The sequence below is a fragment of the Allosphingosinicella sp. genome (assembly GCF_036387615.1).
Taxonomy (GTDB): Bacteria; Pseudomonadota; Alphaproteobacteria; order Sphingomonadales; family Sphingomonadaceae; genus Allosphingosinicella.
In genome coordinates this window covers 109,916-155,355 of the sequence record NZ_DASVTH010000060.1, presented here as the reverse complement: position 1 = coordinate 155,355, position 45,440 = coordinate 109,916, and the positions used below count along the sequence as shown (strand labels likewise).

Genomic DNA, 45,440 nt, shown 5'->3' with positions numbered 1-45,440 from the left:
CGACATCCCACTTGCTGATCGCGACGATCAGCGCCCGGCCTTCCTGCAGCACATTGTCGGCGATGCGCAGGTCCTGGGCCTCCAGCCCGCGTGTCGCATCGAGCAGCAGCACGACCACCTCTGCGAAATCGACCGCGCGCCGCGCGTCGGCGACCGACAGCTTCTCCAGCTTGTCGTCCACCTTGGCCTTCTTGCGCATGCCCGCGGTGTCGATCAGTCGCACCGGGCGGGTCTCGCCATCGGGCGAGCGCCATTCCCAGTCGATCGCGATCGAATCGCGGGTGATCCCCGCCTCCGGCCCGGTGATCAGCCGCTCCTGCTGCAGGATGCGGTTGATCAGGGTCGACTTGCCGGCGTTCGGGCGGCCAACGATGGCGAGCTTGAGCGGGCCCTGCGCGTCCTCCGCTTCCTCGCCTCCGTCCTCGCGCTCGACGAACGGGCGGATATGTTCGAACAGGTCGACCACGCCCTCGCCATGCTCGGCGCTCATCGCGATCGGCTCGCCCAGCCCGAGTGAATAGGCTTCCATGATCCCCCCTTCGCCGGCTCTTCCTTCGGCCTTGTTGGCGGCGAGCACGATCGGGGTTGTTTCACTTCGCAGCCAGCGCGCAATCTCCTCGTCGAGCGGGGTCACGCCGGCACGGGCATCGATCAGGAACAGCGCGGCGTCGGCCTCACGCACGGCCGCGACGGTCTGCGCGCGCATCCTGCCGGGGAGCGTCTCGGGATCCTCATCCTCATAGCCGGCGGTGTCGATCACCCGGAAGTCGAGCCCGAGCAGGGTGGCGTCTCCCTCCCGCCGATCGCGCGTCACTCCGGGGCGGTCGTCGACCAGCGCCAGCCGCCTGCCGACCAGGCGGTTGAACAAGGTCGACTTGCCGACATTGGGGCGGCCGACGATTGCGAGGGTGGGCAGCTTGGCCATGGGTCCTGCCCTGCCGTGCGCGGGTGGAGGGGTCAACCTTGCTGACCGGCCCTGGCTGGTTGACGGCGCGCCTGCGTTCAGCTCAGGTTGTGCATATCCAGAATATCGGCTGATTCTGCGCCCATGCTCTGCTAGGCAGCTGAAAAGATTGGAGAAGACGGATGAAGGCTGGTCGCTTTGGAGCGGCGCTGAGCGCGCTTGCCCTGCTCAGCGCGTGCGGCGGGGGTGGAGGCGGCGGTTCGCCGTCCCCTAGCCCGGGGCCAATCAGCGGGCCTGCGCCCTCGCCATCCCCGTCGCCAAGCCCGACTCCCACCGCGGGATGCTCCCTTCGCGAGCGGCAGAACTGGGCCGCGGCGCAGCTGCGCGAGTGGTATCTATTCCCGGAGACGCTGCCGGCCAGCTTCGATCCGACGCCGTTCAACACGGTTCAGGATTATGTCGACTCGCTGACGGCCACCGCGCGCTCGCAGCGCCGCGACCGCTTCTTCACCTTCGTCACCTCGATCCAGGAGGAGAACGCCTTCTTCTCCTCGGGCCAGACGGCGGGCTTCGGCATCCGCCTGTCAACGGACGCGGCAGCAGGACGCGTGTTCGTGGTCGAGGCCTTTGAAGGTGCTCCCGGGCTGGCAGCCGGCATCGACCGAGGCACCGAGATTCTCGCGGTCGGCACCAGCGAGGCCAATCTGCGGCCAGTGACCGAGATCGTCGCCGCGGAAGGCAGCATCAGTCCTGCACTCGGGCCGAGCACCGCCGGAACGACCCGGGTATTGCGCATTGCTGATGCGAGCGGCACCCGCACAGTCACCGTAACCAAGACGGACTTTTCGATCCCGCCGGTCTCTCCGCGCTATGGCGCCCGGATCATCGACGATGCCGGTCGGCGCATCGGCTATCTCAACCTGCGCACCTTCATCTCGACCGCCGATCCGCAGCTTCGCCAGGCGTTCGAAGGCTTCCGAACCCAGGGCATCACCCAGGTGATCATCGACTTCCGCTACAATGGCGGCGGCCTTGTATCGACCGCCGAGCTGATGGGCGATCTGCTCGGCGCCAACCGCTCGCGCCAGGAGGTGTTCAGCTTCACGACTTTCCGTCCGGAGAAGTCGCAGAACAACGACACCCGCTTCTTCGATCCCAAGCCGCAGTCCATCGGGGCCACCAAGATCGCTTTCATCGGCACGCGCGGAACCGCCTCAGCGAGCGAGCTCGTGATCAACTCGTTCATTCCGTACCTCGGCACCAATGCCGGCCTGATCGGAACCAACACGTTCGGAAAGCCGGTTGGTCAGATCGCGCTCGATCGGCCCGCCTGCGACGATCGCCTGCGCGTGGTTGCCTTCAAGACGGAAAATGCCGCCAGGCAGGGCGATTATTATGACGGCCTGGCGACGGTCATGCAGGCCACCTGTCAGGCGCCCGACGACCCCAGCCGCCAGCTCGGCGATCCATCCGAGGGTTCGATCCGCACGGCGCTCGACTATCTGGCGGGACGTCCGTGCACGCGCATCGCATCCGGCGGCATCACCGGGCAAAGCGTGCGTGAAGGTCAACGCGAACTGATCGCGCCGGATCGCCCGAACGCGGCCCAGCGCGAGGTGCCCGGCTTCTTCTAACTGAGCCGGGCCGCATAGACGAACGCATCCTCGCCCGACGCGAGCCGGACGAGGATGCGGGTGTAAGCGGAAACCTCGTACGCATCGGTGTCGGCAAGCTCACCTAGCGTGAGGGTGAAGACGGTGCCAGTGACGCGGTCGCTCGGGCGGCCGGTGCGGCGCGCGATCTGGTGAACCCGCTCGCCGCTGATCCGAACAACCTCCGGGTCGGCGATCTCAAGCGGCTCCAAGACGAAGCCCGGCAGCGCGTCCGGCGCTCCCTCCAGCAAGCGGCCGTAGGTGGTGCGCTGGACCTGCGGAAGCTGCAACGTGCCGTAGGAGAAGAGGCGCACGTTTTTCGTCACCTCCGCACGATAGCGAAGTTCCTCGTGCACCGTCAGCCCGCATGCCCGCTGGCCGGCATGAGGCGCCCGCACCTGCAGCAACCGAGCTTGTCCCAACTGCCAAAGCCCGGCAGGATGAGGAGGTGATTTGCACGAGTTCAGTCTTTCGGCCGCTGACCGCATGCCCGCGACTTTTGCCGCTGTGTCTCGCTTCGATATTGGCATGTATCGGCAGCGTCGCCGCAGCGGAATTGCTCCCGCGGCCCGAAGCGATTGTGCTTCCGGAGGAGAAGCCCGCACTTGACGAAATGAACGCTGCCCTGCTCGAGCGCAAGCCGCCCAGCCTAGAGGCGGCGCTGCGCCAGTTTGACAGCCTGCTCGTCAGAACAGCGCGCCCGACCAAGCTGCGCGGCCTCGTGCAATATTTTCGCGCCGGGCTGCTTGAGGAAATGAAGCGGAATTCCGCTGCGCGAGAGGCGATCGACGAAAGTATTCGCCTCCTGCCCGACTATAGCGGGCCGCTGCTGCTCGGGTCGGCGATATACGCCTATGACGATCTCCCTGGCGAGGCTGCCGACCTGTTGATCCGCGCAAGCCGACTCGATCCGGCGATCGTCGCAAAGATCCAGGAATACGAGATCAATAATATCCTCAGCCGGTTGGACGGTCAGCGGGACCGGCGCAGAGCTGGGCTGCTCAGCGCGCGTTCGCTTGAAATCGGCTGGCTCGGCGGCAGCCTCGACGCCCGTTCGCGCCTGGCCTTTCGCGCAATCGACGCGCGCATGGAGGCTGGCGATCTGTCTGGCGCCAAGAGCCTGGTTCCCAAGCTGCTCAGCCCGGGGCACAGCCGCTCCCTCCTCGTTGATCGCAAATATGAGCCGCTTTGGGCCGACATCGAACGTTGGGCCGGTCCGCAGTTGCAGGAGCAGTGGCTGGTCTATCTGCGGGAGAGCCGGGCCAAATGGCAGGCCAGCAAGGACCATGAGTCCGCTCTAGCCTATGCACGGGCGCTACGGAGCGCCGGCCATCACCGGACCCTCATTCGAGAAATGTCGCCCCTGTTCGATCGTCAGATCGATCGCGCCCGCGACTACGATCTGGTGTTCATGGCGGCGTTGCTGGCCGATGCGCTTGCCCGCGAGGGTCGCTGGGCCGATATCACCTCCCTCTTCAACAAGGCCGCTGCAGTCTGGCCACTCGGCTCGGACGCCAATGCTCTCAACATTGCGGCAAACCGCGCGCGCTTTTTGCTCTACGAGGGCAAAGCCGCCGAAGGCCTCGCAGCGATGGACGCCGCCCTCGCCGACGCGCGAGATCGCGGAGGAGAGGTCAATTCAGATGCATTGGCGGCTATGCAGCAGGTGCGTGCCTGTCTGCTTCACGAACTCGGCAGAGCTGAGGGGGCTGTCATTTCCCAGGCGTTTGCGAGCGCCGCGCGCCCGGTGGAACTGGCGGCATTGCTGCTTTGTCTGAATAAGCCGGAAGCGGCGCGAGATGTTCTCCTTGCGGCCGCCGCCGACGAAAACGCCCGAGAAGAGGTGATCCAATATATGCAGGACAGCGACGCGGTCCCGATGCAAAGTGATTATGGCCGCCGAATACACGAGCGCCATGCCGCGCTTCGCGCCGACCCCCAGCTGCGTGCCGCAGTGGGCCGGCACGGCCGCTTCCTGCCCTTCTCAATTCGTGCAGGCGCTCCGCCTGAGAGCGACTGACAAGTTGAGCCGTCGCTCATTCGGTTTCGCCGCAACGCCGGGCCGGCTGGCCTGCTTCGCCGCCTTGATCCTTACCGGTTGCGCAGAGTCCTCGCCTTCCGACGCGCCGGCCCCTTCGAACAACTTTGCGCCGGCGCCGAGTGTAGCGCGGGACAAGTTGCCGAAAGCCGAGCCGTTGCCCGACACCGTCCGGGTGCGGCTGGAAACCGGGGCGGGGCCGATCCTTCTCGAGCTGGATGCCAAACGCGCGCCAATCACGACCGCCAATTTCGTCCGCTACGTCGACGAGAGGAGGCTGGACGGCACCAGCTTTTATCGCGCCGCTCCCACAAAGGGAGCGCCCGGGCGCGGCTTCATCCAGGGCGGCATCCGCCGCAACTATCGGCTGATGCTGCCGCCGATCACTCACGAGCCGACCAGCAAGACCGGCCTCAGGCACGAGGCCGGCACGATCTCGATGGCGCGCAGCGAAGAAGGCGCCGGAGCCATGGGCGAATTCTTCATACTGACATCGGCCATGCCTTCGATGGACGCCAAAGGAGGCAAGCCTGGCTACGCCGCGTTCGGGCGGGTCGTGGAAGGCATGGATACGGTGCGGGCCATCCTGTCCAGCCCGGCCACCGCCAACGCCGGGCGGGGAGCAATGCGGGGGCAAATGCTGACCGATCCGGTGCGCATCGTCAGCGCAAGGCGGCTAAGCTGAGGCGGCCGCTGGGGCGCTGATGGCACATCCCCTCGACTCGTTCGTTCTGCTGGCAAGCGGACGGGGCGTTGTGGAGTATTTGTTATGAAGAAGCTTATCTTTTCCCTGGCGGCGGCCACCGCCATCGGGGCAGCGGCTCCGGCGGCCGCTCAATATGGCTATCAGCAGAATAATTATCCGGCGCAGCAGAATGGCTATGGCTACCAAGGCAACGTCAATGCCGGCGGCGCCGTCGGCGTCCAGAACCGGATCGCGCAGCTCGACAGCCGCTTTGAGGCCGGCATCCAGTCGGGCCTGATCTCGCGCACCGAAGCGCAGAACATCCGCCCGCAATTGCGCCAGCTTCGCCAACTCGAGCGGCAGTACAGCATGAATGGCCTGACGCAGCAGGAGCGGCAGGACCTTCAGCAACGCATCCGCTACGTTCGCCAGCAGCTTCGCGCGGCCGATGGCGGTGCCGGCGGGCAATATGCCGCCTGGGAGAATGACAATTACTACGGTCAGAACCAGGGTTACAATCAGGGCGGCTATTCTGATCAGAACCAGGGCTACGGTCAGGGCGGCTATTACGGCCAGAACCAGGGCTATGGCGGTCAGAATCAAGGCTATTACGGTCAGGGCGGCCCTTATGAGGAGGTCAACGAGGTCTGCCGGACCCGCAGCAGCGGCCTTGGCGGGATCCTCGGCACCATCCTGGGCGCCGGCGACAATTGCCTGAGCGTCGGCGAGCGGGTCCGCGGCAGTCTTCCGGCCGTGCCCTACCAATATCAGGGCCAGTTCCGCGACGGCGGCGGCTATTATCACCGCTATGTCGACGGGCGCGTCGTGCAGATCGACGCACGCACCCAGACGGTCGTCCGCATCTACGACATGCAGAACTAACGCCTCAGCAGTGGCAGGAGAGCGCTCGGGCCTGACCCGGGCGCTCTTCTGTTTTCTAGGCGCTCACGCGACGGCGGCTTCGCCGCCCATCAGGTGTGGGAAGAAGCTTTCGTGAGCACGGCGCAGATCGGCGAGGGCAAGCGGGCGGTCCAATCCGAGTATCTGATCCCCGCCGGTATGGCCAAGCAAAGCAAAGCAGACACCCGCCTCCTGCGCTGCGTCGATCAGCGTGGTGTTATCGGATTTCGTGGTGAGAATGTACCGGCCTTGATCCTCGCCGAACCAGCCGTTGACGCCGCTCATTTCGATTACCGGAGCGAGTTCCAGGCCGATGTTTCCGGCCAGCGCCATCTCGGCCAATGCAACCAGGATTCCTCCGTCCGCAACGTCATGAGCAGAAGTGATAACGCCTGCCGCGATCAGTTCGCGGACGAGTGCCGCTGATCTGCGCTCCTCAAGCAAATCCACGCTGGGCGGCGCTCCGTCCTCCAGACCGGCAATCTCACGCAGCCAAAGCGATTGGCCGAGATGGCCGTTGCTTGCGCCGATGAGCCACACCTCCTCGCCCTCCGCCTTGAAGGCGACGGTCGCCGACTTCCTCCAGTCCTTGAGTAGCCCCACGCCCCCGATCGCCGGCGTCGGCAGGATCGCGCTGCCGCCGCCGGTCGCCTTGCTTTCGTTGTAGAGGCTGACATTGCCGCTCACGATCGGAAAGTCGAGCGTGCGGCAGGCCTCGCTCATGCCCTCCAGGCAGCCGACCAGCTGCGCCATGATCTCCGGCCGCTGCGGGTTGGCGAAGTTGAGGCAGTTGGTGACGGCAAGCGGCGTCGCGCCGACCGCCGACAGGTTGCGGTAGCATTCGGCGATCGCTTGCTTGCCGCCCTCATAGGGGTCAGCGTAGCAGTAGCGCGGCGTGACGTCGGTCGAGATGGCGAGCGCCTTCTCCTTGCCGTGAACGCGGACAACCGCGGCGTCGCCGCCGGGACGCTGGATCGTGTTCGCGCCGACCATGTGGTCGTACTGCTCCCAAATCCAGCGGCGCGAGGCGAGATCGGGCGATGCCATGAGCTTCAGCAGGTCGGCCGCGATGTCGGTGGATTCCAGCACCTCGCCGAGCGGCTTCACTTGCGCCCACACTTTGTATTCGTCCGGTGAGAGCGCCGGGCGGTCGTAGAGCGGCGCCTCGTCGGCCAGCGGCGCGAGCGGGATATCGGCGGCGACCTGGCCGTTGAAGGTCAGCACCATGCGGCCGGTTTCGGTCACGCGGCCGATCACCGCAAAGTCGAGCTCCCACTTGCGAAAGATGGCTTCCGCCTCGGCTTCGCGGCCGGGCTTCAGCACCATCAGCATGCGCTCCTGCGATTCCGACAGCATCATCTCGTAGGGCGTCATGCTCTCCTCGCGGCAGGGCACCGCGTTCATGTCGAGCTCGATGCCGACGCCGCCCTTCGATGCCATTTCCACGGAGGAGGAAGTGAGGCCGGCCGCGCCCATGTCCTGGATCGCGACGATGGCGTCGGAGGCCATCAGCTCCAAACACGCCTCGATCAGCAGCTTCTCGGTGAAGGGGTCGCCGACCTGCACGGTGGGGCGTTTCTCCTCGCTGTCTTCGGAAAAGTCGGCGCTGGCCATGGTTGCGCCGTGGATGCCGTCGCGGCCGGTCTTGGAGCCGACATAGACGATGGGATTGCCCACGCCGGACGCCGCCGAGAGGAAGATCTTGTCCTGATCGGCGATGCCCACCGTCATCGCGTTGACCAGGATGTTGCCGTCATAGGCCGGGTGGAAATTGACCTCGCCACCGACGGTGGGGACACCGACGCAATTGCCGTAGCCGCCGATCCCCGCGACCACGCCGGCGATCAGGTGCTTCATCCTCGGGTGATCCGGCCGGCCGAAGCGGAGCGCGTTCATGTTGGCGATCGGCCGAGCGCCCATCGTGAAGACGTCACGCAGGATACCGCCGACGCCGGTCGCCGCACCCTGGTAAGGCTCGATGTAGGACGGGTGGTTGTGGCTCTCAATCTTGAAGATCGCCGCCTGCCCGTCGCCGATGTCGATCACGCCCGCATTCTCGCCGGGACCGTGAATCACCCAGGGCGCGCTGGTCGGCAGCTTCTTTAGGTGGATGCGTGAGGATTTGTACGAGCAATGCTCCGACCACATGACCGAGAAGATGCCGAGTTCGGTCAGGTTCGGCTTGCGGCCTATGGCGTGCAGCACGTGCTGATATTCTTCCGGGCTGAGGCCATGCTCGGCGACGATCTGCGGCGTGATGGTCATGGCGCGGCGATTAGGCGATGGTTTGCACTTTGTCGAAGGGCAGGGCTGGTGTAAGTTAATTCACGATTTGTTCTACATCGCAAGGAGCCAGACATGAGCGTGCAGGCCAAACCCGATGGGTATCATAGCGTTACACCTTATCTGATCGTCGACGGCGCCGAGGAGGCGATTCGCTGGTACGGCGAGGCGCTCGGCGCGACCGAGGTGATGCGACTGCCCATGGGCGACAAGATTGGACATGCCGAGATCAAGATAGGCGACAGCCATGTCATGCTTGCCGACGAGTGGCCGGATTACGGCAAGCTCGGGCCGAAATCACGGGGCGGTGCGACTTGCGGGCTGATGATCTATCTCGAAGATGTCGACGCGGCTTTCGCCAAGGCGGTCGCGGCGGGGGCGACGGTGGAACAGCCGATCCAGGATCAATTCTACGGCGATCGCTCCGGATCGATCACCGATCCGTTCGGCCACAGCTGGACGCTGGCCACCCATGTCGAGGATGTTCCGGAAGAAGAAATGCAGCGGCGGATGGCTGAGTTTTCGAAGCAGGGGGAGATGGCCTGAGCAGACTAGCCGTACCCGTCCGTCCGGACTTGATCCGGGCCGGGCTATTTCCCGTTGGACGACGAAGAAGCCCAGCCACGGATCAAGTCCGGGGCGACGGGTTTACACTCGCCGACCTGTTGGACCGCTCACACTTTGTCGGCGTAGAGGAGCCGGCCCGAGCCTAGCCGCGTCATCGCTTCGGCGTGGCTGATGCCGGGGAGGGCGAAGCAGCCCTCGCTGCGGCCAAGCTTGCCGAACGTCTCTACCATGCTCGGCTCCGCATAGGGGGCGCTGTGGACGACGATGGCACGGGCATCGGCATTGTTGTTGCTGTAGTCGAGCCCGGTCAGGCGCATCGAGTGGCCATATTTTCCAAAATAGGCGTCGCCGGTCAGGTAAGCGCCGGATGAGGTCGCTTCGGAGCCGAACTCGTTCGAGAAGTGAGCCAGCCAGCCGCTGTGCGCCGGATCGGAGCCGCGGCCGTGCGCGCACAGGTGAGCGGTGACCATGCCGCTGCGCAGGTCCATGATGAAAAAGCGCGGCTCGCGCGAGGCGCGGTTGAAGTCGGCAATGCCGATCACGTCGTGAAGCGGAATGCGGTTGCGATTGGCGGCGAGCGCGAGCAGCGCCTTGGCCCTGAGCCTTGGGTCGATCTGCGGGACCAGCGGCGCCACCGCCTGCGCCAGAAGCGGGCGCGAACTGATGGCCGCAACACCGGCAACAGCGCCGGCACGCAAAAAATGCCTACGAGATACGGTCATTGATCCTCCCGACTGCCACATCTTCATACCCGATCCGTTCTGACCTCTCAATGAACTGGGCACCCGGTTCCGCAGTCTCGCCGCAGGGTTGACGCATTTTGGCGCATGTAGGAGCGCAAACGTTAACGTCTGCTTGGCGTCCTGCTGTCGGCAGCGCGGGTGCAGGAACCGCGCTGGCCAAAAATCGTCTCACATCCGGAAGGAGCGCTGATGCCGTTCGACGGGCTGGAGGTGAAGCCGGGGCTGCCGCCGATGGAGGCCAAACTGGTCGACGCTCTTCCCGAGGGGGCGGAGTGGCGCTTCGAGCCCAAGTGGGACGGCTTCCGCTGCATCGTCTTTCGCGACGGCGACCAAATTGAACTTCAGTCCAAGGCCGGCAAGCCGCTCGGCCGTTACTTCCCGGAAGTGGTGGATATGGTTGCCCGGCTCGGCGCGGACCGCTTCGTGCTGGATGGCGAACTGGTGATCCCGAACGGCGACCGGCTCGACTTCGAAGCGCTGCAGATGCGGTTGCACCCGGCCGAGAGCCGGATCCGCAAGCTTGCCGGGCAAACGCCGGCTCAGTTGATGCTGTTCGATTGCCTTGCCGGGCTTGACGGCAAGAGCCTGCTCGATCGGCCGCTCGCGAACCGTCGCGAGACGCTGGAGCAATTCCATGCCGCGCAGGACGACCCAGCGTTGCTCCTATCGCCATTCACGAAGGAGCGGACCGCCGCGCAAGGCTGGCTCGACCGGGTCGGCAGCGATCTCGACGGCGTGATCGCCAAGCGCGCGGATGGCCGCTACGAGACAGGCGAGCGCGCGATGCTCAAGATCAAGTGCATGCGCACGGCGGACTGCGTGGTGGGCGGCTTTCGGTACGCGGCCAAAGGCGGGCAGGTCGGCTCTCTGCTGCTCGGGCTCTACAACGATGCGGGCAAGCTCGATCATGTCGGCTTCACATCGGCCATTCCAGCGGGCGAGAAGGAGCGGCTCACGCGCCAACTCGAAGGCTTGATCGAGGCGCCCGGCTTCACCGGCGACGCGCCGGGCGGGCCGAGCCGCTGGGCGACCGAGCGATCGACCGAATGGCAGCCGCTTCGCCCTGAGCTGATCGCGGAAGTGCGGTACGACCATGTCACCGGCCGCCGTTTCCGCCACGGCACAAAGTTCCTGCGCTGGAGGCCGGACAAGGCGCCGGAGCAATGCCGGATGGACCAGCTTCACGGCGAAGCACGTGCCGACGCGCTCGTGGCGGCGTTGGAGACAGGCAAGTGAGCGAGATCGAAGTGGAAGGCGTCCGACTCACCAGCCCGGACAAGATACTGTATCCCGAGCAGGGCATCACCAAGGGCGAGCTCGCCGACTACTACCAGGCGATCGCGCTCTGGATGCTGCCGCACGTTGCGCGGCGGCCGGTGACGATGGTTCGCTGTCCGGTCGGGCACGAGAAGAAGTGCTTCTACCAGCGTCACGCGGGCTCGGGCGTGTTGCCGCAGCTGAAGCCGGTGACCGTGCCTGGGTTCGACGATCCGTACCTTTACATTGAGGACGCGGCCGGCCTGGTCGCCATGGTGCAGATGGGTACGCTCGAGATCCATCCATGGGGCGTGACCCTGGATGTGCTCGACAAGCCGGACCGGGTGATCTTCGATCTCGATCCGGACGAGAGCCTGACCTTCACCGACGTGATCGCAGCCGCGCTGGAGGTGCGGGAGCGGCTTGGGGATCTCGGCCTGACCAGCTTCGTCAAGACGACCGGCGGCAAGGGCCTGCATGTCGTCCTGCCGATCGAGCCGGTGACGCCCTGGCCGGAGGTGAAAGCCTGGGCCAAGAAGGTGTCGGGCGAGATGGCGGCGGATGCACCCGAGCGTTATCTGCTGAAGATATCCAAGGCCGAGCGCGCCGGCCGCATTTTCATAGACTATCTCCGCAACGACCCGACCTCGACCGCCGTCGCGCCTTACTCCACCCGCTCCCGCCCCGGCGCGCCGGTCGCGATGCCGGTCGAGTGGGCCGAGGTGAAAGACGGCCTCGACCCGAAGGCCTTCACGATCTGCACCGCGCCGGAGCGTGCGCGGAAGGTGGACGATCCCTGGGCGGAGATCGGCAAGGTCAAGCAGCGGATGCCGGTCTAGATCCGGCGAACCGCCACTGCGAGGTCGGTCCGGAGCTCCACGTCGATGTGCAGGTCATCGCCGTTGCTCGTAAGGCGGCGCTGCCCGACGACCCTGCCGCGACGCGTGTCGAACAAGGTGACCTGATGCTCGCCCGACCGAGCGGGGCAGCGAAGCTCCACCTGCCTTGGCGTCGCCTCCGGATCGAGCGTGCCGTCCTTGCGGACGTCCTTGCGCATCGCCCACAAGAGGGCCTGGCGGTCGTCGCCGCAGCCGAATGCGTCCACCTTGGCGGCCGACACGCTGATCCGATCGTTCCAGCAGCGCCGGTCGAAGCGGTTCCAGTCGATCAGCGGCAGGAACTCGGACAGGCCGCGTTGCGCCTCGCGCATGCCGGGCGTCAGCGTGTGCGGCTTGCGGTTGGGCCAGCGCATGCCGCCGCCCGCACCGCCGCTCGCCAGATGGGCCCACTGCATGTGGCGGAAATATTCGTCGTCGAACGGGGCCGGCAGCGTCTTGTGCTTGTCCTTGAAGCTATGGATCGGGCCGTGCTCAGTGTCGAGGAACGGGCGCTGGTCGCGGATCTCGCCTAGGGACATGGCGACGATGTCTGCCATGGCCCGCGCCGCATCCACCGTGTTCCTCGGCTTGTCGATCGCGCCCTGCTGATAGATGTGGATGGAAGCGAAATCGAGGTCGGGGTGACGGTAAATCGGTTCGCGCAGCTCCAGGTGCGGCTTCAACCATAGCTCCGGCCCGAATAGCGACACCGTTTGCGGATGGGCGCGGCCGTAAAGCTGCATTTCCAACTTGCGAACGTGGCTCGACAGATCGCGGATGAATTCGCCGAAGCAATCGGCGGTGTCGCGCGCCTGCGCTGGGTGAATCTCGTTCCACAAATCCCAGGCGAACAACGCACCCGAGCCACCCCAGCGCCGCACGGCGAAGTCCAGCCGACCCTTGATGACGTCGCGGGTCTCGGCGCAGAGCAGGGTGTCGGAGGGGTGGGCAAGCGGCCCACCATTAGCCTTGTTCCACGGGTGCCAGCGCCAGTGGATCCACGTCCAGAAGGTGTCCACGGGCGTGAGCAGGATGCGCATGCCGACCCGCTCGCAAAGCGCGAACAGATCGTCCCACAGCTGCACCATCGCCGGCACGAACCGCCCGGTCGGCTTTTCGATGTAGCGGTGCCGGACCTGCGCATATTCGAGCATCAGGCGCAGGCAATTGACGCCATGCGCCTTCAGCCAACGCAGGTGCCGCTCGACGGCGACTAGGTCGCGGCGGCGGAACAGGCTCTCGAACTCGACCCAGCTGATTGCATCGTTCTGCCCGATCGGGGTCCAGGGGCGGCCATCCTCGGTGAAGAAATAGGGGTGGCCGGGACGGGTCTGTACCCATGGCAAGGCGGTGCCGGCGGGCGCCTCCGGAGCGGCAGACTTTTCTGAACTGCACGCAGCTTCCAACTCTCGAAACACGTCGACGGAACTCCTTGGCGGCCGCCTTTAGCGGCTCGGCAATGGAAGGAAAGCCGCTGCCGGGATTGATTTGCATCCGCGCTTGATTATGCGCGATCGAAACTCGATCTCAGCTGCGCCTCGCGACGAGGCGGTGAAGGATTTCCCTTGAATAACAAATGTGTGCACGTGGTCGACGATGATCGCGACGTGCGCTGCTCGATCAGCTTCACGCTCGGGGCGGCAGGCATCCAATCGCGTCCCTTCGGCAGCGGGGCGGATTTCCTCGAAAGCCTTGGAGAGCTTCAGGACGGCTGCATCCTGCTCGACCTGCGCATGCCGGAAACGGATGGTTTTCAGGTCATGACCGCGCTTGCTGAGCGTGAGGTGCCTTGGCCGGTGATCGCCATGACCGGCCATGGGGAAATCCCCGTCGCCGTCCGCGCCATGAAGCTCGGCGCGGTGGATTTCCTAGAAAAGCCGTTCGAAGAGGAGGTCCTCCTGGGTAGCCTCGATCGGGCGTTCGGACTGTTAAAGGATCGTGGCGAGCAGGCCGCGAGCAAGCGCGAGGCCAAGGCTCGCATCGGCGCGCTTTCCGCTCGTGAGCTCGAGGTGTTGAGGGGGTTGATGGCCGGCTTGTCGAACAAGCTGCTCGCGCGTCGGCTCGACATCAGTCTGCGCACGGTCGAGATGCACCGGGCCAATATGATGGACCGCCTTGCTGTGGGAAGCCTCGCCGAGGCGCTCACGCTCGGCGTTCAGGCTGCACTTGAGCCGCTCAGCCCACCTTGATCGCGTCCGCCGGGCCGGGCGGGTCGCCGCAGCTGTTTCGGGATGCCCTTTCAGTTCCTATCTTTGGATGACAGAAGATTGGAGAAACAAATGGCTGAACAAACCGCAACTCTGGCCGGTGGCTGCTTCTGGTGCACCGAAGCGGTGTTCAACGATGTGGTCGGCGTCTCGCGTGTCGAGAGCGGGTATATCGGCGGGCACGTCTCAAACCCTACATATCGGCAGGTCTGCGACGGGAACACCGGCCACGCGGAGGCGGTGCGGATTACGTTCGATCCGGATATGATCCGCTTGGACGACGTCCTGGACATCTACTTCGCAACGCACGATCCGACGCAACTCAACCGCCAGGGCAACGATGTCGGCACGCAATATCGCTCGGCGATCTTCCCGCATTCGCCCGAGCAGGAGCAGGCGGCGCGCGCCGCGATCGTCCGTGCGCAAGCGGATTGGGACAAGTCGATCGTGACCACGATCGAGCCTTTATCCGAATGGCACCCGGCCGAAGACTATCACCAGGAATATTTCGCGCGGGAAGGCGAGCGCAACTCGTATTGCATGGCGGTGATCGCCCCGAAGCTGCGCAAGTTCCGCAAGAGCTTCCAGCATCGCCTCAAGCAGCAGGAAGGCGCACTCTAGGCGCCTGAACTGGTCTGAATCAGAAGGGGCGGCTGTCGCCAGCCGCCCCTTCCTCCATTCAGTCGGAGATCAGAAGCCCCGGCTGCGATCCTGAAGGTCGGTCCGTTCCAGATCGGTGTCGGTCCGGCCTGTGGAGCCGGTTCCGGTGCCGCCGGTGGTCCCGGCGGTTCCGCCGCCGAAGCTGCCGAACGCCGAACGATCTTCTGAGCCGCTCAGGCCTTCGTCGATATCGACTTCGGTGCGACGAACCGTATCCTCAACATTCTCGACATGCTCCTCGGCGGTCTTGCGAACGACGAGCTCTTCCTTGACGACCGCTTGCTTGGCGACGACCGCCTCTTCGGCGGTTTCCGTCATCTCGATGTTGCGCTCCTGGAACGCATCGCCAGCATTGAGGTCGCCGGCGCGCAGCGTCTCGTTGACGGGCCGCCGCTCGACACTGACATGCTCTTCGCGCAACGTGACCTGCTCGTGGACCGGGACCTCGCGGACGTAGGAGCGGACCCGCGCGCCGCCGCGATTGACCTCGCGCTTGCCGATGCGAAGTTCTTCCTCGACGATGGGGATATGCTCCTCGGCGACGGTAGTGGAGCGATCAGTGGTGCCGAAAGATTGCCCGGTGCTGGACTGGCTGGTCGTGCCGAAGGACTGGCTGGTGCCGCCGGTGGTCTGGCCCCCGAAAGACTGTCTGTCCGGATTGCTTCCGGTCATGCTGTCCGTCATCGCCGCTGAAGTTCCGGCGAAGCCGCTCGTGCTCGCGCCGCTATACTGGCCGTTCCACCCCTCGCTGCGCCAGCTCTGCTCACGCTGGTCGAAGTCGACGCTGTTGCTCTCCTCAAGAAGCCGGCAAGCCTCGTCGACCTCATTCTCATCGACCTGGGCGCAGAGCAGGAAGCCGCCGCGGCTGATGCCTTCGCCGTAGGCGTGGCGATCGTCGTCGGGCACGAACATGTCCTTCAGCGAGGCCCAGAAGCCTTGGCCTTCGCCGCCCAAATCGCCGGTCGAGCCGGAGGACGAGGAATAGGAGCCGGACGTCGGGCTGGTGCTTTTGTCGATGATGCGGACGCGGTCGGCGTCGATGTTGGAGGAGGTCAGGCGCGAACGGGCGGCCTCGGCCTCCGATCGGCTGTCGAACATGGCAGTGACGGTACGCGACATTTGTTTAGTCTCCTTGGGTCAAGGTTGCATTTTCCCCGCTCGTTTCGTCCCGCTCGACCACGGCCCGCTGCACGCGCAGGGTCACGGGTTGAGCACTTTCCTCGAAGGCGGTGACGCGCTTCAGGCGCACCTCCTCCGTCAGGATCAATTTCTTGGTGACCACCAGCACCTCGCGCACGACTGGAACGATCGTGACGCCGTTTTCCTCCCGGACCGGTGGGACTTCGTCGACCTCGAGGTCGAGAGCGACGCGTTCGACCTGCACATGGTCGCGCGCCAGCCGTTCGCGAACGGTCTGCTGTTCCTCCTCGATCAACGTGCGCACGCGCACGCGCCCGGTCTCGATCCGCCGCTTTCCGGTGATCAACTGCTCTTCGACGAGCGGTATGCGAACGTTACTCTGTTCGTCGGACACCGGTGCTTCCAGATACTGGGGAATGCGCTTTCAAACACCGGCGGGACGGCTGCGTTCCCGCAATTCGGCGCGTTGTTCGCACGTACCGAGTCCAGCCCGGACCTAAACTGCGTTAAACTGCGGAAATTCGGTCTATGGACCTTTTCTCATCCTTAATATCCCGCTGGGGCAGACTGTTGCTTCCGGGAACCGCTTGATGGAAATCGCATCGGGTGTGACCCGGTCAGCCCTGCTTAGGCTGGCTGGGTGCACCGATTTGGTTTACAGGGAGTGTATGCCAATGTCGCGTCTCGCCGCAGCTTTGCTGCTCACCGCCGCCGCCGCCTCCGGGCCGGCTTTCGCTCAGCTTGAGAAGGGCGAGAAGCCCACGGCCGAGCAGGTCGCGTCTGGCGAGGTGCCAGCCGCGCCGATATCCGAGGCGGAGCGCGCGCTGCGCGCGCTGCCGGCAGGAATGGCGGCGCCGAACTGGACGTCGGAAGCAGCGCGGGACCTGTTGGCTTACGTGCAGCAGGTGGGGGACGAAGGTCTCGATGCTGCCGATTACGACCCGGAGCGTCTGCGCGATGCGATCGAAACAGGGGACCCGACCGCGCTCAGCGCCGCCGCGACCGACACCTTTCTTCGAGTTTCCTCAGATCTGGCGCTGGGGCATGTCCGTGGCAGTGCCCGCATGGACTGGCACGTCGGGGATCAGAAGGATTTGAACAGCGCCGACCAGCTCGCGCTGATGAAACGCGCGATCGACAACGGCTCGGTCCATGACAGCCTCAATTCACTGCTCCCGACCCATCCGCAATATGCCGAGCTGAAGGCGCTGCTCGGCACCGCCAAGGACAAGCAGCTGCTCGACAAGGTGCGCACCAACCTCGACCGCTGGCGCTGGCTGCCTCGCGACCTTGGCCACCGCTACGTGATCGTCAACGTGCCCGCCTACACCGTCGCTCTGGTGGAGGATGGCCAGGTGATCGCCCGTCATCGTGCCGTCGTCGGCGCGCCAAAAACGGCCACACCGCAGCTGGTGGCAACTGCGACCGGCGTCATCCTCAATCCCTGGTGGGAGGTTCCCAAGAGCATCACGCCTGAAGTTCGCGGCAAGAAGGGCTATGTGTCCGTCAAGACGCCTGACGGCGGCGTGCGCTACCGCCAGCCGCCCGGGCCGGGCAACGCGCTCGGCCGGATGAAAGTGGTGATGCCGAACAATTACGCCATCTACCTGCACGACACCCCGTCCAAGTCCTATTTCAAGAAGCCTGCCAGGGCCTACAGCCACGGCTGTATCCGGACGGAAGATCCGCTGGCTTTCGCGGCCGCCTTGCTCGGCACCCCCGAATGGGACCGGGCTGCGATCGACCAGGCGGTGGCGAGTGGGAAGACGGTGCAGGCGAAGGCCGCGGTCGCCACGCCTGTCTACATCACTTATTTTACCACCGCCGCCCTTGCGGCAGGGGAAGGCATCATCAGCTATCCCGACGTGTACGGCCGTGACTCCAAGGTCGTCACCGCGCTGAACGCCAAGAGCGGCGCCACGGAAATGGCGTCAGTCCGGTAAGGCCCAAGAAAAAGCCGGCCAGACGTTGGTCTGGCCGGCTCCTTGAACAATATCCCAGGCTTGAGTTGATTTCAGGCTTTGCAGGTCTGGGTGCCGCTATCCGGCGACGTATAGGTTACAGTGTCGCCGCTGCCGCTCAGTGCAAAGCCCTTGCCGGTTTCGCCCTGGCCGACGAAGGCTTGGCCCGCGGCGGGCGCCTTCAACGTCGCGACGGGCGGTTCTTCCTGCTTGTCGCGGGCCAACGCGGTCACATCGTCCGTTAGGAAGCTGACATAGACCAGGCTGTTGTCCTTGCAGCGATAGGTCTTGGCGGCCTTGATCGCTGGGGGCAACTCGACCGGCGGAGCGGTCTTGAGCGCTTCGGCCTGCGGATCGACATTGGTTTGAACGACCTCGGGCTGCTTCTGCTGGCACCCAAGGAGAGCGAAAGTGGCCGCGGCGGAGGCGGCCAAGATGAAGGGGGTCTTCTGCATAGGGCCGCTCAATTCGCGGGCGCAGCAAAGACCGTCAAGCGATTTATTTTTCCGCTGTCAGGCGTTGGTGCGATGGGTTCGACAAGCGCTTAAACCTCCGTTAACCTTCCTGGCGAACAGGCGGCGGGGTGAGGGTGATCGAAGGCATGCAGCGTGTCCGCATCGGCTTGACAGGCCTGGCCTTTGTTTTCGTGCTGGTCCTGCTCGCCGCAATCTTCACGTCGCCAAGCGAGGAAGAACCGATCACCGCGAACAGCCTGGAGCGACAGCTTGGAAACGCGAGTGCCGCGAACGTGGCCGCGGGAGACGAGCCCAAGGAACCGTTGGCGGAACTTGGCGTAGCGCCCGGCAATGCCGACTCCAACAGCCAGGCAAACCGGACGGCCAAGGCGGCAACGCGTTAGCGCGCCTGGGCTGGCCAGCCCTTTCAGCGTCGGCTTTCACGCAGACCTGGAGTTCGGGCCCCGCTGGCCGCTCGCCTACGACCCTCTCCGGCGCTGGCGAGCGCGCACTCTTAAGGACTGACGCTGGCACCACGTCGCCGGCGCGAGTGAAAGCTTCAGTCTGCGCTCGGTCGGCTTTCCTGCAATCGCCGGCATTGCCCCGAGTCTCGCGCGGGTAAGCCGCCGCCGCCCACGCACACACTTATCCACAGGCCGATCCCGCAGGAACAGGTGTGCAACTTTAGCTAGAACAGACCATGAATTACCAGAGACAGCCCTGATTGTGGCATGCAATCCCCAATTAAGGCATGAAAACCCTTTGCTGCCCCGCCGCTTGATGTTATCCACTGGTCTCAAGATTAAGGGGCACTTCTCGGGCGAACAGAAAGCCACACGAAACGCGCAGGCGTGCGCTTTCGTGAACGGGAAAGGTCCGTGTGCAGGGGGCGGATCGCCAAGTGGAGTTGGAGCACCTCTTCAACGGGAGCGCGCTGAACGCGGTGGACGGCAAGGGCCGTCTGTCCGTGCCCGCGTTCATCCGCGGAGTGGTGGAGCGCCGCTCCGACGCCAAGGCGATCGTTATCGGCCAGCACGCCGTCGACTCCTGCCTGACCGCCTATGATCGCGGCTACGGCCGGCACCTCCAGGCCGAGATCGAGCGCAAGCGGTTGATCGAAGAGGCTCAGGGCGGCGATGCGGCCGCGCACTTCGCGCGGGCGCGCCGTACATTCGGCGTCACCGAGGACGTGCCTTACGATACCAGCGGCCGCATCATCCTGCCGCCGATGATGCGTCGGAAGGGCCAGATCGAGGACCTGGCGCTGTTCGTCGGGGTCGGCGGCACCTTCGAGATCTGGAACCCGTATGTCGCCCTGCAGAGCGGGGACGAGGACCTGAAGGATCTCGCGGCTTATCGCCTCGAGGAAAAAGGGCTGCCGCTGCAATGAGCGCCGCCGCCACCCACGTCCCGGTCCTCCTCGACGAAGTGATCGCTGGCCTGGCGATCATCGAAGGAGAGACGCATGTCGACGGCACCTTCGGCGCTGGCGGCTACACTAGGGCCATGCTGGATTTGGGTGCGCGAGTGTATGCGTTCGATCGCGACCCGAGTGCCATCCGCGAGGGGAGTGGGCTCGCGGATGAGAGTGGGGGGCGCCTGACGCTTGTTCCGGAGCGTTTTTCCCGGATGCGTCAGGCGCTAGCCTCTCGCGGCGTTGCCGCCGTAAACGGCGTCGCGCTGGATATCGGCGTTTCCTCCATGCAATTCGATCAGGCGGAACGCGGCTTCTCCTTCCAGGCCGACGGCCCCCTCGACATGCGCATGGGTCAGGAGGGGCAGAGCGCCGCCGAATTCCTCAACCAGGCGGACGAGGCCGAGATCGCCGACGTAATCTATCGCTACGGCGAGGAGCCCAAGTCCCGCCGCATTGCCCGCGCGATCGTCGCCGCGCGCCCGATCGAGCGGACTGGCCAGCTTGCCCAAATCGTGCGCCGCGCCGTCGGCTGGCACCAGGGGATGAAGAAGGACCCTGCCACCCGCACGTTCCAGGCGATCCGCATTCACCTCAACGAAGAGCTGGACGAACTCGAGGACGGCCTCGAAGCCGCTGAGCAGGTGCTCGGCCCCGGCGGCCGGCTCGCCGTCGTCACCTTTCACAGCCTTGAGGACCGCCTTGTGAAGCGTTTCCTGCGCGAGCGCAGCGGCGCGGTCCCCGCTGCCTCGCGCCATCTTCCCGAGCGGGCGAACACCGGCCCGGCGCCCACATTCGAGGCTGTCGCCAAGCCCGTCCGCCCCGGCGATGCAGAATTGCAAGCCAATCCCCGCGCGCGTTCAGCGACGCTTCGCGTCGCGCGCCGCACCTCCGCTTCCCCCTGGTCCCCTGCCCCTGAAGGAATTCCTCAATGATGCCCCGTGGTTTCAAGCCTGTCGGTTGGGTTGCCGCTGTTGGTGGCGCCGCGCTTGGCTGCTACATGCTGTCATTGAACGTGGCGTCCGAACGCGCGGAGCTGGCCAAGGTCGAGCGCCAGATCATCGCGGCCAAGCAGGAGATACGCTCGCTCCAAACCGAACTCGGTACGCGCGGGCGCTTGCAGCAGCTCGAACATTGGAATGCCGAGGTGCTGGCCTTGTCCGCGCCGGCCGCGACCCAGTTCGTCGAGAACGAGATGATGCTCGCCCGCTTCGAGACGCATGAGAGGACGGTGGACGAGAAGGCCAAGGTGCAGATGGCTTCGGTCGTCACCACCGCGCCTGCGCCCGCCGCGCGCCCGACCGGAACCGGCAAGAAGCTGGCCCCGGCCGATTACGCAGCCGCCGCGGAGCGCAATGCTTCGCAGCCGCAGCCGATGCTGCGCCAGGCCGCGTTCGTGTCCGGCGGTGAAAAAGCGGCCACGTTGGTCAAGGCCGCGGCCGTGAAGGCGCCGGCGGCCAAGGCTGAAGCAGCCCGGGCAAAGCCCACTAAGTCAGTCGCCAAGGCTGGTGAGCCGAAGGCCCCCAAGTCCGCCGCCAAGGCACCCGAGCCCACTCACAGCGCCGCCGGCGAGATCGCGACCGGGGCGGGCGCTCAATGAACGCGCTTTCGCCCGCCACCGCATCGCGGATGACCGCGTCGGCGAAGCGAGGCGCATCGCTGGCGCTCACTTACCAGCGGCTGATGATGATGATGCTGGTGTTCGCCGGCATCACCACACTGATCGTCGGGCGTCTCCTGTTCCTGACGATCTTCACGGATCGCTCGGGCAACGGCAATGCCGTCAACCCGCTGATCCCGGCCCGTGCCGACATCATCGATCGCAGTGGCGCGCCCCTCGCGCGGACGTTCAACGCCTGGTCGATCGGCGTGCATCCCGCCAAGCTGATCGGCGACAAGGATGTGCTTGCCGCCAAGCTTGCCGAGCTGATGCCGGACAAGAGTGCGGCCGAGTATCGCCGCCTGCTCAATTCTACCAAGACGTTCGTCTATCTTCGCCGTCGGGCCATGCCCGAGCTGGTCGCCGCCGCGAATGCGCTCGGCGAGCCTGGCCTTGCTTTCGATCGCGAGCCGGAGCGGCTCTATCCTAACGGCGTGCTCGCCGCCCACATCATCGGCTACACAGATCTGGACGGAAACGGCGCTGCGGGCATGGAGCGCGCCTTCAACGAGCGCCTGTCCAATCCAGCGTTGCGCGGCGAGCCGCTCCAGCTGTCGCTCGATGCCCGCGTCCAGCATGCGCTGGAGGCCGAGCTTCACGCTGCGATGACCAAATTCAGCGCGGTCGGCGCGGCCGGGATCATCATGGACATCCACAACGGCGAAGTGCTGGCGATGACCTCCCTGCCCGAGCTCAACCCCAACGCACCCGGCCAGGGTTCGATGGATGCGCGCTTCAATCGTGCCACGCTCGGCGTTTACGAACTCGGTTCGACCTTCAAGCCGTTCACCGTCGCAATGGGAATGGACGACGGTCATGTGAAAAGCCTCGGCCAGATCTACCCCTGCCCGGGCGCTCTCTCCGCCGGTCGGTTCACGATCAACGACACGCACCCCTTCGGACGGCCCTGCTCCGTGGCAGAGATCATGCAGGAATCCTCAAACATCGGCACGGCCCAGATCGCAACCCAGGTGGGCGGCGTACGCCAGAAGGAATTTCTGCGCAAAATGGCGTTCCTCGAGCCGGTCTCGATCGAACTCAAGGAGCGCGGCCGCACTTTGCATCCCGGCAACAATTGGGGCGAGGTCTCGACCATGACGGTCGGCTTTGGGCACGGCATCGCGGTGACGCCGCTGCACCTCGCCTCCGGCTATGCGACCTTGCTCAACGGCGGCCTGTGGCGTCCGGCGACCTTGCTGAAGCACGGCAAGAACAATCCCGTGCCGGCCGGCCGGCGCGTCTTCAGCGAGGATACGTCGTACAAGATGCGGGCGCTGCTGCGCCTCGTCGTCACTCACGGCACCGGCCGCAAGGCGGATGCGCCGGGGTATCGGATCGGCGGCAAAACGGGCTCGGCCGAGAAGTATCACAATCGTTCGCTGCTGGTGACGACCTTTGCCGGTGTGTTCCCGATGGATGAACCGCGCTATGTGATCGTCGCCATGCTGGACGAGCCCAAGGCGATCAAGGAGACCTACGGCTTCCGCACTGCCGGATGGAACGTCGCTCCGGTCATCTCCAAGACCGTGTCGCGGATCGCGCCGGTGCTGGGTGTCGTCCCGGACAGCCGTCGCGACGCCAATCTCGCTGAAGTGCTGCCCTTCGTCCAAAACAAGGACAAGTGACGCGATGCGCCTGGGCGATCTCGCTGGAGTCGACGACGATTCCCAGGTGACCGGCTTCGCCATCGACCACCGCAAGGTCGCGCCCGGCACTGTGTTCGGTGCCTTTCAGGGCGCCCGCTTCAACGGCGAGGATTTCATTCCAAGCGCCGTCCAATCGGGGGCGGTCGCCGTGGTAGCCCGGCCACAGGCGCGGGTCCAGGGAGCGGCCCATGTTGCCGCCGACGAGCCGCGCCGCGCCTTTGCCCGGCTCGCCGCCAAGTTCTTCGCGCCCTTTCCGGGCACGGTGGTCGCGGTGACCGGCACCAACGGGAAAACGTCCAACGTCGAGCTGACCCGCCAGCTGTGGCGGATGTCGGGGCATCATGCCGCCTCGATCGGCACGTTGGGCGTCACCACCGCGGACGACCAGGTCACGACCGGCTTGACCACGCCGGACATCGTCACCTTCCTGTCCAACATGGCCGGATTGGCGCGCGAAGGGGTGACCCACGCCGCGTTCGAGGCATCGAGCCATGGTCTCTCGCAATATCGGACCGAGGGCTTGCCGGTTCACGCGGCTGCTTTCACCAATTTCACGCGCGATCATCTCGACTATCACGGCACGATGGAGGCCTATTTCGAGGCCAAGATGCGTCTGTTCAGCAAAGTGCTGGAGCCGGACGGAACGGCGGTAGTCTGGACCGACGACGCCAAGTCCGAGGAAGTGGCGCGGCGGTGCCGGGCGCGGAGCCTGAAGCTGATCACGGTCGGCGCAAACGGCGAGACGCTCCGGCTGGTCGGGCGCGAGACGACACAGCTTGGGCAGAAGCTGACGATGGAGGCGGACGGCCGCAGCCAGAGCGTCACCATTCCGCTGATCGGGGCCTATCAGGCCGCCAACACGCTGACCGCGGCAGGCCTCGTGCTTGCGACGGGGGGTGACCTTCAGCAGACGCTCGCCAATGTCGGTCGCCTGCAACCGGTGCGCGGGCGGCTCGAGCGGGCGGTGATCAGTCGCGCGGGCGCCCCGGTCTATGTCGATTATGCGCATACCGAAGATGCTTTGCAGAGCGCGATCGAGGCGCTGCGGCCGCATGCCAAGGGGCGCCTCATCACCGTCTTCGGGGCCGGCGGCGATCGCGACCAGGGCAAGCGGCCCGAGATGGGTCGCGTGGCGGTGCGCATGTCCGACCTCGTCATCGTTACCGACGATAATCCGCGCGGAGAGGACCCGGCCGCGATCCGGCGCGACATCCTGGCCGGCGCTCCCGATGCGCGCGAAGTGCCGGGCCGCCGCGAAGCGATCGCCGAAGCGATTGCACAGGCGGGCCCGGACGACATCGTGCTGCTCGCCGGCAAGGGCCATGAGCAGGGCCAGATCGTCGGGGACCAGGTGCTGCCGTTTGACGACGTGACCGTGGCGCGGGAGTGCGCGGCGTGAGGGCAGGCATCATCAGCCCTTCCCCCCTTGTGGGGGAAGGATACGAAGACTTAGTCGCGGAGCGGCTTAGTCGCAGTTGGATGGGGGGTGCGAAGCGTAGCTTCGCGCGCTCGCTGCGCGAGCGCACCCCCCACCCCAACCCCTCCCCCGCAAAGGGGGAGGGGCTATGACGCTCTGGACCGCGCAGGAGATTGCCGACGCCACCGGGGGCGCTGTGCACGGCGACTTCTCCGCCACCGGGGTCGCCTTTGACTCTCGCGAGATCGGGCCTGGCGACCTTTTCATCGCGATGAAGGGCGAGGCGACTGATGGCCACCGCTTCCTGGACCGCGCCTTCGCGGCCGGGGCAGGCGGCGCGATCGTGTCGGAGGAGATCGATCGGCCACACGTGCATGTCGCCGACACGTTTGAAGCGTTGAACGACCTCGGTCGCGCTTCCCGTGCGCGCAGCACCGCTCGCATCTGCGGAGTGACCGGCTCGGTCGGTAAGACCGGAACCAAGGAGGCGCTCTACGCAGCGCTGGAACGTTCGGCTCGCGGGGAGGCGCACCGATCGGTCAAAAGCTACAACAACCACACCGGCGTGCCGCTGAGTCTTGCCCGTATGCCCCGCGATGCCCGCTACGGCGTTTTCGAAATGGGCATGAACCATGCCGGAGAGCTTGCCGCGCTCACTCGGCTGGTCCGTCCGCATGTCGCGATCGTCACCGCCATCGCTTCGGCGCACCGCGAGTTCTTCGACAGTGAAGAGGCGATTGCGGACGCCAAGGGGGAAATTTTCCAGGGGTTGGAGGCGGGCGGCACTGCGCTGGTGCCGTTCGACAGCCCGCATCGCGATCGACTGCTCGTCGCAGCCCGGCCGCATGCCGCGACCGTGTTGACCTTCGGCTTCGGCGAGGCCGCCGACATCCGGGCCCGTGATATCGTGCCGGCAGCCAGCGGCGGCTCGCTCGTCACGGCGCTCCTGCCCGGGGCGGAGCTGACCTACACCATCTCACAGCCCGGCGAGCATTGGGTTTCCAACTCGCTTGCCGTGCTTGGCGCCGTTCAGGCGATGGGCGGCGATCTCGCCATCGCCGGGCTCGCGCTCGCCGACATGGCCGGACTGAAGGGACGGGGCGAACGTCATCACGTCCGGCTCGACGGCGGCACGGCTTTGGTGATCGACGAAAGCTACAACGCCAACCCGTCCTCCATGCGGGCGACGTTGAAGACGCTTGGCGCTCAGAAGGTTGCCGGACGACGCATCGCCGTGCTCGGCGCGATGCGCGAGCTCGGGCCGGGTTCGGACGACTTCCACGCTGAATTGGCCGAGCCGATCGAGGCCGCCTGTGTCGAGCGGGCCATACTGGTCGGCCAAGAAATGGCGCCGCTCGCAAAAGCCCTTGGCCAGAAGGTTAACATGACGCATGTCCCGAATGCGGCGACGGCGCTGGAAGCCCTTCGGGAGGCAATCCGGCCGGGCGACGCGATACTCGTCAAGGGATCGAATTCGGTCGGGCTGTCCTTCCTCGTCGAATCCTTGGCGGGCGGGAAAAACTGATGTTTCTCTGGATCGCAGAACAGCTGGGTTTTCCCGGGCTGCTCAACCTCTTCCGCTACATTACCTTCCGGGCGGGCGGCGCGACCTCGACCGCGCTCGTGCTCGGCCTGGTGATCGGGCCCAAATTCATCGGCTGGCTGCGCGTTCGCCAAGGCAAGGGTCAGCCGATCCGCGACGACGGGCCGCAAAGCCACCTCGCCAAGCGCGGCACGCCGACCATGGGCGGGCTCATGATCCTGACGGCGGTCTCGCTGACGATGCTGATGTGGATGAACCTGGAAAATCGCTACGTCTGGGCGTGCCTCTTCATCACCGTGGGCTTCGGGCTGATCGGCTTCCTCGACGATTACGACAAGGTCACCAAGCGCCACCACAAGGGCGTGTCCGGCCGCACCCGCCTGCTCGCCGAGTTCGCGGTGGCCGCGATCGGCTGCTTCTTCATCATCGAGGGCTCGGGCACGGACCTTTATGTGCCGTTCTGGCAAGGCCCCGTGGTCGATCTCGGCTATTTCTACGTGGCTTTCGCGGCCTTGGTGGTGGTCGGCGCGGGCAATGCGGTGAACCTGACCGATGGACTCGACGGCCTGGCGACGATGCCGGTGATCATTGCCAGCCTGGCCTTTCTGCTGATCGCCTATCTGGTCGGCAACGTGGTGTTCGCGCCCTATCTCGGCATTCCCTATGTCGCGGGTGCAGCCGAGTTGACGGTGCTGACGTCCGCGGTCGTGGGCGCCGGCCTCGCTTTCCTCTGGTTCAACGCGCCGCCCGCTGCAGTCTTCATGGGCGACACCGGGTCACTCGCACTCGGCGGCGCGCTCGGCGCGATCGCGGTGGCGACCCAGCATGAGCTGGTGCTGGTGATTATCGGCGGGCTGTTCGTGCTCGAGGCCATGTCCGTGATCATCCAGGTGTTCTTCTACAAGCGCACCGGCAAGCGTGTCTTCAAGATGGCGCCGATCCACCACCATTTCGAGCAGATGGGCTGGTCGGAGCCGACCGTGGTGATCCGTTTCTGGATCATCAGCTTCGTGCTGGCGCTTGCCGGCCTGTCGACGTTGAAGCTGAGGTGATCACCAGCCCCGCCTTCTCCGGCAACAGCTACGCCGTGCTCGGCCTTGCCCGCTCGGGGCTAGCGACTGTCGAGGCATTGCTGGCGAGCGGGGCCAATGTGATGGCCTGGGATGAGCGAGCGGAGGCGCGGGCTGCGCTTCCTTCATCGGTACGCGTTGCCGATCCGCTGGGCACTTCGATCTACGGTTTCTCCGGCGTGGTCGTCTCGCCCGGCGTGCCGCTCAACCGTCACCCGATCGCTGAGCGGGCGCGGCAGGCCAAGGTGCCCCTGATCGGCGATATCGAACTGTTCGCCGAGGCGCGCGCAAGCCTGCCGCCTCACAAGGTGGTCGGCATCACCGGCACCAACGGCAAATCGACCACAACTGCGCTCGTGCACCACATCCTCAAGTCTGGAGGCGTTCCGACGACGATGGGCGGCAATATCGGGCTGCCGATCTTGGCGCAGAAGCCGCTGCCGGACGGCGGCGTTTACGTGCTGGAGCTCTCGTCCTACCAGATCGATCTGACGCAGAGCCTGGATTGCGATGTCTCGGTTCTCCTCAACGTCACGCCCGATCATCTCGACCGCTACGACGGCATGGATGATTATGCCGCGTCGAAGGCTAGGCTGTTCGCGATGCAGTCACCCGCGCATGTCGCCGTGATCGCGAGAGACGACGACTACACTCGCGCCGTCGCCGGCCAGCTGATCGGCGAGCGGATCCTGGTCTCGGCCGCCGACGTCAAGGATCAGTCGAGCTGGCCGGCGCTGCAGGGCCCGCACAATGCTCAGAACGTCGCCGCGGCCGTCGCCGTCGCCCAGGCGCTCGGGCTTGATGAAGAGGTGATCGCCGCCGCCCTTGCCACCTATCCCGGCCTGCCGCACCGGATGGAGCGGGTTGCGGAGAAGGACGGCGTGCTGTTCGTCAACGATTCGAAAGCGACGAACCCGACATCGACCGCTCCAGCGCTGGCTGCGTATCCGGCGGTGCACTGGATCGTGGGCGGGCTCGCCAAATCGGACGAGCTGGACGCGTGCGCGCCCTATCTCGACCATGTCCGCGCCGCTTACACGATCGGCGAGGCCGGCCCGATGTTCGCCCGGCTGCTGCGCAACAAGATTTCGGTGAGCGAGTGCGAGGTGCTGGAGCAGGCGGTCGGGGCCGCTGCCGCATCGGCGAAGCCCGGGGAGACAGTATTGCTGTCGCCGGCCTGCGCGTCGTTCGACCAGTTCAAGGATTATGAGTCGCGGGGGGAGGCATTCCGCGCTCTTGTGGAGGCGTTGACATGAACATGATGGGGGGCGTTGGGGCGGCCGGGGGGAAGCCGAAGGGAGCCAAGTTCGGCCGATCGGACCGGAGCCCGATCGGGCGCTGGTTCTGGGAGATCGACAGGGTGCTGCTGTTGCTGGTCGCGGTGCTGATCTCGATCGGTCTGATTGCCGTTGCTGCCGCCTCGCCGGCCGGCGCCAACCGCCTGTCGGGCGGCGGCATCGGCTACGCGCCGCTCTACTTCTTCTATCGCCAGTTGGTGTGGATCATGCTCGCGGTGCCGGTCATGATCGCCGTATCGATGCTGCCCAAGGAAACGGCGAGGCGCTTCTGCCTGTTCGGCGCGATCGCTTTCACCGGCCTTCTCTTCCTGGTCCCGATCATCGGGCAGGAAATCAACGGAGCGAAGCGCTGGATCGGCGTCGGCTTTACTCAGTTTCAGCCATCCGAGTTCCTGAAGCCGATGTTCGTGGTCAGCATGGCCTGGCTGCTCTCGCTGCAGGACAAGGACAAGGCGCTGCCGGTGGTGCCGCTGTCCGGGATCTGCACGGGCCTGATCGCGCTCCTGCTCATGCAGCAGCCCAACCTGGGTGAAACGATCATCTTTGCGGGGGCCTGGGTGATGCTGCTGACCCTGGCGGGCGTGCCGATGCGCTTCCTGTTCATCCTCGGCGCATTCGCGATCGGTGGGATGGTGGCCGCCTACTTCCTTTATGATGTCGCAACCGTGCGCATCGACGCATTCCTGTTCGGAGCGTCCGGGGATGTCGACACATACCAGACGGACAGCGCGATGCGGACGCTGACGGCGGGCGGCCTGTTCGGCACCGGGCCGGGCGCGGGCGTCCACAAATTTCGCCTGCCCGAGCCGCAGACCGACTATATCTTCTCCGTCATCGGCGAGGAGTTCGGTCTGATCGCCTGCCTGTCGATCGCCATCATCTACATGACGATCATCGCCCGCGTGCTGGTCAAGTTGCTGCACGAGGAAGACCGGTTCCTGGTGCTCGCGACCGCCGGCCTGGTCGGCCAGTTCGGGCTGCAGGCGGTGATCAACATGTGCGTCAACGTCCAGCTCGCGCCGTCCAAGGGCATGACCTTGCCGTTCATCTCCTACGGCGGCTCGTCGATGGTGGCGCTGTCGATCGGCTTCGGTTTGCTGCTCGCCTTCACCCGCCGCAATCCGTATCTGCACCGCTCGCCTTATGTCGTGAAATGGAGCGCTCGCTGAGATGAGTTTCGGGATTTCGCGCCACTATGTGCTCGCCGCCGGAGGCACTGGCGGACACATGATCCCGGCCCATGCGCTGGCTGAGGAACTGCGTTCGCGCGGTCACCATTGCGCGCTGGTGACCGACGACCGCGGCGCGCGCATTCCCGGCCTGTTCGACGGCGTACCGGTCCACATCCTGCCGGCCGGCCGCTTGAGCGGCGGACCGCTCGGCTGGATACGCGCCCTCAAGAACATCGCGGCGGGGAGGGCGATGGCCTCCCGCATGTATGAGACGTTCCGGCCCTCCGCCGTGATCGGGTTCGGCGGCTATCCGGCTCTCCCGGCGCTGCTGGCTGCCCAGCGGGACGGCATCCCGACGCTGGTGCACGAACAAAATGCGGTGCTCGGCCGGGTCAACCGGCTGATGGCCGCCCGGGTGGACGCGATCGCGACCGCCTATGCGCAGGTCGATCGGCTCGCGCCCAAGCATTCCGGCAAGGCGCACCTTGTCGGCAATCCGGTTCGTGACGAAGTATTGGCGCTTCGTGATCAGGCTTTCCCGCCGCTCACCGAAGACGGCATCTTCCGCCTGCTGGTGACCGGGGGCAGCCAGGGAGCGACCGTGCTGTCGGATGTGGTTCCGGACGGGCTCGCGCTCCTCCCCGAGCATTTCAGACGGCGCCTTCAGGTCACGCAGCAATGCCGGGCCGAGGATATCGAGGAGGTCCGCGCCAAATATGCCAAGCTCGGCATCCCGGCCGATCTCGCCACCTACATGCCCGACCTGCCCGATCGGCTTGCCTGGTCTCACCTCGTGATCGCTCGCGCGGGCGCTTCCACCATCGCTGAACTCACCGCCGCCGGCCGCCCGGCCATCCTGATCCCGCTGCCAACGGCGACCGACAACCACCAGGTCTCGAACGCCCGTGAAATGGCCAAGGCGGGCGGCGCGCGCATGATCCTCCAGAAAAGCTTCACTCCGATCGAGCTAGCCAAGCAGATGCAGAAGCTCGGGCTTGAGCCGGAGGCGCTCGCGCGGGCCGCCGAGCGCGCAAAGGCGGTCGGCCGGCCCGACGCCACCAAGGATCTCGCCAATCTGGTCGAGCGGACCGGCCGCGACCCCGCCGCGGACCACATCGTCGCCGAAGAGGCCGTCCTGCGTCCCGTGCCCCAAGGTGCATATGCATGAAAGGCGTGGGCACCGATATCGGCACGATCCACTTCATCGGGATCGGCGGCATCGGCATGTCCGGCATCGCCGAGGTGATGCATATTCTCGGCTATAAGGTGCAGGGCTCGGACGTAGCCGAAGGCTATGTTGTCGAGGGTCTGCGCAAACAAGGCATCCCCGTCGCGATCGGCCACAAGGCTGACAATCTGGGCGATGCCGCCGTCGTGGTGACCTCGACCGCGATCAAGCGCGGCAATCCGGAAGTGGAATGCGCTTACGAGCGGCGTATCCCCGTTGTCCGGCGAGCGGAAATGCTGGCCGAGCTGATGCGACTGAAGCTGACGATCGCGGTGGCCGGCACGCATGGCAAGACGACCACCACCTCGATGGTGGCGGCGATGCTCGATGCGGGCGGGATCGATCCGACCGTGATCAACGGCGGCATCATCAACGCCTATGGATCCAATGCCCGGCTTGGCTCCAGCGACTGGATGGTGGTCGAGGCCGACGAGAGCGATGGCTCTTTCCTGCGCCTGGACGGTACGATCGCGGTGGTGACGAACATCGATCCTGAGCATCTCGACCATTATGGCTCGTTCGACAAAGCCAAGGACGCCTATGTCGAGTTCGTCGAGAATGTGCCTTTCTACGGCGCGGCCTTGCTGTGCGTCGATCATCCGGAGGTGCAGACGATCATCCCCAGGCTGCGCGACCGGCGGGTGGTGACCTACGGCTTCGCGGCCCAGGCGGACGTGCGCGGCGAGAATGTCACGCCGATACCGGGTGGCAACCGGTTCGATGTGACGCTTCGCGATCGCGCCGGAAGTTTGCGCGCCGTTCAAGGCATCGAACTGCCGATGCCCGGCCGGCACAATGTGCAGAATGCGCTCGCAGCCATTGGAGTCGCGGCCGAGCTAGGCATTCCGGACGACGTGATCGCGCGCGGGTTCGAGCGGTTCGGCGGCGTCAAGCGCCGCTTCACCAAGGTCGGCGAGGTGGAGGGAGTCGCGATCATCGACGATTACGGACACCATCCGGTCGAGATCAAGGCAGTGCTCGCCGCGGCTCGCGAAGGTGCGCGTGGCCGGGTGATCGCCGTCGTGCAGCCTCACCGTTACACGCGTCTTCGCGACCTGATGGACGACTTCCAGGGCGCGTTCAACGATGCCGACATCGTCTATGTCGCCCCGGTCTATGCCGCCGGCGAGGAGCCGATCGAGGGCATCGATGCGGAGGCGCTCGTGGACGGATTGAAGCAGCGCGGGCACCGCGCGGCAAAGACGGTGGACGGGCCGGACGATCTCGCTCGCCAGCTTCGCGATATTGCCGCCCGGGGCGATATGGTGATTTGCCTTGGCGCCGGCGACATCACCAAATGGGCGGCGGGCCTGGCGGACGGCATCCTGCACGCGAGGCTTAACAAGTGAGCCTGCTCGAACTTCCGCGCCTCGAAGGTGCCGCAGAGCGGAACGGCTCGCTTGCCGACTTCATCTGGTTCCGTACCGGCGGGCCGGCCGAGTGGCTGGTGAGGCCGCAGGACGTCGGCGGCCTTTCCTCCTTTCTGCGCGATCTCGATCCGGCGATCCCGGTGATGCCGGTCGGGGTGGGATCGAACCTGATTGTCCGGGACGGCGGCGTCGCGGGCGTCGTGGTGCGATTGCCCAAGAGCTTTGCGCGGGTGACGATCGAACCGGGCAACCGTGTAAGGGCCGGGGCGGGGGCGATGGGGATCACCGTCGCCAGCAAGGCACGAGACGCCGGGATCGCTGCTCTCGAATTCCTGCGCGGGATTCCCGGTACCACCGGCGGCGCCGTGCGGATGAACGCCGGCGCCTATGGCCGCGAAGTGGCTGACATCTTGATCGAGGCGACACTCGTGCTGCGCGACGGCACGGTCGAGACCTGGCCGGCGGCGCGCTTTGGCTACACCTACCGGCATAGCGACACGCCCGAAGGCGCTGTCGTGGTCGAGGCCTTGTTCGAAGGTGTGCCGGGCGATCCGGCCGCGATCGGCGCGGAGATGGACCGTATCGCCGAGGAGCGGGAAGCCAGTCAGCCGTTGCGCAGCCGGACGGGCGGCTCAACCTTCAAGAACCCGCCGGGAAGCAAGGCCTGGCAACTGATCGACGCGGCCGGCTGCCGCGGCTTGCAAATTGGCGACGCACAAGTCTCTGAAAAGCATTGCAACTTCCTGCTTAATTTGGGCAATGCTAGCGCCCACGACATCGAAGCGCTCGGCGAGGAAGTCAGGCGGCGCGTTCGGGCGCATTCGGGTGTCGGCCTGGAATGGGAAATCCAGCGCGTGGGGGTAAACAAGGGTGGCTGAAACGCTGCATATCGCGGTGCTGATGGGCGGCTGGTCGGCCGAGCGCGAGGTGTCGCTCACCTCCGGCGCGGGCGTGGCCGACGCTCTGGAAAGCCTCGGCCACCGCGTCACCCGCATCGACATGGACCGCAACATCGCGCAGGTGCTGGAAGCGGTTCGGCCCGACGTCGTGTTCAACGCGCTGCACGGCACGCCCGGCGAGGACGGCACGGTGCAGGGCCTGATGGACCTGATGGGCATCCGCTATACCCATAGCGGGCTCGAGACTTCGGTGATCGCGATCGACAAGGAGCTCACCAAGATGGTGCTGGTGCCGCACGGCATCCGCATGCCGGAGGGCAAGATCGTGGCGAGCGAGACCCTGTTCGAAGCGGACCCGATCGCGCGCCCTTACGTGTTGAAGCCGGTCAACGAAGGCTCGTCCGTCGGCGTCGCGATCGTCACGGACCACGGCAATCATGGCAATCCGATCGCACGCGGAAGCGCAGGACCATGGAATGAGTTCGAGCGGCTCCTTGCAGAGCCGTTCATCAAGGGCCGCGAGCTCACCGTCGCCGTGCTCGGGGATGAAGCGCTCGCCTTGACCGAGCTGCAGCCGAAGTCCGGCTTCTACGACTATGACGCGAAATACACGGACGGGATGACCGAGCATGTCTGCCCCGCCGCGGTCCCGGACGATGTGCGCGATGCCGCAATGACAATGGCCCTGCAGGCGCATCGACTGCTCGGCTGCAAGGGCGCCTCGCGCTCCGATTTCCGCTGGGATGACGAACAGGGGGTCGCGGGCCTGTACCTGCTGGAGGTCAATACCCAGCCCGGCATGACGCCGCTCAGCCTCGTGCCCGAGCAGGCCAGATATCGTGGGATGAGCTACCCGGAGCTTGTCAGCCGCATTGTGGAGGAAGCCCTGTGACCGCCAAGATCGCCCGCGGCTCGCCCCCGCGTTCTCGACCCAAAGGAAAGGCTCCAGTCCGCGGCGCCTCGCGCAGCAGCGCCAAACCCGGTGCTTTCGATGCGCTGCCTGTCTCCGCGGAGACGGTTCGGCGCGTGAGCTGGTACATCCTGCTCGGCATGATCATTGCCGTCGCGCTGGCCTTGCTGTCCGTTTTCCAGGTTCCGCAACTGGTCGGGACCGCGGCCGGGGAGGCGGTCGGAGAGGCTGGGTTCGCGGTGAAGCGGGTCGAGGTGAAGGGCCTGAACCGCATGGACCCGATCCAGGCTCATTATGTGGCGGCGAGCCAGCAGTCGATGGCGATGCCGTTGGTCGATCTCGAGCTCACCCGCGAGCGCCTGCTGCGGCTCGGCTGGGTGCGCGAGGCGCGCGTTTCCCGTCGCTGGCCGGATACGTTGGTGGTCGACATCGTGGAGCGCACGCCCGCGGCGATCTGGCAGCATAACCAGCAGCTCACCCTTATCGACCGCGACGGTGTTGTGCTCGAGCCCGTCAAGCTCGACGCCATGCCGGACCTGCCGCTGGTAATAGGCCCCGCGGCCAACCAGCACACGACCGATCTGACCCGACTGCTGACTGCCGCGCCGCAGCTGAAGCCGATGCTCGCCGGGGCCACCTGGGTCGGCGGACGCCGTTGGGACTTGCGGTTCCATTCGGGCGAGGTGCTCGCCCTGCCCGAAGGCGAGGAGAGCGCCGAAAAAGCGCTCGTCTATTTCGCGCGGATGGACAAGCTGACGCAGCTGCTTGGTAAAGGCCTGGTCCGGTTCGACATGCGCATTCCCGGCAAGTTCATCGTTCGCGTGTCGAGCGAGCCCGGCAGCGTCGTGCCGGCCGAGTTGGCGCCCCCGCCGCCGCCCAAGCCCGCTCCGGCCCCCGCCAATCAGGGCCCGGTCGATCCGGCGACAGTGATTTGAGCAAGCGTCCCACCTCGTCGCCGGCCCGCCGGCTGGTCACCGCCGTCGATATCGGATCGTCCAAAGTTTCCGCGCTCATCGCGGAGCCGGGCGAGGACGGATCGGTCAAGATTCTGGGCACCGGCCAGCGCGAGAGCCGCGGCGTCAAGCGCGGCCTCGTGGCGGACATGGAGCGGACTGAAAGCGCGATCCGCGAAGCGGTCGAGCAGGCCGAGCGCATTGCCGGGATCAGCGTTGAGCAGGTCTATGTTGGATTTTCGGCGGGCGGCCTGGTCAGCAGCGTCGCCAGCGTCGAGCTCGAGATCGGCGGACGCCGGATCGAGCAGACCGACATCGACCAGCTGCTGACCGTCGGCCAGCAGAGCATGGACGCAGGTGGGCGGATGATCCTGCATGCCCTTCCGGCGCTTTACACGCTGGACGAGCTGCAGGGCGTCAAGAAGCCGCTCGGCCTTCACGCCGGCAAGCTGGCTGTCGACATCCATGTCGTCGCCGCCGAGCCCTCGCCGGTCAAGAATCTCGATCTGTGCGTGCGCTCCGCCCATCTTGGCGTGGAGGCGATCGTCGCCTCGCCGGTCGCCGCGGGAAAATCCTGCCTCAGCGATGAAGAGCGGGAGCTCGGTGTCGCGCTGGTCGAACTTGGCGCGGGTGTGACCAACGTGTCAGTATTCGCCGGCGGCATGCTGGTCGGATTGAAGTCATTGCCAATCGGGGGCGTCGACATCACCGACGACATCGCCTCCGCCTTCGGCACCCGCCGCGCCGAGGCCGAGCGGATGAAATGCTTCTACGGGTCGGCGACCACCTCCCCGCGCGACAATCACGACATGATCGACGTGAATCCGGTCGCATCGGCCGAAGAAGGGGTGGAAGCGATCCGCGTCACCCGCGCGCAGCTGATCGCGGTCATCCGGCAGCGGCTCGAGCATCTGATGGGCGAGATCGCCAACGCGCTGAAGGAGCTCGGTTTCTCAGGACCGTTCGGGCGCCAAGTCGTGCTCACCGGCGGCGGATCCGAGCTGAAGGGGGTCGCCGACTATGCACAAGGCGTGCTCGGCCGCGCGGTCCGCGTCGGGCGCCCCAAGCTGGCCGGCCTGCCCGACGCGCACAGCGGCCCGGCGTTCACGACCCTGGCCGGCTTGGCCCAGTTCGCCGCGTCCAAGGAACTGGACCTGCGCACCCTCAATCCGGCCTCGGCGCCTGCCCCCAAAACGGAGGGCGGCAACGTCGTTTCACGGCTGATCGCGGCTTTCAGGACTCAGTATTAAGAAAAATTACCAAATCATTAACTTTTCGCTGGAGCGGCCGAATCGGCCGTGCAAAAAGAATCCTGAATGGGCCAGTATTGTGGCGTTGCGAGCAGGGGAGAGCGTAACATGAGCATCGATTTCATCCGGCCGGAAGTTGACGAACTTCGGCCCCGGATCAGTGTGATCGGCGTCGGCGGCGCGGGCGGCAACGCCATCGCCAACATGATCAGGAGCGATGTTCAGGGCGTCGATTTCATTGTCGCCAACACCGATGCTCAGGCGCTCAACGCCTCAGACGCCGATCGGCGCATTCAGCTCGGCCTCAAGATCACCCAAGGCCTCGGCGCCGGCTCCCGTCCGGAGATCGGCAAGGCCGCGGCCGAAGAGACGATCAGCGACATCGACAAGGCGCTGGAAGGCGCGCACATGTGCTTCATCGCGGCCGGAATGGGCGGCGGAACCGGCACCGGCGCCGCGCCTGTGATCGCCAAGGCGGCGCGCGATAAGGGCATCCTCACCGTCGGCGTGGTCACCAAGCCGTTCGCGTTCGAAGGCAATCGCCGCGCGCGTTCGGCCGACGCGGGCATCGACGAGCTTCAGCAGCATGTCGACACGCTGATCGTCATCCCGAACCAGAATCTGTTCCGCATCGCGAACCCGAACACGACCTTCAAGGAAGCGTTCCAGATGGCGGACGAGGTCCTTCAGCAGGGCGTGCGCGGCATCACCGACCTGATGGTCATGCCCGGCCTCATCAACCTCGATTTCGCCGACGTCCGCTCGGTGATGGGCGAGATGGGCAAGGCGATGATGGGCACGGGCGAGGCCGAGGGCGACAATCGCGCGATCGAGGCGGCTGAGCAGGCGATCGCCAATCCGCTGCTCGACGGCGTCAGCATGAAGGGTGCCAAGGGCGTCATCATCTCAATCACCGGCGGCGAGGACATGCGCCTGATGGAAGTCGACGAGGCCGCCAACCACATCAAGGAACTGGTCGACCCCGACGCCAACATCATCTGGGGTTCGGCTTTCAACAACAATCTGGAAGGCAAAATCCGGGTATCGGTGGTCGCGACCGGCATCGATGCCGATGCGGTCGCGCAGCCTGCCGCGCCGGCCAAAGTGTTCGCCTTCCCGGGCAACGGCCGCGGCGCCGCCGAGACGGCCAAGGCGCAGCCAGCCGCCGCTCCGGCGCCGATCAAGGTTCCCAGTGCGCCTCCGGTCCAAGCGGCTCCCGCGGTTCAGCCGGCAGGGAAGCTCGCGCCGGTGCTATCAGAGACCTCGACGCCCAACCTGAAGCCGGTGTCGGCAAAGGTTGTTGAGGGTCCCGCGCCCACAATCAGCTTCGACGACGAGGACGAAGGTGGTGACGAGCTGCTGCTCGACACTGGCGATATGGTCGGCACGGAGCAGGCTGTCGCGTCTTCCGGTGGAACCCGCAGCTGGATCGCGGCAGAGGAGGAGCAGGCTCCTCAAGCCGCGCCGAAGCGGGAAGGCGGCACGCTGTTTGAGCGTATGTCCAACATCGCTCGCGGCGCTGCCAAGGCCCAGGTGGACGAGGATCAGCCGGCGTCGAACGGCGGCCGGGATTCGCTCGATATCCCGCGCTTCCTCAATCGCCAGAACAACCAGTAAGCGGCCCAGCTGCTGACGATGCGGGCCCGGCGACCATCTCGCCGGGCCCGTTTTCTTTCCCGCTCCTGCCTTGCATCGCCCGGATGCATTAGGTTCCATTCCGCTAGCTCCGGCCCGCCGTCCTGCCGGACCCGTTCAGCGCAGAGTTCCGCCGCCGGTCATTGCCGATACAGCTCCGCGCAGGCAGCTATGCTCCATGAATCTCAAACAGCTTAAGCGGAATGTCCGGCTTGGCGCAGTCTTGTTGGTGAGCGCGATCGCGTTTGAAGCGGCGGGCGCTCAGGTCGGGCCCGGCGGCTTTGTCGAGGATTCGGGCGCCGCTCTCAACCGGCATCTCAAGGAGCTCGCGGATTCCCCCCGGAGCCTGTCCGCCCTGCTCGGCGCGGCCAAGTCCGCGCTTGATCTCGGCGATGCGCAAGCGGCGGTCACTTTCTATGCGCGGGCGGAGGAAATCGCGCCGCGCGACGGCCGCATAAAGGCGGGGATCGGGGCCGCTTTCCTGGCGATGGAACAGCCTGAGCCCGCGCTCAAGTTCCTCGAAGAAGCGCGCAGCCTGGGCCTTCCCGAAGGCGTGATTGCGGCCGACCGGGGCCTGGCGCATGACCTGCTGGGCGATCCCGTCGCCGCGCAGCGCGACTATGCGATCGCAATGCGGGTCAACGACAATGACGAGGTGCGCCGCCGGCTGGCTCTGTCCCGCGCGATATCGGGTAATCGCGGCGGAGCGCTGGCGGCGATCGAAGATCAGGTGCGCCGCAACAGTCCCGCAGGACGCCGAGTGCGGGCGTTCGTGCTGGCTTTGACAGGCGACACTTCCGGAGCCACCGATGCCGTTCGGGTCGCGATGCCGGCCCAGGCGGCGGCGATGCAGCCGTTCTTCGCGCGCCTGCCCCAGCTCCGTCCGGCAGAGCGCGCCATGGCCGTCCATTTCGGCCGCTTCCCAGGTGACGCGCCGCCGGGACAGATGCCGGCGCCACTGCCGAATTACGCCGCGCTGCCTCCGAACATCATACTGGGCGGGCGGCCCGATCCCAACCAGCCCGCGTTCGCGGGACGCCCTGTAACCTCACCGTCCGCAGCACAGCCATCAGGTGCAGGGCAGGTACCGAGCGGCACCGCCAGGTCCGGCTCGCCACAGCCCTCAGGCGGGGCGCAGGGGACCCGCCTGGCCGCCCGGGCGAACGCGCCCGTCCGGACTCCGACTGCCACCGGCGCCACGGCTCAGACGACCACCAGCTTCCCGCGCATCTCTTCACCGCAGATCGCGGTGAGCACGAGAAGCTCGGGTGCTGTGCAGGGTCCCCCCGATAGCGGGGACCGCCCGACCGCCATCGCGGCCGCGCCAGTACCGAGCAGCTCTGTTGGTCCGGCTTCGCAAGCGCCGGTTCCCGGGATCGCCGGGATCGGGCTTCCTCCTTCCACTTCGGCCTCTCCGCTCCGATCGGCCGATGCCGCGCCGTCCGCACAGGTGCAAACCGGGCTGCCCGGTTCGAACATGCAGTCTTCGCCGCAGCCGGCGCGTCCGGAGCGTCTGGCCGGGCTCGCGAGCGTAGCGGCGACGATCCGGGCGCTCGACGAGCCGTCGGCGCCGGCCGCGTCTCAAGGAGCGCGTACGGACCTTGCCGGGACCCCCTCGACGCCGGCCTCGTCGCCAGCGCAAACCACGACGGGGCCGTCAGCGCCGGCCCCGCAGCAGGTGATTGCGCCGCCTGCGTCTACGCCAGTCACCTCCGAGGCAGGTTCCACACTCCTGGCCAAGCGGACCGAGATGCCGTCGCCCGGAGCGAAGAGCTCGGCCCCTCCGAAACCTGCCCCGCCACGGCGTATCTGGGTTCAGCTCGGCGGCAAGCCAGACGAGGCGGCGCTGAGGGCGGAATTCCAGCGACTCAAGGGGCGGGCGCCGGAGCTGCTTGGCGACAAGGCCGCATGGGTGACGCCGTCCGGCGCGACCAGCAGCCGGCTTCTGGTAGGCCCGTTCAAGACGCAGCAAGATGCCGATCTGTTCGTGGGGTTGCTTGACGACCAAGGCCTGCGCGCCACCGCCTGGACCAGCGCGGAAGGGCAGGAGATCGTGAAGCTGGCCGCCAGGTGAGGCCGCTTGCCCCGTACGCGTCCGATCCGTCCCGTTCGCGTGGGCGCTTGTACAAGCTGGATGAGCAGGAGACCCGCGGGCCGCGCGACGCTTTCCAGCGCGATCGCGACCGGATCATCCACTCCGTCCCGTTCCGACGATTGCGACACAAGACGCAGGTGTTCGTCGCTCCGGACGGCGATCATTTCCGCGTCCGCCTGACCCACAGCCTCGAAGTCGCTCAGATCGGCCGCACCCTGGCGCGGGCGCTTGGGCTGAACGAGGACCTGACGGAGGCGCTGTGCCTCGCCCATGACATTGGCCACCCTCCCTTTGGTCACTCGGGCGAGGATGCGCTCCGGGATGCGATGGCGCCGGCCGGCGGGTTCGATCACAATGCTCACACGCTACGTGTGCTCACTCAGCTGGAGAGCCCGTATCCGCGGCATCACGGGCTCAATCTCAGCTGGGAGACGCTGGAAGGGCTTGCCAAGCATAACGGTCCAGTCGAGCGACCAGGCTGGGCGCTCGCCGAGGTCGATGCGGGATACCCGCTCGACCTTGCAAGCTGGCCGAGCCTGGAGGCGCAGATCGCAGCCATCTCCGATGATATCGCTTACGACAATCATGACATCGACGATGGCTTGCGAGCGGGTCTGTTCACGCTCGACGACCTGCTGGAGGTGCCGTTCGTCGCCCGTCACTGGGATGAAGTCCGCCGCCGATATCCGGACCTGGAGGAGCAGCGACTGCTTCCCGAGCTGATCCGCGACCAGATCGGCCGGATGGTTCGCCACGTGCTGCAGGAGACGGAGCGGCGGGCTGCAGAAGCCGGGGTGCGCATCGCAGACGACGTTCGCGCGGCTGGGAAACCGCTCGCCGGTTTCACGAGTGCCGTCGCGGAGGAGGAGCGGCAGCTTAGAGGCTTCCTCTATGCCAGGATGTATCGTTCGCCGCCGATCCTCGAGATCCAGGCCAAAGCGAAGACTGTCCTCGCCGGATTGTTCGCCGCCTACAAGGCGACGCCCGAGCTCCTGCCGGAACAATGGCGCGTGGAGGGGTACGACGAGCTTGGAGCAACCCGCCGCATCGGAGATTTCATTGCGGGGATGACAGATCGCTATGCGATCGGGCGGTATCGCGAATTGATCGGCCCCGTAGAGCTGCCGGAGGGCTTCTGAGATGCGCGTCGTTCTGATCGGGGGAACAGGTCTCGTCGGCTCCCTGTTCGCCGATCGCTTTCTGGAACGTGAGCGCGGCGAACTGCACGCAATTCTGCGCCGCCCGAGCGACCGGGAGCAGGCGGGCTGGCGCGAACATGTCGCGCCAGTGGCGGAGTGGCCGCGGATCGCCGGCGAGATCGAAGCGCAGGTCGCCATTTCGGCGCTTGGCACGACGATGCGGGCAGCGGGTTCTGAAGCCGCCTTTCGCGCTGTCGATCACGATGCAGTGCTCGCCTTTGCCAAGGGCGCGCAAGCCGCGGGCGCCCGGCAGATGCTGACAGTCTCGTCCGCCGGCGCCGATCGCCACTCCCGCAACTTCTACCTCGGGCTGAAAGGCGAGGTGGAATACGCATTGTCTCATTTCGGCTTCGCTAGGCTCGACGTGTTCCGTCCTGGCCTGCTTCGCGGCCCGCGCGGCGGGAGCGGCGCCTGGCCGAACGGCTCGGAATAGCGGTGAGCCCGCTGACCGACCTATTCATGAAAGGACGCCTGGATCGCTACGCTTCGATAGGTGCCAGCGTGGTAGCCGATGCGATGCTCGCGACGCTGGATGAAAGGGCGGCCGGGGTTCATGCACACGGAAACCGCGAGATCCTGCATCTCGCGCGCCGCTCGGGTCGCGCTTCAATTTGAAGCACCGTTCGTCTAAGCGGCCGGTTCCCTAAACAACAGGACCGGCCTTGACCCTCTACGCCCGTTTTGCCGCGCATCTCGGCGCGGCCCTTGACCAGCTCGAAGCGGAAGGGCAGCTTGCCCCCGGGATCGAGCGGGGCGCGGTCGCGGTCGAGCCGCCGCGCGACGCCTCACATGGCGACCTTGCCACCAACGCGGCGATGGTGCTCGCCAAGCGCGCCGGGACCAATCCGCGCGCGCTCGCCGGCCTTTTGGCGCCCAAGCTGGCCGCGCTGGACGAAGTCGAGAGTGCGGAGATGGCCGGCCCCGGCTTCATCAACATCCGGCTGACGCCTGGCGTGTGGCAGGAGGAACTGCGCACCATTCTCGCCGAGGGGGCCGAGTACGGCCGTTCCCAAGTGGGCGCCGGACAGCGGGTGAACGTCGAATATGTCTCGGCCAACCCGACCGGCCCGATGCATGTCGGGCATTGCCGCGGCGCGGTGGTCGGCGACGCGCTGGCCAGCCTGCTCGAACATGCGGGCTTTGAGGTCACGCGCGAATATTATGTCAACGACGCGGGCGCGCAGGTCGACGTCCTCGCCCGCTCGGCATGGCTGCGTTATCGAGAGGCGCTCGGCGAAGATGTCGGGGAAATTCCGGAAGGTCTCTACCCGGGCGACTATCTCGTGCCGGTCGGCCAGGCGTTCGCGGCCGAGTTCGGCAACGGCTACGCAGCCGCGCCCGAGGCCGAGTGGCTGCCGCTCTTCCGGCAGCGCACGGTCGAGAAGATGCTGGAGCTGATCCGCGACGACCTCGCCCTGCTCGGCATCCACCACGACCTGTTCGCGTCCGAAGCCGAGGTGCAGGCCTCGGGCGCCGCCGATCGCGTTCTTGACACGCTCCGCGCCAAGGAACTGGTCTATCAGGGCGTGCTGGAAGCTCCCAAGGGCGAAACGCCCGAAGATTGGGAACCGGTGGAGCTGACGCTTTTCCGCTCGACGCAGTTCGGCGACGACCAAGACCGACCGATGAAGAAGTCGGACGGAAGCTGGACCTATTTCGGCGCGGACGCCGCCTACCACCTCAGAAAGGCGGAGCAGGCAGACAGCCTCATCAATATCTGGGGCGCGGACCATGCCGGCACGGTCAAGCGCATCCAGGCCGCAGTCACCGCGCTCACCGACGGGCGCGTCGCCCTCGACGTCAAGCTCATCAACATGGTCCGGCTGTTCCGCGCCGGCGAACCGGTCAAGATGTCCAAGCGCTCCGGCAATTTCGCCACGTTGCGCGAAGTGGTCGAGGAAGTCGGCAAGGACGTGGTCCGCTTCATCATGCTGACCAGGCGCGCCGACGCGCCGCTCGACTTTGACTTCGCCAAGGCGGTCGAGGCGTCCAAGGACAATCCCGTCTTCTACGTCCAGTATGCCCATGCGCGCATCTCGTCCTTGCTGCGCAAGGCGGCGGACGAGCAGGTGGACCTGTCGCAGCCTGCCCACCTCGACCTGCTCGACCCAGAGGAGCTGGGGCTGGTCAAGATCGCCGCGCAGTTCCCCCGCACGATCGAGTCCGCCGCCGCCGCGCACGAGCCGCACCGGATCGCTTTCTACCTCAGCGACTTGGCTGCCGCGTTCCACGCTTTGTGGAATCGCGGTAACGACGACCCCTCGCGGCGTTTTCTATTGGCACAGAATCCCGGACTGACACGGGCCCGTCTGGAACTCGGGCTCGCAATAAGGCAAACAATTCGTAACGGCCTTGCTGTTATGGGGGTCGCCGCAGCGGAGGAGATGCACTGATGAGCGACATTCGGGCCGGAAAGGGGTCGACGATCGGCAGCGACGACGATCGCCTGCCGTGGCTGGAGGCCGTCGAGGAAGATGATGATCGCGACGGTCCCTCCGCGGCCAAGTTGATCGCCTTTGTCGTTGTCGGCCTCATCTGCATCGGCCTGATCGTCGGAGGCCTGTTCTGGATGGGCAGCCGCAGCGGCGGCGGCGAAGAGCAGGTGGAGGGTGGCGAACTGATCGCCGCGCCCGCCGAGGATTACAAGGTGAAGCCCGATGAGCCGGGCGGCATGCAGGTCGAAGGCAAGGGCGACACGACCTTCGCGGCCAGCGCCGGTCAGGACCCGAAGGGCACGATCGACATGGGCGCGGTTCCTGAGGAGCCGGTCACCTCCACGCCCAGGCCGCAGCCGCAGCCAGGCCAGGGCCAACCCAAAGCCGGTCGCGAGATCGAGGTTGCCGTTGCGAGCCCCGCGGCGCGCCCGGCTCCGGCGCGCCCGACTGGTCCCGCAGCGGCACCCGCTCCGGCAGCGACGGGCGGCGGGGGGCCCGGCATCCAGCTTGGAGCCTTCTCCAGCCTAGCTTCGGCGAACAGCGCCTGGAAAAACCTTTCGACCCGGTTCAAGTATCTGGAGCCGATGACCCACACGGTCGTACCGGTCCAGAGCGGCGGCAAGACGCTTTACCGCCTGCGCGCAAGCGGCGGCGATGGGAAGGGCGTCTGCGGACGCCTTCGCGTCGCCGGAGAATCCTGCGTCGAGGTGAACTGAGGCGACTGATCAACCCTTGTCGTCGCCCCGGGCTTGACCCGGGGTCCACCTTCTCCTTCAGCGAGCCAAGAGGTGGATGCCGGATCGCACCCGTCCGGCATGACGAGGATCAGAGATGCGGCCTGCGATTTTCGGTTTGTCGGGTGAACAGCTGACGACGGACGAACGCGATTTCTTCCGTGACGTCGATCCAGCCGGCTATATCCTGTTCGGCCGCAATTGCGCCGATCGGGCGCAAGTTCGCGCGCTCACCGACGACCTTCGAGAGCTGAGCGGCCGCGCCGATCTTCCGATCCTGATCGATCAGGAAGGCGGTCATGTCGCAAGATTGAAGCCGCCTGTCTGGCCCGAACTGCCCGGCGCGGCGATCTTCGGTCGCCTTTACAGGCGCGCCCCGATCAGCGCGATCGAGGCGATGCAAGATCACGGCCGTGCAATCGCAGCCCAGCTTCGAGAGGTGGGTGTCTCCGTAAACTGCGCGCCGTTGCTCGACCTCGCGCATCCCGGCGCGCACTCGATCATCGGCGAGCGGTCGCTCGGCGCTTGCCCGATGCAGGTTGCAGCACTCGGCCGAGCCATGCTGGAAGGCATGCGGGCCGGCGGCGTCGTCGGGATCGTCAAGCACATGCCAGGCCATGGCCGCGCGACGGCGGACAGCCATCTCGAGCTGCCGGTCGTGACCGCGTCGGAAGCCGAGATGGAAGACGATCTCGAGCCCTTTCGAAAGCTCGCCTGGGCTCCGATCGGAATGACCGCCCACATCGTCTGCACCGGATGGGATGCGCAAGCCTGCGCCACCCTGTCGCAGGATGTGATTGCGGAGGTGATCCGCGGCCGGATCGGCTTCGACGGCCTGCTCATTTCGGACGATATCGGCATGGGCGCGCTGAGCGGCGGGCTTGCGGAACGGGCGAGCGGTGCGATCGCGGCCGGGTGCGACCTGGTCCTGCATTGCTCCGGCGATCTGGCCGATATGCAATCCGCCGCGGAAGGGCTCGGCGAAATCAGTGAAGCAGCGAGCGCTCGCCTCGACCGCGCGCTGGACTGGGCGGCGGGCGCGAATGAAGGGCAGAGCTTTGACGAGCTCGCCAGCCGCCGCGACCGGCTACTCGCCTACGCATAAACAAGGGAGGGATTCACGTTTTGGCCGCGGTAGCTTAGTCTGCCCCAGTGGAAGCGGATCTGGCCTTTGACGACCCG

The 45,440-nt window shown here is 66.0% G+C and carries 43 protein-coding genes (1 of these 43 cut by a window edge); 35 read left to right on the top strand and 8 right to left on the bottom strand.

The features are described from left to right. The coding region (gene der, locus VF631_RS13155; protein WP_431850765.1) for a ribosome biogenesis GTPase Der at positions 1–925 on the bottom strand (925 nt) is incomplete at its 3' end. A 161-nt stretch (positions 926–1,086) separates the two neighbouring features. Between der and VF631_RS13150 the strand changes: the two genes are divergently transcribed. Continuing rightward, on the top strand, positions 1,087–2,538 hold the full coding sequence (locus tag VF631_RS13150) for a S41 family peptidase (RefSeq protein ID WP_431850764.1): 1,452 nt from the start codon (positions 1,087–1,089) through the stop codon (positions 2,536–2,538). Here the strand turns inward: VF631_RS13150 and VF631_RS13145 are convergent. Beyond that, entirely contained in the window at positions 2,535–2,954 is a 420-nt protein-coding gene (locus VF631_RS13145) for a gamma-glutamylcyclotransferase family protein (RefSeq protein ID WP_431850763.1), read from the bottom strand. The two genes, VF631_RS13150 and VF631_RS13145, sit on opposite strands and share 4 nt — an antisense overlap. A gap of 215 nt (positions 2,955–3,169) precedes the next feature. On the opposite strand from VF631_RS13145, the gene VF631_RS13140 reads away from it, so the two are divergent. The 3 genes from VF631_RS13140 to VF631_RS13130 all read left to right on the top strand — a co-directional run bounded on the left by VF631_RS13140 (position 3,170) and on the right by VF631_RS13130 (position 6,161). Next, on the top strand, positions 3,170–4,576 hold the full coding sequence (locus VF631_RS13140; protein ID WP_431850762.1) for a hypothetical protein: 1,407 nt from the start codon (positions 3,170–3,172) through the stop codon (positions 4,574–4,576). A gap of 157 nt (positions 4,577–4,733) precedes the next feature. Beyond that, the gene (locus tag VF631_RS13135; protein ID WP_431850761.1) at positions 4,734–5,279 is read left to right on the top strand and encodes a peptidylprolyl isomerase; all 546 of its coding nucleotides are present in this window, start codon (positions 4,734–4,736) and stop codon (positions 5,277–5,279) included. A gap of 84 nt (positions 5,280–5,363) precedes the next feature. Then, entirely contained in the window at positions 5,364–6,161 is a 798-nt protein-coding gene (locus VF631_RS13130; RefSeq protein ID WP_431850760.1) for a hypothetical protein, read from the top strand. 63 nt (positions 6,162–6,224) lie between these two features. Here VF631_RS13130 and purL read toward each other — a convergent pair whose 3' ends face one another. Then, complete coding sequence (purL, locus tag VF631_RS13125) at positions 6,225–8,444, bottom strand: phosphoribosylformylglycinamidine synthase subunit PurL (RefSeq protein WP_431850759.1); 2,220 nt, start codon at positions 8,442–8,444, stop codon at positions 6,225–6,227. Between the two features lie 93 nt (positions 8,445–8,537). Between purL and VF631_RS13120 the strand changes: the two genes are divergently transcribed. Further along, positions 8,538–9,008: a VOC family protein gene (locus VF631_RS13120; protein ID WP_431850758.1), complete on the top strand. Its 471-nt coding sequence runs from the start codon at positions 8,538–8,540 to the stop codon at positions 9,006–9,008. A gap of 128 nt (positions 9,009–9,136) precedes the next feature. On the opposite strand, the gene VF631_RS13115 is transcribed toward VF631_RS13120, so the two are convergent. Continuing rightward, positions 9,137–9,751, bottom strand: a complete 615-nt coding sequence (locus VF631_RS13115) for a murein L,D-transpeptidase catalytic domain-containing protein (protein ID WP_431850757.1) — start codon at positions 9,749–9,751, stop codon at positions 9,137–9,139. A 210-nt stretch (positions 9,752–9,961) separates the two neighbouring features. On the opposite strand from VF631_RS13115, the gene VF631_RS13110 reads away from it, so the two are divergent. Beyond that, complete coding sequence (locus VF631_RS13110) at positions 9,962–11,008, top strand: ATP-dependent DNA ligase (protein WP_431850756.1); 1,047 nt, start codon at positions 9,962–9,964, stop codon at positions 11,006–11,008. Continuing rightward, positions 11,005–11,868: a non-homologous end-joining DNA ligase gene (gene ligD / locus VF631_RS13105; RefSeq protein WP_431850755.1), complete on the top strand. Its 864-nt coding sequence runs from the start codon at positions 11,005–11,007 to the stop codon at positions 11,866–11,868. Before VF631_RS13110 ends, ligD begins: the two co-directional genes overlap by 4 nt. Here the strand turns inward: ligD and VF631_RS13100 are convergent. Then, positions 11,865–13,325, bottom strand: a complete 1,461-nt coding sequence (locus VF631_RS13100) for a hypothetical protein (protein ID WP_431850754.1) — start codon at positions 13,323–13,325, stop codon at positions 11,865–11,867. The two genes, ligD and VF631_RS13100, sit on opposite strands and share 4 nt — an antisense overlap. Positions 13,326–13,472: 147 nt before the next feature. Here VF631_RS13100 and VF631_RS13095 point away from each other — a divergent pair, with 147 nt between their 5' ends. Together VF631_RS13095 and msrA are read left to right on the top strand one after the other, a co-directional pair. Next, positions 13,473–14,096: a response regulator transcription factor gene (locus tag VF631_RS13095; RefSeq protein WP_431850753.1), complete on the top strand. Its 624-nt coding sequence runs from the start codon at positions 13,473–13,475 to the stop codon at positions 14,094–14,096. 90 nt (positions 14,097–14,186) lie between these two features. Further along, on the top strand, positions 14,187–14,735 hold the full coding sequence (gene msrA / locus VF631_RS13090; RefSeq protein ID WP_431850752.1) for a peptide-methionine (S)-S-oxide reductase MsrA: 549 nt from the start codon (positions 14,187–14,189) through the stop codon (positions 14,733–14,735). A gap of 69 nt (positions 14,736–14,804) precedes the next feature. Here msrA and VF631_RS13085 read toward each other — a convergent pair whose 3' ends face one another. Both VF631_RS13085 and VF631_RS13080 read right to left on the bottom strand, forming a co-directional pair. Next, positions 14,805–15,893: a YsnF/AvaK domain-containing protein gene (locus tag VF631_RS13085; protein ID WP_431850751.1), complete on the bottom strand. Its 1,089-nt coding sequence runs from the start codon at positions 15,891–15,893 to the stop codon at positions 14,805–14,807. Between the two features lie 4 nt (positions 15,894–15,897). Beyond that, positions 15,898–16,308 carry a YsnF/AvaK domain-containing protein gene (locus VF631_RS13080; RefSeq protein ID WP_431850750.1) on the bottom strand — a complete coding sequence of 137 codons (411 nt, stop codon included), beginning with the start codon at positions 16,306–16,308 and terminating at the stop codon, positions 15,898–15,900. 280 nt (positions 16,309–16,588) lie between these two features. On the opposite strand from VF631_RS13080, the gene VF631_RS13075 reads away from it, so the two are divergent. After that, complete coding sequence (locus VF631_RS13075; RefSeq protein WP_431850749.1) at positions 16,589–17,857, top strand: L,D-transpeptidase family protein; 1,269 nt, start codon at positions 16,589–16,591, stop codon at positions 17,855–17,857. Positions 17,858–17,928: 71 nt separating this feature from the next. On the opposite strand, the gene VF631_RS13070 is transcribed toward VF631_RS13075, so the two are convergent. Beyond that, positions 17,929–18,330: a hypothetical protein gene (locus VF631_RS13070; RefSeq protein WP_431850748.1), complete on the bottom strand. Its 402-nt coding sequence runs from the start codon at positions 18,328–18,330 to the stop codon at positions 17,929–17,931. 128 nt (positions 18,331–18,458) lie between these two features. Between VF631_RS13070 and VF631_RS13065 the strand changes: the two genes are divergently transcribed. The 25 genes from VF631_RS13065 to VF631_RS12945 all read left to right on the top strand — a co-directional run. Continuing rightward, entirely contained in the window at positions 18,459–18,734 is a 276-nt protein-coding gene (locus tag VF631_RS13065; protein WP_431850747.1) for a hypothetical protein, read from the top strand. A gap of 497 nt (positions 18,735–19,231) precedes the next feature. Then, complete coding sequence (locus VF631_RS13060; RefSeq protein ID WP_431850746.1) at positions 19,232–19,720, top strand: division/cell wall cluster transcriptional repressor MraZ; 489 nt, start codon at positions 19,232–19,234, stop codon at positions 19,718–19,720. Beyond that, positions 19,717–20,679 carry a 16S rRNA (cytosine(1402)-N(4))-methyltransferase RsmH gene (gene rsmH / locus VF631_RS13055; RefSeq protein WP_431850745.1) on the top strand — a complete coding sequence of 321 codons (963 nt, stop codon included), beginning with the start codon at positions 19,717–19,719 and terminating at the stop codon, positions 20,677–20,679. Before VF631_RS13060 ends, rsmH begins: the two co-directional genes overlap by 4 nt. 65 nt (positions 20,680–20,744) lie before the next feature. Then, positions 20,745–21,344 carry a hypothetical protein gene (locus VF631_RS13050; RefSeq protein WP_431850744.1) on the top strand — a complete coding sequence of 200 codons (600 nt, stop codon included), beginning with the start codon at positions 20,745–20,747 and terminating at the stop codon, positions 21,342–21,344. Continuing rightward, positions 21,341–23,029, top strand: coding sequence for a peptidoglycan D,D-transpeptidase FtsI family protein (locus tag VF631_RS13045; RefSeq protein ID WP_431850743.1), 1,689 nt, complete (start codon positions 21,341–21,343; stop codon positions 23,027–23,029). The genes VF631_RS13050 and VF631_RS13045 overlap by 4 nt, the downstream gene beginning before the upstream one ends. A 4-nt stretch (positions 23,030–23,033) precedes the next feature. Continuing rightward, positions 23,034–24,449, top strand: coding sequence for a UDP-N-acetylmuramoyl-L-alanyl-D-glutamate--2,6-diaminopimelate ligase (locus VF631_RS13040; RefSeq protein ID WP_431850742.1), 1,416 nt, complete (start codon positions 23,034–23,036; stop codon positions 24,447–24,449). A 166-nt stretch (positions 24,450–24,615) separates the two neighbouring features. Beyond that, on the top strand, positions 24,616–25,992 hold the full coding sequence (locus tag VF631_RS13035; RefSeq protein WP_431850741.1) for a UDP-N-acetylmuramoyl-tripeptide--D-alanyl-D-alanine ligase: 1,377 nt from the start codon (positions 24,616–24,618) through the stop codon (positions 25,990–25,992). Beyond that, a complete protein-coding gene (gene mraY / locus VF631_RS13030) occupies positions 25,992–27,062 on the top strand; it encodes a phospho-N-acetylmuramoyl-pentapeptide-transferase (RefSeq protein WP_431850740.1) in 1,071 nt (356 codons plus the stop codon). The genes VF631_RS13035 and mraY overlap by 1 nt, the downstream gene beginning before the upstream one ends. Further along, positions 27,059–28,336, top strand: a complete 1,278-nt coding sequence (gene murD / locus VF631_RS13025; protein ID WP_431850739.1) for a UDP-N-acetylmuramoyl-L-alanine--D-glutamate ligase — start codon at positions 27,059–27,061, stop codon at positions 28,334–28,336. The genes mraY and murD overlap by 4 nt, the downstream gene beginning before the upstream one ends. Further along, positions 28,333–29,547, top strand: coding sequence for an FtsW/RodA/SpoVE family cell cycle protein (locus VF631_RS13020; protein WP_431850738.1), 1,215 nt, complete (start codon positions 28,333–28,335; stop codon positions 29,545–29,547). The genes murD and VF631_RS13020 overlap by 4 nt, the downstream gene beginning before the upstream one ends. A 1-nt stretch (position 29,548) precedes the next feature. Beyond that, complete coding sequence (gene murG / locus VF631_RS13015) at positions 29,549–30,718, top strand: undecaprenyldiphospho-muramoylpentapeptide beta-N-acetylglucosaminyltransferase (RefSeq protein WP_431850737.1); 1,170 nt, start codon at positions 29,549–29,551, stop codon at positions 30,716–30,718. Continuing rightward, entirely contained in the window at positions 30,715–32,127 is a 1,413-nt protein-coding gene (gene murC / locus VF631_RS13010) for a UDP-N-acetylmuramate--L-alanine ligase (RefSeq protein WP_431850736.1), read from the top strand. The genes murG and murC overlap by 4 nt, the downstream gene beginning before the upstream one ends. A 2-nt stretch (positions 32,128–32,129) precedes the next feature. After that, complete coding sequence (gene murB / locus VF631_RS13005; protein ID WP_431850773.1) at positions 32,130–33,026, top strand: UDP-N-acetylmuramate dehydrogenase; 897 nt, start codon at positions 32,130–32,132, stop codon at positions 33,024–33,026. 22 nt (positions 33,027–33,048) lie between these two features. Next, entirely contained in the window at positions 33,049–33,939 is an 891-nt protein-coding gene (locus tag VF631_RS13000; RefSeq protein WP_431850772.1) for a D-alanine--D-alanine ligase, read from the top strand. Between the two features lie 134 nt (positions 33,940–34,073). Beyond that, positions 34,074–34,892 (top strand): cell division protein FtsQ/DivIB, encoded by an 819-nt coding sequence (locus tag VF631_RS12995; RefSeq protein ID WP_431850735.1) that lies wholly within the window; start codon positions 34,074–34,076, stop codon positions 34,890–34,892. Beyond that, a complete protein-coding gene (gene ftsA / locus VF631_RS12990) occupies positions 34,889–36,160 on the top strand; it encodes a cell division protein FtsA (protein ID WP_431850734.1) in 1,272 nt (423 codons plus the stop codon). Before VF631_RS12995 ends, ftsA begins: the two co-directional genes overlap by 4 nt. Before the next feature lie 108 nt (positions 36,161–36,268). Next, positions 36,269–37,777 carry a cell division protein FtsZ gene (gene ftsZ, locus VF631_RS12985; RefSeq protein WP_431850733.1) on the top strand — a complete coding sequence of 503 codons (1,509 nt, stop codon included), beginning with the start codon at positions 36,269–36,271 and terminating at the stop codon, positions 37,775–37,777. A gap of 196 nt (positions 37,778–37,973) precedes the next feature. Continuing rightward, entirely contained in the window at positions 37,974–39,869 is a 1,896-nt protein-coding gene (locus tag VF631_RS12980; RefSeq protein ID WP_431850732.1) for an SPOR domain-containing protein, read from the top strand. After that, positions 39,866–41,029, top strand: coding sequence for a deoxyguanosinetriphosphate triphosphohydrolase (locus VF631_RS12975; RefSeq protein ID WP_431850731.1), 1,164 nt, complete (start codon positions 39,866–39,868; stop codon positions 41,027–41,029). Before VF631_RS12980 ends, VF631_RS12975 begins: the two co-directional genes overlap by 4 nt. A gap of 1 nt (position 41,030) precedes the next feature. Next, entirely contained in the window at positions 41,031–41,522 is a 492-nt protein-coding gene (locus tag VF631_RS12970) for an NAD(P)H-binding protein (protein ID WP_431850730.1), read from the top strand. A 2-nt stretch (positions 41,523–41,524) separates the two neighbouring features. After that, the gene (locus VF631_RS12965) at positions 41,525–41,704 is read left to right on the top strand and encodes a hypothetical protein (protein WP_431850729.1); all 180 of its coding nucleotides are present in this window, start codon (positions 41,525–41,527) and stop codon (positions 41,702–41,704) included. A 47-nt stretch (positions 41,705–41,751) separates the two neighbouring features. Then, the gene (argS, locus tag VF631_RS12960; RefSeq protein ID WP_431850728.1) at positions 41,752–43,482 is read left to right on the top strand and encodes an arginine--tRNA ligase; all 1,731 of its coding nucleotides are present in this window, start codon (positions 41,752–41,754) and stop codon (positions 43,480–43,482) included. Beyond that, positions 43,482–44,240 carry an SPOR domain-containing protein gene (locus tag VF631_RS12955; protein WP_431850727.1) on the top strand — a complete coding sequence of 253 codons (759 nt, stop codon included), beginning with the start codon at positions 43,482–43,484 and terminating at the stop codon, positions 44,238–44,240. The genes argS and VF631_RS12955 overlap by 1 nt, the downstream gene beginning before the upstream one ends. 115 nt (positions 44,241–44,355) lie before the next feature. Beyond that, on the top strand, positions 44,356–45,363 hold the full coding sequence (gene nagZ, locus VF631_RS12950) for a beta-N-acetylhexosaminidase (RefSeq protein ID WP_431850726.1): 1,008 nt from the start codon (positions 44,356–44,358) through the stop codon (positions 45,361–45,363). A gap of 47 nt (positions 45,364–45,410) precedes the next feature. Next, positions 45,411–45,440 carry the beginning of a segregation and condensation protein A gene (locus tag VF631_RS12945; protein WP_431850725.1) on the top strand. Its footprint extends 732 nt past the window's final position, so only the first 30 of its 762 coding nucleotides appear in the window; its start codon is at positions 45,411–45,413; its stop codon lies off the right edge, out of view.

What these genes read in the sequence shown, in the direction of transcription:
- VF631_RS13085 (WP_431850751.1), bottom strand. Translation starts at nt 15,893, where the DNA reads ATGTCGCGTACCGTCACTGCCATGTTCGACAGCCGATCGGAGGCCGAG.
- VF631_RS13110 (WP_431850756.1), top strand. Translation starts at nt 9,962, where the DNA reads ATGCCGTTCGACGGGCTGGAGGTGAAGCCGGGGCTGCCGCCGATGGAG.
- VF631_RS12980 (WP_431850732.1), top strand. Translation starts at nt 37,974, where the DNA reads ATGAATCTCAAACAGCTTAAGCGGAATGTCCGGCTTGGCGCAGTCTTG.
- VF631_RS13070 (WP_431850748.1), bottom strand. Translation starts at nt 18,330, where the DNA reads ATGCAGAAGACCCCCTTCATCTTGGCCGCCTCCGCCGCGGCCACTTTC.
- VF631_RS13115 (WP_431850757.1), bottom strand. Translation starts at nt 9,751, where the DNA reads ATGACCGTATCTCGTAGGCATTTTTTGCGTGCCGGCGCTGTTGCCGGT.
- VF631_RS13040 (WP_431850742.1), top strand. Translation starts at nt 23,034, where the DNA reads ATGCGCCTGGGCGATCTCGCTGGAGTCGACGACGATTCCCAGGTGACC.
- VF631_RS13130 (WP_431850760.1), top strand. Translation starts at nt 5,364, where the DNA reads ATGAAGAAGCTTATCTTTTCCCTGGCGGCGGCCACCGCCATCGGGGCA.
- nagZ (WP_431850726.1), top strand. Translation starts at nt 44,356, where the DNA reads ATGCGGCCTGCGATTTTCGGTTTGTCGGGTGAACAGCTGACGACGGAC.
- VF631_RS13120 (WP_431850758.1), top strand. Translation starts at nt 8,538, where the DNA reads ATGAGCGTGCAGGCCAAACCCGATGGGTATCATAGCGTTACACCTTAT.
- murC (WP_431850736.1), top strand. Translation starts at nt 30,715, where the DNA reads ATGAAAGGCGTGGGCACCGATATCGGCACGATCCACTTCATCGGGATC.
- rsmH (WP_431850745.1), top strand. Translation starts at nt 19,717, where the DNA reads ATGAGCGCCGCCGCCACCCACGTCCCGGTCCTCCTCGACGAAGTGATC.
- VF631_RS13050 (WP_431850744.1), top strand. Translation starts at nt 20,745, where the DNA reads ATGCTGTCATTGAACGTGGCGTCCGAACGCGCGGAGCTGGCCAAGGTC.
- VF631_RS12955 (WP_431850727.1), top strand. Translation starts at nt 43,482, where the DNA reads ATGAGCGACATTCGGGCCGGAAAGGGGTCGACGATCGGCAGCGACGAC.
- murG (WP_431850737.1), top strand. Translation starts at nt 29,549, where the DNA reads ATGAGTTTCGGGATTTCGCGCCACTATGTGCTCGCCGCCGGAGGCACT.
- VF631_RS13020 (WP_431850738.1), top strand. Translation starts at nt 28,333, where the DNA reads ATGAACATGATGGGGGGCGTTGGGGCGGCCGGGGGGAAGCCGAAGGGA.
- msrA (WP_431850752.1), top strand. Translation starts at nt 14,187, where the DNA reads ATGGCTGAACAAACCGCAACTCTGGCCGGTGGCTGCTTCTGGTGCACC.
- VF631_RS13045 (WP_431850743.1), top strand. Translation starts at nt 21,341, where the DNA reads ATGAACGCGCTTTCGCCCGCCACCGCATCGCGGATGACCGCGTCGGCG.
- VF631_RS13035 (WP_431850741.1), top strand. Translation starts at nt 24,616, where the DNA reads ATGACGCTCTGGACCGCGCAGGAGATTGCCGACGCCACCGGGGGCGCT.
- VF631_RS13075 (WP_431850749.1), top strand. Translation starts at nt 16,589, where the DNA reads ATGTCGCGTCTCGCCGCAGCTTTGCTGCTCACCGCCGCCGCCGCCTCC.
- mraY (WP_431850740.1), top strand. Translation starts at nt 25,992, where the DNA reads ATGTTTCTCTGGATCGCAGAACAGCTGGGTTTTCCCGGGCTGCTCAAC.
- VF631_RS13140 (WP_431850762.1), top strand. Translation starts at nt 3,170, where the DNA reads ATGAACGCTGCCCTGCTCGAGCGCAAGCCGCCCAGCCTAGAGGCGGCG.
- ftsZ (WP_431850733.1), top strand. Translation starts at nt 36,269, where the DNA reads ATGAGCATCGATTTCATCCGGCCGGAAGTTGACGAACTTCGGCCCCGG.
- purL (WP_431850759.1), bottom strand. Translation starts at nt 8,444, where the DNA reads ATGACCATCACGCCGCAGATCGTCGCCGAGCATGGCCTCAGCCCGGAA.
- VF631_RS13000 (WP_431850772.1), top strand. Translation starts at nt 33,049, where the DNA reads ATGGGCGGCTGGTCGGCCGAGCGCGAGGTGTCGCTCACCTCCGGCGCG.
- VF631_RS13150 (WP_431850764.1), top strand. Translation starts at nt 1,087, where the DNA reads ATGAAGGCTGGTCGCTTTGGAGCGGCGCTGAGCGCGCTTGCCCTGCTC.
- VF631_RS12970 (WP_431850730.1), top strand. Translation starts at nt 41,031, where the DNA reads ATGCGCGTCGTTCTGATCGGGGGAACAGGTCTCGTCGGCTCCCTGTTC.